This is a genomic window from Kribbella antiqua, from assembly GCF_004345665.1.
Taxonomy (GTDB): domain Bacteria; phylum Actinomycetota; class Actinomycetes; order Propionibacteriales; family Kribbellaceae; genus Kribbella; species Kribbella antiqua.
This window is the reverse complement of the sequence record NZ_SLWR01000015.1, coordinates 57,672-114,170: the sequence shown is the minus strand read 5'-3', so window position 1 is coordinate 114,170 and position 56,499 is coordinate 57,672. Positions and strand designations below refer to the sequence as shown.

Here is a 56,499-nt window from a genome sequence, read left to right as displayed (position 1 = left end):
TCCGGCTCGAATTCCTCGCTCCAGAAGGGGAATCGGGGCTCGAACTCCAGCACGGTGCGTTCGTCGGGGAACCACAGCGCTGCCGCCGCGCCCTCTTCCGCATCGACCGGGGGTGGAAGCGTCGACGGCGCCGGCAGGCCGGCCTCGGCGAGGATGAAGCGGAGGCGGGACTCGGCAATCGAGGCGGATCCCGTGCACCGGGAGATCACCTCGAAGGCGCGGTCGGAGCCGTGGTCCAGGCGCGCGGCTGCATGTTTCAACGTGCGCTTGCTGACGAGACCGGCGTGCAGCGCGGCCTCGGTCAGGACGACGGCGGGCGCGGCAGACGAGGTCGCGGCGACTTCGGCGACGGCTCTGGCGGGTGAAACCATCCGCAGCTTGTTCCAGAGTTGGACACCGGGGCCGACTGGATCACGGATGTGTCGGTGCACTCCGCCGATGCAGCCCGACCGGCCATCGGCTGCGGTGATATGCACCTGGGACAGGTCGATACCCCAGAGCGGCAAGGCGTGCAGTGCCGCGGCGGACTGATGGCTCGCGACCACAGCAGGGTCCAAGAGAAGTACGCGGTACAGCTTCCGCAGGTGCAGCACGTGGTCGGTGACGAGGGTGAGGGCTCGGTGGGCGGCATAGGTGTTGCGCCGGATCCGGCGCCAGCCGCCGGAATCCAGCAGGGTGTCGATGTCCGGGTCGGGGTAGCCACAGGCGCGCGCGTCGGCACGGGTGAAGACCCCGCCGCGGATGGTGGCCATCACGGCGAGTTGAGGGTTCATGCCCTAGAAAGTGCCGTGATCAGACCCTCGATCCGACGGCGACTTTCAGAACTGTGGACAACAAACGGGCATGAAAAAAAGCCCGTCATCTCATATGACGAGCTCCGCGCGGGTTGGTACCCAGGGTTGCCAGAGGAGCGGCATGCCGGCCTCGGCGGGGGTGCGGTTGCCTTTCCGCTCGTTGCAGGAGGCATGGGCGGCCACGGCGTTCAGCCACTCGGTGCGGCCGCCCCTGGATCTGGGTTGGACATGGTCCATGGTGTCGGCGTTGTCCAAACCGCAGTACGCACACCGGAACCTGTCCCTGCGGAGCACACCGTGCTTGCTGTACTTCATCCGGCCGGCCGCGTAGCGCCAGTGGGTCACGACGTACCGGACCAGGCGCAGCACGCGTGGAACCGGAAAAGGGCCGATGGTCCGCTCACCGTGCGCCTCTTCCACCACTGCGACCTCGCGGACCAGCATCCGGATGGCGTGCTGGATCGACACGGTGTGCAGCGGCTCGTATGACGCGTTCAGGACTATGACGCTCATCCGGTGCCTCCTTCCGGCCGTAGCTGGGAACCACGGCGGCTATCACGCAGGGTCTCAAGCATCCGTGGCCGATGGGTGAACGGTCAACGGATTTCGCCAGACGGTCACGTGCCGGTACGGCTGCGTGATCGGCGAAGATGTGCTTATGGAATTGAACAATCTGCTCTCTGGTCCACCCGAGACACTACTCCCCGTAGACCCGGCCGCGGCGGAACTCGCCGCCGGGGCCGCTGCGGTGGACGTTGCGGCCAAGTTCCCGACGTCGTCGCTGGCCTGGGCCGAGCTGGCCGAGGCGGCGCTGGCGGACGGCCGGACGATCGAGGCGTACGCGTTCGCCCGGACCGGCTACCACCGCGGCCTGGACCTGCTGCGCCGCAACGGCTGGAAGGGCCACGGCCCGGTGCCGTGGGAGCACGAGCCGAACCGCGGCTTCCTGCGCTGCCTGGCCGCGTTGGGCAAGGCCGCCGCGGCGATCGACGAGAAGGACGAGGCCGAACGCTGCGCCACCTTCCTGCGCGACTCGTCCCCAACGGCGGCCGACGCCCTGAGCTGAACGAAGTTGTGGGATCGGTCACCCGGCGGCATGATCCGCCGGGTGACCAGCCCATACGCGCAAGACGGTTTCAGAGTCGGCTTCGACTGGGGACCGGTCGGCGCCGAAGTCGTCGCCGGCAACATCGTGGCTGTAGTGGACGTGCTGTCGTTCACGACTGCCGTGACGGTCGCCGCCGATCTGGGCATCGAGGTCTACCCGTACCGCTGGCGTGACGAGACCGCCGTTGCCTATGCCAAGCAGTACGACGCACACCTCGCAGTCGGCAGATCCGAGGCGGGCCCCGGCGAGGTGAGCCTGTCGCCGGTCACGATCCGTCAAGCCGAGGGCATCCAGCGGTTGGTACTGCCGTCGCCCAACGGCTCGACCATCTGCCAGCAGCTCAGCGACAGCGGGGCCACAGTGCTGGCGGTGTCGCTGCGTAACAGGCTCGCCGCCGCGGAGTGGGTGAACGCGCATCTCAGCGCACACCCAAACCTCAACGTGGTGGCGATCGCGGCGGGGGAGCGCTGGAAGGACGGTTCGCTCCGCCCAGCCGTCGAGGACCTCTGGGGTGCTGGTGGCTTCCTGGCTGCCCTCGACGTAGACGGCTTCTCCCCAGAGGCCAAAGCAGCGGCGGCGGCGTACAAGGACGCGGACCTCCCAACGCACCTCTACGACTGCGCCGGCGGTCGCGAACTCACGCAGTACGGCTTCCCGGAGGATGTGGCGATCGCGGCCGAGCTGGACAGCAGCCAGTCCGTGCCGGTGTTGCGAGACGGTAGGATGACCGCGTCAACCTGAACGACGAGGTTCTGCCCGTTGACAGAGCCGGCAGGCGGCGAGCGTCCCCGCTTCCTGCCCAACATGGACGGTTGTAGGCGGACTCGGACAGACCGGCGAAGCTGGACGCCCACGGTCAGTCCCCGCCCCATCGGGCAGCGGAAGGTATCACCGTGCCGGCACTCACCGGACGGATCAGCACGCCCACCAGCAACTACGCAGCGGCTCTGCGTACTCCCGGAGCGTGGAAGTTCTACCTGGCGGCCGCACCGGCTCGCATAGGCATTGCCATGACCAGTCTGGGCGTTGTCTGGCTGGTCCACGGATCGACTGGCTCGTACGCCGCAGCAGGCAGCGTCACCGGCGGATTCGCAGTAGCAGAGGCGTTGGCGGGCCCGCAGGTCGCCCGACTAATCGACCGCTACGGCCAGACCCGCATGCTGCCCATCACGCTGCTCGTGCATGCGGCGGCAGTAGCGCTGCTGATCGGCTTGACGGTCACCCATGCACCACTCTGTTCGCTCATGACGGCGGGAGTCCTCGCAGGCGGGTCTCTCCCGCAGGTAGGGGCACAGGTTGCGGCCCGCTGGTCTCACGCACTCAGAGGTACGTCGCTGCTGACCTCCGCCTTCGCCTTGGAGTCCCTGAGCGTCGGCATCGCCTTCATGGTCGGCCCGGCTCTCATCGGCATCGTCAGCTCCACAACGAACCCAGTGACTGGTTCAGTGCTGGCCACGAGCTTGCTGCTGGCCGGTGGCTTCTCAGTCGCCGCTCAACGCCGTACGGCGCCACCTCCAGCCGCACCACACACGAGGATGAGCTCGAAACGCCTTCTGTACAAGGGGTTTCTCGCACTGGCTGCCACGAACATCGGTATCGGCATCTTCTTCGGCAGCATGCAGGTCTCGGTGACCGCCTACGCGGTTGGCCGTGGCACCCCTGAGCTGGCCGGACCGCTCTACGGCATCAGCAGTCTGGTCGGTCTGGTCGCCGGATTCGTCTACGGCGCAAGGCGCTGGCGCACAGCCGCGCGTACACAGTTCGTGCTGGCGCTCACCGGGCTCACGCTGAGCACTGTCCCGCTGCTGGCAGTCGAAACCCCTTTGGCTGTTGGGATTGCGTTAGCTCTCCCCGGCCTGGTCATCGCTCCGATCCAGACGCTCTCCGCAGTACTGGCCGAGTCGGAGGTGGAGTCCGCCGTACTCACGCAGGCCTTCACCTGGCTGAACTCGGGTAGCGCAGCGGGCATCGCTCTGGGGGCAGCGTTCGCAGGACGCGTGGTCGACGCCCACAACGCGCACTACGGCTTCGCCCTCGCTCTGCTGGCAACACTGGGAGCCACCGCGATGGCCGTGGTCGTCAGGCTGTCCGGTTCTGGCCAGCGCGACTGATCGCGAGGTCTATCCGGCACGGTGCGTGATCTGGATACTCAGTGCTCACCCGTTTGGAGAACGCTTTCCCAAGCCCAGGAGTTCCCCATGAGTGCACCAAGACGGCTGATCGCCGTACTAGCGTCGCTGGCCATAGCCGCCCAGCTGCCAACCCCGGCGCACGCTGCCGAGACAGTCCGGAGAGACGGCGCGCGCCTCTCCGGACGTTACTCCGGTGTCCACCGCTTCGACTTCGGTACGCCGGACAGCCCGGTGGCCGACGGCTACTCCGGCGTCGGAGCACTGCAGTACGACGCCACCCGCGGCTACGGCTTCACCGATCCGAGCAAGGTCACGACGACCGACCGCGGTGGAAGCGACCCGATCAGGCAGGACTTCGTCACCGTCGGCGCCACGTCGTTCCTGGTGGACCTGCCGAACGGCGACTACACCGTCTCTCTCACCGCCGGTGACGCCGCCGAGGCCAGCGAGATCGCCATCACTGCGGAGAAGATGGCGAAGGTCCAGCTGACCGCCAAGCCGGCCGGTGAGTACCTCAGCATGACGTTCCCCATCTCCTTGGTCGACGGCCAGCTGAACCTGGACTTCAGCGGTACGGCGGCCAAGCTCAACTCCCTCGTCATCAACCGGCTTCCGGCCCGGACCGCAGGTGCGAAGCCGACCGTCTTCATCGCCGGTGACTCGACCGTGCAGACGTACGACCCCGGCTTCGCGCCGCAAGCCGGCTGGGGGCAGATGATCAACCGCTTCTTCAGCAGTGACGTGCTGTTCGTCAACAAGGCGATCGGCGGCCGCAGCTCGAAGAACTTCATCAGCCAGGGGCGCCTGGACGAGATCCTCGGCGCGATCCGGCCGAACGACTACCTGTTCGTCCAGTTCGGCCACAACGACGCGACCCAGGGTGTCGACGACCGGTACGCCTCGCCCGCGGACTACAAGGAGTACCTGCGGACCTACGTCCACGGAGCCAGGCAGCGTGGCGCAGTCCCGGTGCTGGTGACGCCGGTGTCCCGCCGCAGCTTCGACCCGGTGACGCTGAAGTTCAACGTTAGCTTCCCCGAGTACGTCGACAAGATGAAGGAGCTGGCGACAGAGGAGAGCGTCGCCCTGGTCGACCTGTCCGCGTCCAGCCGCGCGTACCTGGACCAGATCGGTCCGGAGGCGGCCAAGGCGGTCTTCCTGCACGTCGATCCGGGCATCTACCCGGGCCGCCCGAGCGGGACCGTCGACGACACCCACTTCCAGGAGTACGGCGCCATCCAGATGGCCAGGCTGGTCGCGACGGACGTAGCTGAGCTGGACGTCCCGATAGCCGACAAAGTCGAGGCGGAGCCGCCTGCCACTGTGCCGGCCGCACCGACCGGACTGATCGCGACGAGCATCTCCAACGCCGGTGCGACGCTGAAGTGGACGCCTGCCGACGGCGCTGACATCTACCGCATCTACCGCGACTCCACCTTGGTCGGTACGACGACAGCGGCCAGCTCGGTCGTACAAGGCCTGGCTGAGGGGCAGGCGTACAGCTACCACGTCACAGCCGTCAACGGCCGCGGCGAGTCGCTGCCTCCACGGCGATCACCTTCACCACCAAGCGCGCCAAGTACAAGTTCGACTTCGGCCCAGCGGGTTCACCGGTCGCAGCCGGCTACACCGAGGTCAGCCGGACCATGACCTACACACCGGAGCGCGGCTTCGGCTTCACTCAGCCGCCTGACGCACTGGGTGACCGGGATCGCGGCAGTACGGCGGGAGTCCCCAACGACCTGCAACGCGACTTCGTGCTGTCCGGCAGCCCGTTCGAGTTCAAGCTCGACGTACCGAACGGGACCTACATGGTCAAGACCTACAGCGGCGACTGGATCGGCACGACCCGGACCGACTTCACCATCGAAGGACGTGCTTCGGGCAACGGCAACGCGGGCCGGGCCAGCGTCACCGAGCGGTTGCACGGGCCGGTCTCCGTCGGCGACAGCCAGCTGAACGTCGTGATCGGCGGTGCGGGCTCACGGCTCAACGGCATCGAGGTCACGCCGTTGCTGGTGGCACCGACCGGACTCAAGGTCGAGTCCCTGAACGCCAACCAGCACACCGCAACAATCGCCTGGACGGCAGCCGACGACGCAGCCGGATACAGGGTGTACCGCCAAGGCCCTGAGAACGCCAAGCCGGTCAAGATCGCCGACACGACAACACCCGGCTTCACAGACAACACAGTCGTGGCGGGTCTGACCTACGACTACGAAGTCACCGCTCTCGACAACACCGGCCTGGAATCGGTGCCCTCAGCAACAGTAAGGGCAGCGGTCGTTGATGCGAGCGTTCCGGTGCCGGCCGCGCCGAGGCTCCTGCAGCTGCAGGACATCGACAAGAACCAGCTGACCTTCCATTGGCAGCAGGCGCCGACCGCATCGGCCTATCTTGTCGCCCGTTCGGAGGCAGCAGACGGTGTCTACCGCACCGTCGGGTTGACCGCTGACAAGACGTTCACCGACAAGACTGTCCTGACGACGATCAAGTACTACTACCAGGTGAGAGCGGTCAATGCGGGCGGTGTCTCGACGCCGTCCACCACACTGACCACCCCGGCGGTGACCGTGCTCAAGCGCCAGGCCGAGCGTCTCGAGCGGGCGCCTTCGGCGGTGCCTACAGCGGACGGCAAGGTGCTGGTCGGCTGGCGGCTGCTGGGAACGGACCGGCAGTCGCTCGGGTTCAACGTCTACCGCGACGGCGTCCGGATCAACGCCAAACCGATCAAGACCAGCACGAACTTCCTCGACGCGGGCGGCAAGTCCACCTCGCGCTACGTCATAAAGATGATCGACGACGAGCGCGAGTACCCAGTGACCAAGGAGTTCGGCACCTGGTCGAAGAGCTACTTCGCGGTGCCGCTGGACAAGCCGGCCGATGACTACACCAAGGACGGCCAGCCCTACAGCTACAGCGCAGGCGACGCCAGTGTGGGCGACGTCGACGGTGACGGCAGCTACGAGATCATCCAGCTCTGGGCGCCGTCCAACGCCAAGGACAACTCACAGGCCGGCTACACCGGCATCGTGTACGTCGACGCCTACAAGCTGGACGGCACGCGGCTCTGGCGCATCAGCCTGGGCCCGAACATCCGCGCCGGCGCTCACTACACGCAGGTCCAGGTGTACGACCTCGACGGCGACGGCCGGGCTGAGGTCACCATGAAGACAGCCGATGGTACGACGGACGCCGCGGGCACCGTGATTGGCGACCCGAACGCCGACTACCGCAACAGCTCTGGCTACGTACTCACCGGACCGGAGTACCTCACGGTGTTCGAAGGGCTGACCGGCAAGGCGCTGGACACCGTGGACTACACCCCAGCGCGGGGTGACGTCGGCGCGTGGGGTGACACCTACGGCAACCGTGTCGACCGGTTCCTGGCTGGTGTGGCCTACCTGGACGGCGAGCACCCGAGTGTCGTGTTCACCCGTGGCTACTACACGCGCGCAGTGCTGGCGGCGTACGACCTGGTCGGCGGGAAGCTGCGGCAGCGGTGGGTGTTCGACTCCAGCAACGAGGGCAGCGAAGGCGGCTACGGGATGGGTAACCACAACCTGTCCGTCGCCGATGTCGATGCCGACGGCAAGGACGAGATCATCTTCGGTTCGATGGCGGTCGACGACGACGGTTCGTTGCTCTACAGCACCGGTCTGGGGCACGGCGACGCGTTGCACGTGTCCGACCTGATCCCGGCCCGACCAGGGCTCGAGGTCTTCGCGGCGCACGAGGACATGGGCCGCAGTGGCAACCGCGGCGCGACGATGCGGGACGCGCGTACGGGCGAAATCCTGTGGGACATCCCGGCCGACCGCGACACCGGCCGGGCCGCGGCGGGTGACATCGATCCGCGGTACCCAGGTGCGGAAGGCTGGGCCGTCGGTGGTGACGCGGCCTGGAACTCGCGGGTCGGGCAGCTGAAGTCGTCGACCGGTGAGTTGCTCTCGACAACCATCCCCGCGGCAAACTTCCTGGCCTGGTGGGACGGTGACCCGCTGCGCGAGATCGTCGACCACGACTGGAACGCCGCGACCTCGACCGGTACGCCGACGATCGCAAAGTGGAACTGGGAAACGCAGACCGTCGGCGTGCTGCTCAGCGATCCGGAAGCACGGTCGAACAACCACACCAAAGGCACGCCGGCGATCCAGGCCGACCTGTTCGGCGACTGGCGTGAGGAGATCGCCTGGCGCAGCGCGGACAGTTCGGAGCTACGCATCTACAGCACGCCGTACGAGACCGACCGGCGGATCCACACGCTCATGCACGATCCCGTCTACCGCCTAGGCGTCGCCTGGCAGAACACCGCCTACAACCAACCACCCCACACCAGCTTCTTCATCGGCCAAGGCATGACCCAACCAAAGCGGCCGAATATCCGCTACGCCGGCTGACACCGAGCAGGCACCTCCCGCGGGACGCCCCGGGAGGTGCGTCGGCGGTACCCGATCCGACGTTCGTCGCGGCGCAGTGGTGTGGTTGTGGTGGCAGGAGTGAGTTCACCGGTAGGGTGGAGTCGGCCGAGCGGAGGGGGCAGCGAATGACCGACATCTTCACTACGCCGCTCCTCACAGCGCGAGAAGCGGCGCGCTATCTCAAGATGCCCGAGTCCATCTTGGACAGTTGGCTCGCAGACGCGTCTCAGATGCCTCTGGTCCACGCAGTCGTCCCCGAACGGCGCGGCTGGCCGCGAGTCCCGTTCGTCGGAATCATCGAGGCTTATGTACTTCGGACACTGCGTGAGCTCGGTTTCTCCATGTCCGACATCCGTCGTGCGGCAGACCTGGCGAGATCCGAGTTCAACGACCAGTATGCGTTGGCCAGCGAACGCATCGCGACGGACGGCATCGGATTGTTCGTCAGAGTGGCGGACGAGTCGCTGGTTCATGGGCGAGATCGTCAGATCGCCTTCCCTGAGGTCATTTCGGAGTATCTGACTTACATCAGTTGGGACGCTTCCGGTCATCCAGCGCGACTGAGGCTTCCGCAGTTCCCGTCCGAAGCCGAGGTTGTCATCGATCCGAGGTTCGGCTGGGGGGCTCCAGTTCTTGCCAAGAGCAAGGTTCCTGTCGAGGCGATGGTCTCCCTGTGGAGGACGGGCGAGCCCATCAGTGCTGTCGCCGAGGAGTACGAACTCCCCGCGGATGTTGTAGAGAATGTCCTCCGCCAAGCCGCCTGAGTTCTTCTTCGATCGCAGCCTCGGCAAAGCAACAGCTACGCATTGGACAGCGGACATCTCTTCTGCCTTGCCTCCGGCAACCTGGGGCTGGCTGAGATGGCCCAGCGTTTTGTCGACGCCGAGCAAGCCATCTTGAGAGCGAGTAGCCGAGCCTCTGTCGGCTTCTGGCATGTGCACGACCGAGGTCGGATCACCAAGATGTGGCCTTGACGTGCGCGGTCATGCCGCCGTGCGAGGCTCAGCGGTAGGTGATTTGGCGTTCGGCGGCGGCTCGGGCGGCGTATTCGGCTGGGGTGAGGCCGATCTGCTGCTTGAACTCTTTGGAGAAGTGAGCCTGGTCGAAGTAGCCGAGCGACGCAGACAGCTCTGCGAGCTCGGCTACTTCGCCTTGGGCCAGGAGTTCGGCGCCGTCGTGCAGGCGGTAGCGGCGCAGGACCCACTTCGGGCCGACGCCGACGTACCGGCGGAAGAGCCGTTGCAGGGTGCGGATCGGTATGCCGAAGCGCTCGGTGATCTGGTCCACTCGCGCCACCGAGCGGTCCTCCGCCATCGCCGCGACGATTTCACGGACCAGTTCGTACGACGGATCCGGCGGTACCAGGTGATCGCGCAGGAACGCCTCGAACACCGCACGACGCCGTACGTCGGAATCCTCGGCGAACATCAGGTCCGCCAGCCGGTCGCCATCCGGGAACACCGCGGTCAGCGGCAGCACCTGATCGCGGAACGACGCGACATCGAGCCCGGTCACCGCGCCGAAGCCACCGGCCCAGAACTTGACCCCGAACACTCGCCCCCTGCCGGTTAGCTCACGTGAGAACTTGCGCGTGCTGACCCCGTTCACGAACGCGCCGCCTGGCTGCTCGAAGGTGACGTTCACTGAAGGGAACGGCAGCACCTCGGCCGTGTACGGCTCGTCCAGCTCCCACTCGACGATCCAGTACCACTCCACGAACCGGCCGACCTCCGGCCCGGCCGCGAGCCGGCTCAGAGTGCGATGCCGGGCCTGCTCCCGCGGATGCAGGATGCCCTTCTCGCTGTCGGACGGAGGCGTGGTCACTGTGGATGTCGCTTTCTTACAAGACCGGAACCGCGTTCCGCGGGTTGACTAAGAGTCATGACGACGAACACGGACAGAGACATGGTAGTTCGGCCCATCCCCGACGGTTATCACTCGCTGACCCCGTACCTCGCCGTACCGGACGGCCCGAAGGCGATCGAGTTCTACCAGTCGGTGTTCGGGGCCGAGGTGATCAGCCGGCAGGACCTGCCGGATGGGCGGGTCGGTCAGGCGGAGCTGAAGTTCGGGAACTCGATGCTGCAGTTGAGCGACCAGATGCCGCAGATCGGGCTGCGGGCGCCCAACGGCGAGTGGGTGCACTCCTCGCTGGTGCACTACGTGCCGGATGTGGACGCGACCTTCGCGAAGGCGGTCGAGGCGGGCGCGACGCCGGTGGAGGAAGTTCAGACGTTCATGACCGGCGACCGGTACGGCACGGTGATCGACCCGTTCGGGCACCGCTGGGCGATCCTGACGAAGGTCGAGGACGTGTCCCGCGAGGAGGCGGATCGCCGGGTGAAGGAGTGGCTCGCCTCGAGCCCGGAAGGCCTGCAATAGAAGGCTTCCTCGCGCTCTGGTCTTGTCCAGAACATAAGGAAGCGGCCCGCCGGAACCGTCCCCTGCGGCAGTTTCGGCGGGCCGCTGACTAAGAGTGTGCACGCGATCACGGAAAATGGCAACCCGTCGAGTAAGGAAACATAGACTTCAAGTGATCGTTTCAGTCCTGTGGACGGAGACCGGCCGGTCGGACCCGGTTCCGGTAGGCTTTGGTCGCAAGAGCCTGGATGCGCCGCCGGATGAACGTCCGGTGAACGTCTCCGGGCTTCACCGTTTCCAGCGCCGGGCTGCCGCGGACTCGTGAGGCGCTCAGCCGGCGCGTGAAGAGGAGGGCTGAGATGCCCGCAATCGTGCTCGTCGGCGCCCAGTGGGGCGATGAGGGCAAAGGCAAGGCGACCGATCTGCTCGGCAACACGGGTGAGGTCATCGACTACGTGGTCAAGTTCAACGGCGGCAACAACGCCGGCCACACGGTCGTGATCGGCAGCGAGAAGTACGCGCTGCACCTGCTCCCGAGCGGGATCCTCACCCCGGGTGTGACCCCGGTGATCGGCAACGGGGTCGTGGTCGACCTCAGCGTGCTGTTCGAGGAGCTCGACGCACTGCAGGCCCGTGGCGTCGACACGTCCCGGCTGGTGGTCAGTGCGAGCGCTCACCTGATCCCGCCGTACAACCGGACGCTGGACAAGGTGACCGAGCGGTTCCTGGGCAGCCGGAAGATCGGGACCACCGGCCGCGGGATCGGGCCGACGTACGCCGACAAGATGAACCGCGTCGGCATCCGGGTCCAGGACCTGTACGACGAGAAGATCCTCGAGCAGAAGGTGGCCGGCGCGCTGGAGCTGAAGAACCAGCTGCTGGTGAAGGTCTACAACCGCCGCGCGGTGGAGATCTCCGAGGTCCTGGACGAACTGCTCGGGTACGCCGAACGCCTCAAGCCGATGGTGGCCGACACCAGCCTGCTGCTGAACAAGGCGCTGGACGAAGGCAAGACCGTGCTGATGGAGGCCGGGCAGGCGACCCTGCTGGACGTCGACCACGGCACCTACCCGTTCGTCACGTCGTCCAACGCGATCTCCGCAGGGGCATGCACGGGTTCCGGTATCCCGCCGACCCGGATCGACCGCGTGATGGCGGTGGTCAAGGCCTACACGACCCGCGTCGGCGAAGGGCCGTTCCCGACCGAGCTGCTGGACGCCGACGGTGAGTGGCTGCGGCAGCAGGGCTTCGAGTTCGGTACGACGACCGGCCGGCCGCGGCGCTGTGGCTGGTACGACTCGGTCATCGCCCGGTACGCCGCCCGCGTCAACGGCGTCTCCGACTTCGTCCTGACCAAGCTGGACACGCTGACCGGCCGGGAGAAGATCCCGGTCTGCGTCGCGTACGACGTGAACGGCGAACGGCACGACGAGATGCCGATGACGCAGACCGACTTCCACCACGCGGTGCCGGTCTACGAGGAGTTCGACGGCTGGTCGGACGACATCACCGGCTGCCGGAGCTTCGAGGACCTGCCGAAGGAAGCGCAGACCTACGTCCGCGCGGTCGAATCGCTCAGCGGCGCCAGGATCTCCGCGATCGGCGTCGGCCCCGAGCGCTCGCAGATCGTCCAGCTGTAGTCGGACAAGGGCCGCTCCGAGAGGGCGGCCCTTGTCACCTGCCGATGAACGGCAGGTCGCGGATGAACGGGGCGTTGCGGAGGTCGTCGAAGGTTGGGCGAGTGTTGATCTGCGGCGCCTCGATCGGGGTCCGCGCCCAAGTGGCACCGGAGCCCTGGGTGGCGTTGTAGAACGCGACAGCGCCCAGGACCAGCAGTACGGCGGCGATCGTGCTGGAGAGCCAGCGTGGGCGGAAGGCGTTGCGGGCGGCGATGTGTGCGCCGCGGCGCAGCGAGCTGCCGCCGGGCCCCCACCAGGCGGTGAAGAGAGCTGTGAGAGCGGCGGAGCCGAAGCCGACGGCTGAGAGTGGTTGCCACTCGAGGCCGTTGGCGGTGGCGGCGGTAGCGGTGACGATGCCGCCGACGATTACGCCCATGAGTAGCGGCAGCAGCAGGCAGGGCAGGGTGACTAGCGACGCCGTCACGAGCTGCAGCGGTGTGGCGGCCGCGGCGACGACACCGTCCGAGCGGCCTGCCCGGCCACGCATCTGGCGGCGTCGCATGAGAGCAGTACTCGAGCGGTCGACCGTACGCGCGATGACGAACAGCACAATCGCCACGATGGTGCCCAGCCCCGGGTAGAGCGCTACCAGTCCAGTCAGCGCGGCCATGAGCCCGACCATCACACCGGTGCGCTTGCCGGTCGCCGGAGCCCGCTGCGGCTTCCCCTGATACGGGTTTATCTGGTACGGCTCGCCCTGCTCCGGGTAGTGCTGGGCCACCGGCTGCTGGTACGGCGCCGGAACTGGACTCTGGTACGGCTGAGGTGCATAGCCGTTGGGAGCGCCCTGGTACGGCAGCGGCATCGCAGCCGGCGCAGCCGCGGTCGGTGCGGGACTGTAGGTCGCCGGGTGGCTCACCGCCGGGTAGCCGCCAGCCACTGGCGCACCAGCCACGCCGACACCATCCAGCAACGCCCCACCGGCACCGCCAACCGCTCCCGCCCCGGCAACGCCCGGACCGGCGCCGACCGCTCCGGCCCCGGCAGCGCCCGCCGCTGCGGCGGCCTTCCGGGCGGCGGCTACCTCGCGCACCTTGTCTCGGAGCGGCGCGAACGCCGACAGCGGTGGAATGACCGGAGGTACCAGTTGTGCGACCTCAGCGGGCGAAGGCTCGCCCGAGCGCTGCTCCTCCGGCATGACCCGCGTCATCAGCGCCGTCTTTGGCTCGAGCTGAATAGTCACCGGCACCGTGGCCGACGCACGTGGTGGCAGTGCGTCCCGCCCCTCGGCGTACCGGTTGAGGCCGGTCATGATCTCGTCCTGCGTCGGCCGGTCGCGCTTGTCGGGGGAGAGTGCCGCGGCGAGCAGTGGCTTCAGCCGCGGGTCCAGCCCCTCCAGATCGGCCTGACCCCGGTGCACCCGGTGCAGCACGGCCTCAAAGGGCCCCTTGCCGAACGGGCGCCGTCCGGTCGCAGCGAACGCCACAGTCGCTGCCCAGCCCCACCAGTCAGCCGACTCCGACACCGTCTCGCCCTCGATGAGCTCGGGCGCCAGATAGCCCGGCGTTCCGACCACCAGGCCGGTCTGCGTCAGCCGGAGGTCGTCAGTGGCCTGAGCGATGCCGAAGTCGATCATCACGGGCTTGCCGTTGAACATCATCACGTTGCCCGGCTTGAGGTCGCGGTGGATCACTCCAGCCGCGTGAATCGCCTGCAGCGACTCCGCCAGGCACCCAGCGAGTGGCAACCACTTGCGCGGCGTCAGCGGTCCACGCTCGTCCACCTGCTCGTCCAGCGGGTGGCCAGGCACGAACCGCGTCACCAGGTACGGCCGGTCGCTCTCCAGGTCGTGGTCGAGGATGCCGGCCACGCCGGGGTGGTCCACCTTCTGCAGTGTGGCCACCTCGCGCTGCAGCCGGGCCCGCGCGATCGTGTCGTGCGCGACGTGCGCCCGCAGTACCTTGAGTGCGACCTCCTGGTGCGCCGGGCTTTCGGCCAGGTAGACGACACCCATGCCGCCCTGACCGAGCCGCCGGATCAACCGGTACGGCCCTATCCGCTCCTCCACCTCCTCAACCGGTGTGGAAGGCGGTCCCCCTGTCGCTGACATGCCATCTACGGTACGTCCCCACCAGCCCAACCCGGCCGGCTGGCGTGAGTCCGTGCGTACGCCGTGAGTCCGGTAAAAACCCGCTCTGGCTCGAATCTTGCGAACAGCGACCACCCGGCCACTCGTCGTACGCCCTCCGCGCCTGATTCAGCGGCGGCGGAGTAGGACGCCGCGGCTGCCGCGTTTGCGGAGCAGGGCACCGGAGAGCTCTTCCAGCCGAGGCGCGGCGAGCTCGATCTCTTCCTCGACAGACCACGCCGCCGGCCACACCTGCCGCGCGAGCTCCCCGGCCTCCAACGCGACGAACAGGTGGTCGGTGGGGAATCGATCGAGCAGGCTCAGGTCCTGGTCGTAGTACAGGACCTCGACCAGCAGGTACGCCGACCCCGTCAACCGCGCCGTGGTGGCGAGATCCTCGAAGCTGTGCGGATGAATTCGTACGTCGCCCTCGACGTTGGACCGCAGCCGTTCGAGCAGGAGCTCGTTCGGCTCGGTCGCGTCGACGGAGAATCCGTCGGCCAACAACCGCTGGGTCAGCGCACCCTCATGTGCTCCGACCTCGATCACGCGACCCGCGATCGGATCGAGATGACGCCGTACCCACGCGACCGTCGCATCCAGTCGCTCTCGCTCGTACGGCGATGTCGCGACCTCGTACGGCGATGCCGCGACGTCGACTGGATCCAGGACGACCCGCGGGCCGCCCGGCACAGGCAGAGTGTGCCGGACCGGGGCCTCGACGGCGGCCGTGAGGTCGATGGCCCAGCGACCGTGGGGGACCCGGGCGTCCGTCGGGTGGTGGGTCCAGACGGTGAACGGGATGGCGCCGGCCTCGCGGGCGATCGCGGCGGCCGCGGTTGCCGGTGAGAACGGTTTGTCGCTCTCACCGGAACTGGCCTGGAGTGCCGCGATCGCCGCGAGACGACCCTCGAGGGTGACGCCGGCTGGCAGCTTCAGATAGACGCCGCGCTCGGCGGCGAGCAGGTGGACCTCACGGCCATGGGCCGGGTCCAGCACGGACAGGAAATCGGTAACGGCATCTTCAGGGCGGACCACGGCAAGGACATCAATCATCCCGGTCCAGTTTACGTAACATCCTTGCCGAAAGTTGTCGGCCGCGTGTCGATCAGTTGACGAGTTCGGGGTAGACCGCGGTCAAGTCGGCCGCGACACCGGCTTTGGCCTGCCGGGCAGTGTCGTCGGCGAGGACCTCGTGAGCGCCGGACTCGATGCCGTCGAGGGCCTGCTTGGCGATGTCCTCGGGCTGGGCCTTCGGTGCGGTGACGGCGGTTGTCATGTCGGTGTCGACGTACCCCATGTGCAGGCCGGTCACGCCGATGCCGCGGTCGAGGAGTTCGAGCCGGATCGCGTTGGTCTGCAGCCAGAACGCCGCCTTGGTCGCGGCGTACGCGCCGCCGCGGGCGACCCAGGACAGCGCCGAGTGGGCGTTGAGGATGTGACCGCCGCCGTTGCGCTCGATGACCGGGACCAGCGCGCGGGTCAGGTTGAGCGGGCCGAAGAAGTTGGCCTCGAAGACAGCGCGCACCTCCTCGACCGGAGTGTCCAGATAGGTGTACGGCGACCCGACGCCGGCGTTGTTGATCAGGACCGTGACGTCAGGCACAGCCTTGACCAGTGCGTCGATCGAGGCCTGGTCGGTGATCTCGAGCGGCAGCGGTACGACGCGGGGATCGCTGCTCGGCTTGGGGTCGCGGGCGGTGGCGTAGACCTTGGCGACGCCGCGGCCTAGCAGATCCTCGACGATCGCCTTGCCGATCCCGCGCTGCCCGCCGGTGACGAGGACGACGGCGCCTTCGAGTGTGGTCATCTGAACTCCTTGAACTGGAAACCGATCTGTTTCCACGAGCGTAAACCGATCTGTTTCCTAACGCAAATCCAGCCGGTACCCTCATTGCATGACCACCTCGGCGACCCCCCGCGAGCGGCTCCTGGACGCCGCGGGCGAACTCTTCTACCGCGACGGCGTCAACATCGGAGTGGACGCGCTCTGCAAAGCGGCCGGGGTCTCGAAGAAGTCGATGTACCAGCTCTTCCGTTCCAAGGACGAGCTGATCGCGGAGAGCCTGGCCAGCCGCGGCCCGTCGTACCAGGCACTGCTGCATCCCGGCCCGGAGGACGACCGCACGGCCCGGGACCGGATCCTGGCCGTGTTCGAGCGGCAGGACCAGATGGTTGCCGAGGGCAATTTCCTGGGCTGCCCCTACGTGAGTACGGCGATCGAGCTGAAGAACCCGGAGCACCCCGGCTCGGTGGTCGCCCGGCACTTCAAGCAGCAGCTGACCGACTTCTTCCACCGTGAGCTGCGCAAGGCGGGCGCGGAGGATCCGGCCACCCTCGCGATCCAGCTGACGATCATCTTCGACGGTGCCTCGGCGCGCGCCGTCGTCCGCGCGCAGAACCTCGGCGGCATCGGCGTCGTCACCGCGGCCGCGTTGCTCGACGCTGCCGGCGTACGTTCGGGGGAGCTGGTCGGGTAGCGATCGCGTGGGACAAAAGGGCCTTTTGTTCCACGGAGTTCCGGAACCGGCGGGCTCTTGACGCGCTCACACCGCGTGGCGAAAGTGGTGAAACTCGCACTGTCCTACCGCCCCGAAAGACAGGACATCCGCCATGCGAAAGAAGCCTCTGATCCTGGCTGCCTGCGTGCTGCTGGCAGCCGGTGCCCTCAGCAACCAAGCCGCCGCGACGTCGACAGCGCCAGCTGCTTTTGCACATCCCGGTGTCGGAGTGAGCCGAGCCCAGCTGGACTTCGTGCGGTCCAAGGTGCAAGCCGGCGCGGAGCCGTGGACGACCGCGTTCAACCAGGCGAAGAACAGTTCGTACGCATCACTCAGTCGTACGCCGAGCCCGCGCGCGATCGTGGAGTGCGGACCGTACTCGAATCCCAACTACGGTTGTACGAACGAGCGTGAGGACGCCATCGCGGCGTACACGGATGCGCTGCTCTGGTACCTCACCCGCGACGATCGCTATGCACAGAAGGCGATCCAGCTGATGGACGCGTGGTCCGCGACCATCCAGGACCACACCAACAGCAACGCACCGCTGCAGACCGCGTGGGCCGCGTCGTCCTGGCCGAAGGCGGCCGAGATCATCAAGCATGCCTACGGCAACTGGCCGAACGCCGGCCGCTTCGCCGCCATGCTCCGCAACGTCTACTTGCCCGAGATCATCAACGGCTCGAACTCCAACGGGAACTGGGAGTTGAGCATGACCGAGGCGATCCAGGGCATCGGGGTTTTCCTCGACGACGCGGCCGTGTACGACAAGGCGATCGCGCTGTACCGCGTTCGGGTGCCGGCGTTCGTCTACCTCGCTTCCGACGGCGCACTGCCGAAGACCAAGCCGAGCCAGAACCTCAACACCCGCGAGAAGATCGTCGCCTACTGGCAAGGGCAGGACACGTTCGTCACCGGTCTGACGCAGGAGACCTGCCGCGACTTCACCCACACCGGCTACGGGATCTCGTCGATCTCGCACGTGCTGGAGACGTCGCGAATCCAGGGGATCGACCTCTATCCGGAGTTCGGCGAGCGGCTGCGGCAGGCGCTCGGGTTCCAATCCCGCTGGGAGCGCAACCTCGAGCCGGTGCCGTCCTGGCTGTGCGGCGGCACGCTGCACCGTGGCCTGGGGCCGATCACCGAGGTCGGCTACAACGCCCTGCACACCCGCCTCGGCTACGCGATGAGCAACACCCAGGCGCTCACCGAATCCCGCCGCCCGGCCGGCTCCAACAACCTGTTCGTCGCCTGGGAAACCCTGACGCACGCAGAGAACCCGTCCTAGGACGAACTGCGGCCGGGGGGTGAGTCCCCAGCCGCAGCGGGTGCCGGGGATCGCCAAACTCCCCGCCCGGTTCAGACTGCCGGGATCAGTCGGGCTGCTGGGATCACCTGTCGGGCCAGGTTCGGCGATGACCACGAGAGTTGGGCGATGGCGTCGTACCCGTTCTCGTAGTACTCCAGCTTGATGGCGTGCTTGCCAGCGGTCAGAGCGATGCTGCCGGTGTCGTCGCGCTTGGAGTGGTCGGTCCACGCGTTGACGATCAGCTGTCCGTCCACCCACAGCCGCACGCCGTCGTCGGTCGTGGTGATGAAGCTGTACGTCGCAGCAGCCGGTACGTCGACCTGTCCGGTCCACCGCACGCTGAAGTTGTCCACCGGCACGGCGGATGACGGCGTACCGGGGCCCCAGTCGAAGTTCACGGTGGAGTCGAGCCGGGTGAGGGCTACCGGCCCGGTGAGGTCGCGTGAGGCGTAGTACTCGCCCTTGAGGCCCTGGTCGGCGAGGACCAGGGTCGTGACCGAGCGGGCCGGCAGTGTGGGATTGGCAGTGCCGTTGGAGATGGGCAGTGTGCCGGTCTGGTGTGGCGTCGACGCGTCAGCGGTGGTCTGCCAGATTTGAGCGCTGCCGCTGGTGTAGCCGGTCAGGTTGAGGCTGGTGGTGGTTGCTGTCGTGTCTGCGTTGACCAGGACGATGTTCTTGCCGCCGGTCGAGGCGAACGCGTGCAGGAGGTTGCTGCTCGACGTGGTCGGCACCACGGTCGCACCGAACCGGCGGAACAGTCCCTCACCGGTGAACATGCCCAGACCGTGGTAGATCGGCGTCGGTGCGCTGACTGGGATGCCGCCTTCGCCCTCAGTGCTGGTGATACCCAGTCCGGTGTTCTTGGTGGCGTTACCGTTCTTGTCGCCGTACAGGAGGGTCGACACACCGGACTCCAGCATCGTGCCGAGCGCTGCCGAGCCCCAGACGGTTGCGAGGTGCGACAGCATCAGAGTGCCGTCCGGGTCCTCGTAATCCATGTTCCACTCACCGATCTGGATCGGGATGTCCCGTCCGGTCAGCCGGGCGACGCGGGCCTTGAGGTCGGCGATGTCGGAGCTGTAGCCCTCGATGACTGTGGTGAGCAGCTGCTCGGGGGTGTAGCGCGTGTAGCCGGCGCCGTAGTCGTGGTAGTCGATGAAGTCGACCCGGCTCCCCGAAACCGTCAGGAAGGTGTCCATGTACGGCGTGCCGAGCTGCGGCTCGTAGGAAGACAGCGCCGGCCCACCTACCTGTACGGCGGGGTCCAGCGCGTGCAATGCGTCGTGAACCTGGTTGTAGCGGGCGCTGTACTCGTCAGCCGTCATCTTCTTCGGGTTGCCGCTGTTGTCGTGCTCATTGCCGTAGATGAACTTCCGGACCGGCGTACCGGCCGCCTTGAAGTGGTTGTAGATGTTCTTCGCATCGGCAAGGTCTTCAGCCGCCGTACGGCGTCCGTCGGCCGGCAGGATCAGCATCGGCTCGGCGCCGAGGTCGCGGATCGCGGTGACCCAGGCGTCACCGGTGATGGCGGTGTCACAGTACGAACCGCCGCAGACGAGCTGACCGCTCGCGTCGTATGTCAGCTCCATCCGGAGGATGCCGAAGCCTTGGCGGCGGACGTTCTCGCGGTGGGTGGTGTCGTTGGTGATGTAGTGCTGGTTGCCGTAGCCGGTGATGTCGAGGCCGTAGTCGCTGGCTGCGAGCTCAGTCACCGGAGTGGTGAAGTCGACCGTGACTGTGGCGGCCGCGGCGCCCTGGGCGGGGACGGTGGGCAGAGTCAGAGCGGCGGCTGCCAGGAGTGCGGCAGCCGCCGTGAGTTTCGTGCGCATGGCGCGGAGTGTGTCAGACCTCGGTTGCCGGTGAGGCCGCCGTCGTTGTCAGCTTCTGGTCAGTTTCCGGAACTGGTCAGATCTGGGCTTCGCCGCGTTTCCAGTAGCCCTGGAAGGAGATGGCCGACTTGGGCATGCCGACGGTGTTGACCAGGTGCCGGCGGACCGACTTGATCATCGAGGACTCACCCGCCACCCAGGCGTAGTCGGCGTCGTACGGGAGATCGGCCGCTTTGAGGGCCTCGAGCAACTGACCGGGGGCGACCCAGGTGATGTCCGCAGTACCCGGCGTCGGCAGGGGGCGGATGTCGGCGACGTCCGGCACCTCGACGAAGACAGTCGCGTGTACGGCGGCCGGCAGCTGCTCGAGGATCCCGGCCAACGCGGGCAGCGCGGTCTCGTCGGCGACGAGCACGCGGCGCACGCTGGTCGCCGGCGGGACGTAGTCGACACCGGAGTGCAGCAGGCCCTTGGTGCTGGTGGTGTCGACCGCGAACGGCAGGATCAGGCCAATCTGGTCGCCCGGCTTGGCCTCGCTCACCCAGGCGGAGGCCGGCCCGTTGATGCCGTGCAGGACGAACTCGACGTCGAGCTCGGAGATCTCGGGACGGAGCGCGCGGATGGTGTAGGTCCGCATGATGAAGCGCTCTTCGACCGGCTGCGCACACCACTCCGGGTACCACTCGGGGCCGGTCGGCAGCTTGATCTCACTGCCGTCGGGCGGCGAGAGCAGCACCTTGATCCGCTGGTCGGGGCCCGCGGTGACGGCGTCCGCGATCCGCGGTGCGACGAAGGTCACGCGGCGCAGGTGCGGGCTGAGGTCGTCGACCGCCGCCACGGTGGCGAGCACCGAGTCGAACGTGATCGGCCGCTCGAGCACAGTCGTCATGGTTTCTCCATGTCTTTGCTATCCCGCCCCACCGCCCCGGTCAGGAAACAGAGCAGGGGAGGCTCAGGTTTCGGACCCGTGGACGGCCGGGTTATTCTGAGGCGTCTAGAGGTTAGCCTTACCTAAGAGGATCCCAAAGTCCAATGCCCCCGCCCAGCGCTCTCGCCGACACGTCCGAGACCGCCGTCGCTCCCGCGCGGCCGCGGCGCACTCGGCGGGCCACGCTCCTCTTCGGGCTGATCGGGTGTTTCGCGTTGCTGGTGCTGGTGACGCTGCTCAGCATCGCGGTGGGTTCGAAGCAGATCCCGCTGTCGACGGTGCTCGATGCCTTGCGCCACTACAACGCCGCGGACACCGACCATGTGATCATTCGCTCGCTGCGTGTACCGCGGACCGTGATCGGGTTGCTGGTCGGCGCGGCGCTGGGTCTGTCCGGAGCGCTGATGCAGGGCGTGACCAGGAATCCGCTCGCCGACCCAGGCATCCTCGGTGTCAACGGGGGTGCTGCGCTGTTTGTCGTCGCGGGCATCTATTGGTTCGGGCTGTCGAGCCTGACGTCGTACGTCTGGCTCGCGTTCGCCGGTGCGGCGGCCGCGTCGGTTGCGGTGTATCTGCTCGGCTCGTTGGGCCGGGAAGGCGCGACGCCGGTGAAGCTGGCGCTGGCGGGTGCGGCGATGACGGCGATGCTCGGCTCGCTGACGACGGCACTGTTGATCGGTGACGTCGACACCTTCGACCAGTTCCGGTTCTGGGCGGTCGGATCGCTGGCCGGCCGTGGCTCCGACATCGCCGGGCAGGTCGCGCCGTTCATCCTGATCGGGATCGTGCTGGCGCTGGTTTCGGGGCGTGTGCTCAACGCCCTATCGCTGGGCGACGAGGTGGCGAAGTCGCTCGGCCAACGGGTCGGCCTGGCCCGGCTGTTCGTCGCCCTGGTCGTCGTACTGCTGTGTGGTGCTGCCACCGCGGCCGCGGGACCGATCGGTTTCATCGGGCTGACGATTCCGCACGTGGCCCGGCTGGTGACCGGCCCGGACTACCGCTGGATCCTGCCGTATTCGATGCTGCTGTCACCCATCCTGCTGCTCGGCTCCGACGTACTCGGCCGGGTCGTCGCGCAGCCCGGTGAGCTGCAGGTCGGCATCGTCACCGCCGTCATCGGTGCGCCGTTCTTCATCGCGCTCGTACGCCGCCGGAAGCTGGCGAACCTCTGATGACGACGACTGCCGACGCGGTTCAGATCGTCGCCCGGGCCCGCGCGGCCCGGCAGACCCGGTACGTCGTTGTCGCGGCAACGCTGGCCCTCGTCGTCTTCGCGACCTTCTGCGTCTCGCTGTCGCTGGGCGACTTCAAGATCCCCGTGATCGACGTGGTTAAGACGCTGTTCGGTGGCGGCGACAAGGCGACCGAGTTCATCGTCAACCGGCTTCGGTTGCCCAGGGCACTGACCGGCCTGATGGTCGGCGCCGCGCTCGGGATGTCCGGCGCGATCTTCCAGAGCATCGCCCGCAACCCGCTGGCCAGCCCCGACATCATCGGAGTCACGTACGGCGCCAGCGCGTTCGCCGTCTTCGCGATCGTCACGCTGGGGCTGACCGGGGTGGCGGTGTCGCTCCTCGCTATTGCTGGTGCGGTGCTGACCGCGTTCGTCATGTACGTGCTGGCCTGGCGACACGGTGTGTCGAGCTATCGGCTGATCCTGATCGGTATCGGCATCGGTGCGATCGCCACCAGCGTCACGTCGTACTTGTTGACCAAGGCAAGGGTCGAGATTGCCCAGCAGGCGTTGATCTGGCTGACCGGCAGCCTGAACGGCCGGGACTGGTCGAATGTCCGGTCGATGGGTCTCACTTTGGCCGTGCTGACGCCGTTGACCGTGTACTTGGTTCATCGGTTGCGGATTCTGCAGCTTGGCGACGAGACGGCGTACGGGCTGGGGTTGCGGGTGGAGAGCTCGCGGCTCGGGCTGATCGTGATCGCCGTACTGCTCGCGGCGGTGGCGACCGCGGCGGCCGGGCCGATCGGGTTCGTGGCGTTCGTCGCGCCGCCGATCGCGCGGCGGCTGACTCGCTCGCCTGGGCCGGCGATGATCGCGTCGGCGTTGCTCGGTGCGCTGGTGGTGGCCGTGTCCGATCTGATCGCGCAGCATGCGTTCGGCGAGACCCAGCTGCCGGTCGGTGTGGTGACCGGCGTGGTCGGAGCGCCGTACCTGATGTTCCTGCTTGCCCGGGCCAACCGGGTGGGGAGTGGTGGCTGAGAGATGGAGAACTCCGTGGACCACAGTTTGGCCGCCGACGGCCTGGCCGTCGGTTATGACCAGCGGGAGATCATCCACGACCTGTCGGTGCGGATTCCGACCGGAAAGATCACCGTCATCGTCGGCGCCAACGCGTGCGGAAAGTCGACGCTGCTGAAGACGCTGGCACGGCTGCTGAAGCCGACGCGTGGGACGGTGCTGCTGGACGGCAAGAGCATCCAGTCGATCCCGACCCGCGAGGTCGCGACCAAGCTGGGATTGTTGCCTCAGTCACCGACCGCGCCGGAGGGGATCACCGTCGCCGACCTGGTCGGACGCGGGCGGTATCCGCGGACCCGGTGGATCCGGCAGTGGACCAAGACCGACGATCTCGCGGTTGCGGACGCGATGACGTCGACCGATGTGCTCTCGATCGCGGACCGGCCGATCGACGAACTGTCGGGCGGACAGCGGCAGCGGGTGTGGATCGCGATGGCGCTGGCGCAGGAGACCGACATACTGCTGCTGGACGAGCCGACGACGTTCCTCGATCTGACGCATCAGTTCGAAGTGCTGGACCTGCTGGTCGATCTGAACAAGCAAGAGGAGCGCACCATCGTGCTGGTGCTGCACGACCTGAACCAGGCCTGCCGCTTCGGCGACCACCTGATCGCGATGAAGGACGGCGCAATCGTTGCCGAGGGCAACCCGCGCGAGGTGATCACCGAGACCGTCGTCCAGGACGTCTTCGGTCTCGCCGTCAAGGTCATCCCCGACCCGGTCGCCGGCACCCCCATGGTCGTCCCCATCGGCCGCCACACCACCCGCACAGACACCTTCGCCAGCGGTGGGCCGGACACCCCCGCCGTCGGCGCGGGCTCCGACAACCCAGCCGCCCAGGCCCTAGCCGCCACCGCCGCCGCCAACGGCGTCCGCCGCCCACCCACCCGCTGAGGTTCCCGAGGGGACAGGAAGCGGCACAGGGCCGGCAGTTCCTCGCCTCCGGAATCCCGGCGGTTTCTCGCGCCCGGCACCCGCCGGCGGTTCGTCGCGCCCGCCCGGCGGTTTCTCGCGCCCGGCACTCGCCCGGCACCCCCCGCAGTTCCTCGCGCCCGGCACCCCGGCGGTTTCTCGCTCGCGGCACCTCCGATCGTTTCTCGCTCGCGGCACCTCCGGCGGTTCCTCGCGCGCGGCACCTCCGGCGGTTTCTCACCTCCGGCACCTCCGGCGGTTCCTCGCGGCCGGCACCCGCTCGGCTGGTGGTTCATCCGCTTGGCTCCGGGGAACTCCCTCCGATCTTCGGAACATAGTCTGCGCTCAGCGACCAGAAGTTTCCGGAAAGCGACGCGGCGGGTGCAGGCGTGCGGCTGCCGGGTCGGCCGGGATCCGCGCACGCGTGGTGTTCGTCGTACGCCGGCTCCCCTGTTGCCGGCGTACGCCTGGAACAGCTGGCGTGCGCGTGCGGTCAGGTGCGGACGCGGCTGCGGGCTCGGTGGATGATGAGGCCGGCCAGGAGGGCGCCCAGGGTGCCGAGGGCTAGGTCGCCGAGGGTGTCGGTGTACGCCGTTTGGAGTTCGGAGGAGTTGCGGATGAAGGCGTAGTACTCGCCGACCTCCCAGACGACGGCTGCGGTTGCGCCGAAGCCTAGGGCGACGAAGGCGGTCAGTGCGCGCGTGAGGTCTCTCGGTCCGAAGGCGAGCAGTACCCCCGCGGTGAGGAAGCCCCACAGGATGAAGTGCATGGCGTCGTCCCACCAGCTGACGGTGTCGAACAGGTTCAGCCGGTTGCCGATCAAATCCAGCACCCACGGCAGCGTCATCAGCAGATCGGCGTGCCACGGGAAGCTGGTGTGCAGCTTGCTCTTCGCCCGTCCGTACGCCCACCACCACAGCGGAAGCACCATCACGCCGAGCGGGTAGATGACGAGCCGGGCGGTCGATGCCTTGCCCTTGATCCCACTCAGGTCCGGCCAGATGAGTGCCGACAGCAACAAAGCGAACAGGATCAGCTTCGCGGCCAGAGCGCCGTACCGCAGCCAGCTCACCCGCGTGGTGGGAACCGTGGTCGCAACCATCGTCGTCATGCCTCCCAGTCAAACCAACCGCTGGGCGAAGCGGATGAGTACAACTACGGAACCTCCGCGCCATTCTGACCCACACCACGGCGCCCTGTCGCGATTTCGCAGGAGGGTTCGCGCTCGAGGTGGTTCGGCGGCGGGGTCAGCGGCTGGGGAAGCCGGGGTGGTTGGGTGACCGGTCGGCTGGGTGGGGATGGTGCGGCTCCTCCCGGGGTGGGCCGGGAGGAGCTCAGGGAGCCGCTCCGTCGGGGTGTGCTCGACGGGGGGCCGGGTGGCGGTCAGCTGACGCTGAGGAGGTCTACTACGAAGATGAGGGTTTCGCCGGGCTTGATCGCCCCGCCGGCGCCGCGGTCGCCGTAGCCGAGGTGCGGCGGGATGACGAGCTTGCGCCGGCCGCCGACCTTCATGCCCTGTACGCCGGTGTCCCAGCCCTGGATGACCTGGCCGACGCCGAGCTGGAAGGCCAGCGGCGCGCCCCGGTTGTACGACGCGTCGAACTCCTCGCCGGTGGAGTGGGCAACACCCACGTAGTGAACATTCACTCGCGAACCGGCCTTGGCCTCGTCGCCGTCGCCCACGGTGATGTCGGTGATCTCGAGATCCGCCGGCGGCGGACCGTCCGGAAAGTCGATCTCTGGCTTCTCAGTCATAACCCCAGCTAATCAGATCCTGTCTCCCGCCCCCTCCAGACCCCGGATCCAAGGGCGTGGGTCGCGTGGCGCCGTACCGGTGGAGTGGGTACGGCGCCACGCGATGACCGGCGCCGGGATCGTCAGCACTGGGCTCGGTGCCTTGGGGTTGGTCAGTCGGTGAGGACCTCGCGGAGTTTGGTGGCGAATTCTTCTGGTTTGCCTGGCATGCCGTACTCGTCGCCGAGGAAGCCGCCGTGGTTGGAGGGGAAGGTGACCGGGGCGAGACCCAAACGCGTGGCGACTGCTGCGCTGCCGCGGCCGGCTAGTTGCTGGGAGGACTCCTCGCCGACGGCCATGATGATGCGGTCTTTGGCCTTGTCGAGGGCGTCGAAGTCGGGTTGGTACGACGTGACCGGGCGAACGGTCTGGGCGAGCAGAGGATCGTTGCGGGAACCGTCGTCTTCGGTCGGCAGGCCGAACATCGCCGGGTCCGGGGCCGGCTGCTTGCTGTAGTCGGCTGGGATCTCGCCCTCGAACCCCACCAACGCGATGAATTTGGCCATCCCCGCGCCCAGACCGTCGCGCTGGTAGGTCTCGCAGATGTCCGCGCACGCCGCCAGCGCAGCCTCGCTGTCAGGCAGGATCGAGGCCAGTGGTGGTTCGTGGGCGACCAGGGTGTGGATCAGGTCTGGTCGTTTGGCGGTCAGCGCCAGTGCGTTGACCGCGCCTCCGCTCGTCGCGAAGAGGTCGACCGGTCCCACGTCGAGTGTCTCGATCAGACTGGCCAGGTCTGCCGCGTGCAGGTCCGGCGACACGTCGCCGGCGCCGTCGGTGCGGACGCTCCGATCGACGCCTCGTGGGTCGTACGTGACGACCGTGCGATCGGTGAAGTACGACGCCAGGGTTGGGAATCCGCTCGCGCCCATCGGTGAACCGAACAGCATCAGCACAGGTTGGTCGAGCTCGGCGAGCTCACCGCGTACGTCGTACGTCAGTGTCGCTCCGGGGACATCGATGGTGTGGGTGACGGCATCCGGCATGACTGACCTCCTGCGTTGGGCCCGATTCCGGGCTCGTGTTTGTGAGCCTAGACCGGTCCGGCGTACCGGAACAGGAACTCAACCTGCACCCGGTCGGCATTAATCTCGCCCTTCATGCGGAAGAAGAAGCTGGCACTGCTGCTCGCCGCCCTTGTCGCCGTACCGACCCTGGCTTCGACGAGCGCGTCGGCCGCGACCGAGAACTACGGCCAGTATTCCCTCATGTTCGAGAAGTCGGCCGGGCAGTACTGGGCGGGGCAGTCCGCCGCCGGCCAGTGGGCGTGGACACCGCTGAGCGCCACGGAGTCGGACATCTCCTGGGGCGACCCGGCCGCGTGGCCGCCAAAATCCGCCGAGCACTTCATCCACGACGGTGACTGGATCCTGCTCGATGGGTACAACGACGGCGCCGGTCGCCCGCTCACGCAGGTCCAGCGGGTCACGTCGGAGAAGATCGGCGACGCCTCCTGCGCCAACATGACCGACCTACCCTCAGCCGGCGGCCGTCAGCACTACGTGAAGTGGAACATCCCCACCACCGGCTACTGCCTCGACGCCACCGGCACTATCAAGCCCCCGAACGGCTCGACCACGGTCAAGTTCCGCCACCTGCAGAAGTGGCTCCCGCCGCACCCCTGCTCCAACCCGTACTACACCGGCCAAACCTGCATCACCCAGTTCGAGCAGTGGTGGGACGACAACCAGCACCCCTACTCCCTCCAGCTCTCCCGCACCCTCGAGATCGCCCGCGGCCTGGGCATGGCCTTCACCAACCGCACCACTGTCCCCCTCACCTGGAACGCAGACGGCCGCTACTACTGGCACTACTAGGGCCGGCCGGCCTTCGGAGCCGGCGCAGGAGCAGTGAGGATGCGGCCGGTCGCACTCGACAGAAGGCGGTCGAGGTTGGCGTCGAAGGGCTCCTCCATGTGCCAGTCGGCGGTGAGCATGTAGAGGGTGCCGTCGCCAACGGTGCACGCGAAGCCTGCATGCTCAAGCGGGATGGTGTCGAGGATCTCGCCGCCCTCGGCCATGCGGAGGCAGGCGGACCGGCCATCTGGAGTCCACCCTGGCGTCCAGATCGCCCCGTCGGCGTCCATACACATGCCGTCGCCGGTGTGTGGTGCCCAGACCCGTCGGTTGGCCAGGGTGCCGTCATCGGCGATGTCGTACGCCGTTAGCTGGAAGGCGAAAGACTCGGCGACGATCAGGGTCCTGTTGTCCGGCGTGATCACCATGCCGTTCGGGAAGGCCAGTTCGTCGGCCACCCGCCGTACTGAACCATCGGGCGTCACCAGCAGCACAAACCCCGGCCGCTCGCCCTCAGCCGGCTGGAAGTCGCAGCCGCCGTTGACGTAGATGTTGCCGCGACCGTCGACCACGATCTCGTTCAGACCGCCGTACGACGACAGGTCGGCGTACTCGGCCAGCTCACCAGAACCCTCCTGGCGCAACAGCAGCCCCTCCGGCCCCGAAACCACCAGCAACTGTCCTGACGGCAGCCAGTCGATCGAGAACGGCAGAGTGGTCGACACGCGAGCCATCACCTCGCGCTTGCCGGATGCATCCACGGCCAGCACCTCCTGCGCCCCCCAGTTCGAGCACCACAGCCGCCCGTCATGCCAGCGCGCCGACTCCCCGATCACGAGTCCTTCGAGCAGAATCTCAGTCATCAGCAGACTCCTTTCCTCTCACCCCCTACACGAACAGCATCCGCCCGGATCGACAGCACGATTCGTGCACTAGGCTGATGGCCCGTGAAGGTTTTGGTGATCGGCTCTGGCGGCCGCGAGCACGCACTGGTCTGGGCGCTGGCTCAGGATCCTGAGGTCGAGGAGATCGTTGCGGCGCCGGGGAACCCCGGTATCGCCGTAATGCGGCCCGCGCATGATGGTCAAACGATCGTTTGCCGGTCGGTGGACATCGCCGACCACGACGCGGTCGTCGCGCTGGCCGTCGAGTTCGGGGCCGATCTGGTCGTCGTCGGGCCGGAGGCGCCGCTGGTGGCCGGGCTGGCCGATCCGCTGCGCGAGGCCGGGATCGCCGTCTTCGGCCCGTCCAAGGACGCGGCCCAGATCGAGGGCTCGAAGGCGTTCGCCAAGGACGTGATGGCGACCGCGAGCGTGCCGACCGGCCGGGCCTACGTGTGTACGACGCCCGAGCAGGCGGCAGAGGCTATCGACGCGTTCGGGCCGCCGTACGTGGTGAAGGACGACGCGCTCGCCGCGGGCAAGGGTGTCGTCGTCACCTCGGATCGGGACGAGGCGCTCGAGCACGCGGCCGGGTGTGAGCAGGTGCTGATCGAGGAGTACCTGGACGGCCCGGAGGTGTCGCTGTTCGCGATCACCGACGGTACGACGGTGCTGCCGATGCAGCCGGCGCAGGACTTCAAACGCCTTGCGGACAACGACGAAGGGCCGAACACCGGCGGCATGGGCGCGTACACACCGTTGCCTTGGGCACCGGAAAAACTGGTCGAGGAGATCACCGAGAAGGTGCTCCAGCCGACCATCGACGAGCTGCGCCACCGCGGTACGCCGTTCAGCGGGCTGCTGTACGCGGGTCTCGCGCTGACCTCGCGTGGCGTCCGCGTGATCGAGTTCAACTGCCGGTTCGGCGACCCGGAGACGCAGGCCCTGCTGCCGCTCCTGAAGACTCCGCTCGGTGGACTCCTGTACGCCGCCGCGACCGGCAAGCTGGCCGACCACGAGCCACTGAGCTGGAAGAGCGCCGCCTCGGTGGCAGTCGTCGTCGCGGCCAAGAAGTACCCGGCCAGCCCCCGCAAGGGTGACGTGATCGCCGGCATCGAGCAGGCCGAGGTGAACGACGTCCGCGTCTTCCACGCCGGTACGGCGCTCGACGGCGACGACCTGGTCACGGCAGGAGGCCGAGTGCTCGCGGTCAGCGCCACTGGCAAGGACCTCGACGAGGCACGGCAACGCGCGTACGCCGCCGTCGGCCAGATCCGGATCAAGGGCTCCCAGCACCGCACCGACATCGCGTTGAAGGCTGCCCGGGGCGAAATCACCCTCTGACCGGCGCTTCAGCGGAACCGGGCGACCGGTTCGGGGGTGTAGGCGGGTATGAGGACGGCGGAGGTCGAAGGGCTGCGGGAGTTCTACTCCGCGCAGCAGCCGCGGCTGGTCGGAGTGATCTCGTTGCTGACCGGCTCGCGCGCCGAGGCCGAGGACATCGTGCAGGAGGCGTTCGTCCGGCTGGTGCCGCGCTGGGCGAAGGTCTCGCGGTACGACGCGCCGGAGGCCTGAGTGCGACTGGTCGCCGTACGACTGGCTGCCAACCGGCACCGCAACACCAGCCGCTTGACCCGGTTGTTCCACCGGCTGCCGCGTGAGCACGTGCCAGACCCGGCAGATGCGTATGCGGGTGACCTGCAGCAGGCCCTGGCCGAGCTGCCGCTGCCGACGCGCCAGACCGTCGTCCTCCACTACGTCTGTGATCTGAGTGTCGCGGAGGTCGCAGACACCCTCGGGATCGCGAGAGCGAACCCGTCACTCAGCCGCCGGCCCCGGTCGAGATGGCTGTTGCGCCCGCTGCCGCCCGTCCCAACGAGCCGCTCACGGTGACCTTCTCCGGCGCGACACCTCGGGGCATCGCCTATCAGCTGGAAAAGGACCTGGGAAGGTCCTCAACTACCTGATCTCCAACCGCGGCGCCGGGCCGGGCGTACCGACGTGGTTCACGCCCGGCGACGAAGGCTTGGGCTGGGACGACCTCGGGATCGAAGACGCCGGGCCGGATCGCCTCGTGCTGCCGGAGACCGTGCAGGAAGGCGTGTACCGGCTCTGTACGGCGAACGCCGCCGTCCAGATCTGCGCACCGCTCACGATCACGCGGTGAGCCTCTGGGAGAATGGGGTACGTGCCCAGCTCGAACAAGCCCCGGATTCCCAACGTTCTCGCCTCCCGTTACGCCAGTCTGTCGATGGCGCAACTGTGGTCGCCGGAGCACAAGATCGTGCTCGAGCGGCGGCTCTGGCTGGCGGTTCTCACGGCTCAGAAGGAGCTCGGGGTCGACGTACCGGACGGGGTGATCGAGGACTACGAGCGGGTGATCGACCAGGTCGACCTGGAGTCGATCGCGGCCCGCGAGCGGGTCACCCGGCACGACGTGAAGGCGCGGATCGAGGAGTTCAGCGCCCTCGCCGGGCACGAGCACATCCACAAGGGCATGACCAGCCGGGACCTGACCGAGAACGTCGAGCAGCTGCAGATCCGGGCCGGCCTGGAGCTGGTGCGTGACCGGGCCGTGGCGACCGCCGTACAGCTTGGGCAGAAGGCGGCCGAGCACGCTGCGCTGGTGCTGACCGGCCGCTCGCACAACGTCGCCGCGCAGGCGACCACGCTGGGCAAGCGGTTCGCCTCGGCCGCGGACGAGCTGCTGGTCGCGATCGCCCGGATCGAAGAGCTGATCGAGCGGTATCCGCTGCGTGGCATCAAGGGCCCGGTCGGTACGTCGCAGGACATGCTGGACCTGTTCGGGGGAGACCCGGCGAAGTTGGAGAAGCTCGAGGACGACATCGCCAAGCACCTGGGCTTCGGCCACACGCTGACCAGCGTCGGCCAGGTGTACCCGCGCTCGCTCGACTACGACGTGGTGTCGGCGCTGGTCCAGCTGGCGGCGGCGCCGTCCAGTCTGGCGACCACGATCCGGCTGATGGCCGGGCACGAGCTCGTCACAGAGGGCTTCAAGGAGGGCCAGGTCGGGTCCTCGGCGATGCCGCACAAGATGAACACCCGGTCCTGCGAGCGGGTGAACGGCCTCGCCGTCATCCTGCGCGGCTACGCCTCGATGGCGGGTGAGCTGGCCGGCAATCAGTGGAACGAGGGTGACGTCTTCTGTTCCGTCGTACGGCGGGTCGCGCTGCCGGACGCGTTCTTCGCGCTGGACGGGTTGTTCGAGACGTTCCTCACCGTGCTGGACGAGTTCGGGGTCTACCCGGCGGTGGTCAGCCGGGAGCTCGAGCGGTACCTGCCGTTCCTGACCACGACCAAGGTGCTGATGGCCGCGGTGAAGAACGGCGTCGGCCGGGAGACCGCGCACGAGGTGATCAAGGAGCATGCGGTCGCGATGGCGCTCGACCTGCGCAAGGGATCGGCGGCGAACGACCTGTTCCGTCGCCTCGGCGAGGACGGCCGGCTGGGCCTCACTGAGGAGCAGATCGTCGGCATCGTCGGCGAGCCGCTGTCCTTCACCGGCGCGGCCGTCGCCCAGGTCGAAACCGTCGTCGCCAAGATCGACGACCTCGCCAAGCGCTACCCGGAGGCCGCCGCCTACACCCCAGGCGACATCCTCTGACCTCAGCGGCCCCGGGAGCTGGACCCAGTCGCAGGCGGGGCCGAGGTGGGGTGACATTCTCTAGGGCGTGTTCGAACCGCTCACCTGGACGCTGGTCGCGCTCTCGCTGATCGCGATGGTGTTCGCCATTGTGCTGGCCGTACGCGATCAGCGGATCAACTGGACCTTGCTTGGCATCCTCGCCATGGTCGAAGCCGGATTGCTGACGCAGGTGGTGATCGGCATCGCCCAGCTGGCCGAGACCAGCCGGGATGTCTCCGGCCCGTTCTTCGTCGGGTACTTGATCGGCTCGCTGCTGATCCTGCCGCTGGGTGTGCTGTGGGCACTCGCCGAAAAGAGCCGCTGGGGTGCCGGTGCGCTGGCGGTCGCCTGCCTGGTGATCCCGGTGCTCGAGCTGCGCATGTACGAAATCTGGACCGCCTGACATGACCGATCCCGAGGCGACCAGGCACGGGCCAGGCCGGATCCTCATCCTGGTGTACGGCGTTTTCGCACTGGCCGCGACATCACGCGCCGGCGTCCAGATCGCCACCAAGTTCGACGAAGCCCCGATCGCCTACGTGCTGTCGGCCGTTGCCGCGGTCATCTATTGTGCGGCGACCTTTGCCTTGGCCAAGGCAACGAAAATCTCCCGCCGGGTCGCGGCCGTCGCGATCGTGGTGGAGCTGATCGGTGTGGTCGGTATCGGTGCCTTCAGCTATGCCGCTCCGGACGACTTTCCGGACGCGACCGTGTGGTCACATTTCGGTCAGGGTTACGGCTTCGTTCCGCTGGTGTTGCCAGTGCTGGGTCTGGTCTGGTTGCGCCGTACCAGCTGACCGGTTTGCCAGGAAACTGCCAGGTGTGCGCAGGGGATGACTCAGGTTGACCCGACAGCATCGGTGGCATGCAGATTTCAGGTCACCCTCGGGTCGAGATCGTCGTACCCGTCAAGAACGAGGAAAACGACCTCGGACCGAACATTCGGCGGCTGCGTGAGTTCCTCGACACCGCCTTCCCGTTCCCGGCCGAGGTCTGCATCGCCGACAACGGAAGCACCGATGCCACCTATGAGATCGGCGCGCTGCTGTCGGCCGAGCTGCCCGGGGTCCGGATCGTCCGGCTCGAGCAGTCCGGCCGCGGCCGCGCACTGAAGAAGGTCTGGTCCGAGAGCACCGCCGACGTGCTCGCCTACATGGACGTCGACCTGTCCACCAACCTGAACGCGTTGCTGCCGCTGGTGGCGCCGCTGTTCGCCGGCCACAGTGACGTTGCCATCGGCACCCGGTTGTCCAACGGGTCGCGGGTGGTCCGGCGGCCGAAGCGGGAGTTCATCTCGCGCGGCTACAACCTGTTGCTGCGGGCAACCTTGAGCGCGCACTTCTCCGACGCCCAGTGCGGGTTCAAGGCGATCCGCGCCGACGTGGCCCGGCAGCTGCTGCCGCTGATCGAGGACAACAGCTGGTTCTTCGACACCGAGCTGCTGGTGCTGGCCGAGAAGGCCGGGCTGCGGGTGCACGAGGTGCCGGTCGACTGGGTCGACGACCTCGACTCGCGGGTCAAGATCGCCAAGACGATCGACGAGGACCTGCGCGGCATCGCCCGGCTGATGAAGAACCTCGGCCGCGGCGCCATCCCGCTCGAGCCGATCCGCCAGGCCTTCGGCCGGCCGCGAATCCTCGACCCCCGGACGGCGCTGGCCGCCCGGGTGCTGCGGTTCGGCGCGATCGGCGTACTGAGTACGACGGCGTACGCGCTGCTCTATCTGGTCCTGCGGCAGGGCATGCCGGCCCAGGTGGCGAACGTGCTCTCGCTACTGATCACCGCGGTCGGCAACACCGCCCTCAACCGGCGGATCACCTTCGGCGTCCAGGGCGTGGAGAACCGCTGGCGGCATCAGCTGCGCGGGCTGGTCACTTTCGGCATCGGCTGGAGCCTGACCGCGTCCTCGCTGTGGCTGTTGCACACGGCAACCTCGTCGCCGCATCAGGCGGTGGAGATCACCGTGCTGACCATCGCGAACCTGGCCGCGACCGTGGTCCGGTTCAGCTTCTTCCAGGCGTGGGTGTTCGACGACGACAAGCCCACCATTCCCACCCTCGAACCCCCAGCGGTTCTCGAGCACTCGAGGAGCAACTGATATGGCCACGCTGAGCAATCCGGTGGAGGCGGATCCCGTCGAGGCATCGTCCTCCCGCCGGGCCGGATCACGGGCACTCAGCACCTCGTTGACCATCGGACGGGACAAGGCCCTGTACGGCGGTCTGCTGGTGCTGACCGCGATCGCGTACCTGTGGGGCCTGTCCAAGAACGGCTATGCGAACGAGTACTACGCGGCCGCTGTCCAGGCGGGCTCGACCAGCTGGAAGGCCTGGTTCTTCGGGTCGTTCGACGCGTCGAGTTTCATCACCGTGGACAAGACGCCCGCCTCGTTGTGGGTGATGGGCCTGTCCGGCCGGCTCTTCGGGTTCAACACCTGGAGCATGCTGGTTCCCGAGGCGCTGATGGGCGTCGCGAGTGTTGGCTTCATCTACGTCTCGGTACGCCGGTGGTTCTCCGCGAATGCGGGCCTGCTCACGGGTGCTGTGCTGGCGCTGACGCCGGTCGCCGTACTGATGTTCCGGTTCAACAACCCGGACGCGCTGCTCATCCTGCTGCTCACGGCCGGGGCTTGGGCGGTGACCCGGGCGATCGACTCGTCGAAGCACGCGGCGCGGTGGATGATGTTGGCCGGGGCGTTGGTCGGGTTTGGATTCCTGACGAAGATGCTGCAGGCGTTCCTGATCCTGCCGGCCTTCGGGCTGGCGTACCTGATCGCCGGCAAGCCTGCGTTGGGGAAGCGTCTGCTGCACAGTGTGCTGGCGTTGGTTTCGCTGATCGTGAGCGCCGGATGGTGGGTCGCGATCGTGGAGCTGCTGCCGGCGTCAGCACGCCCGTACATTGGTGGTTCGCAGAACAACAGCATTCTCGAGCTGACGCTCGGCTACAACGGTCTTGGCCGGCTGAACGGCAACGAGACCGGGTCGGTCGGCGGCGGTGGTGGCGGTGGCAACAACCCCGGCTGGGGTGGGGCGACCGGTCTGCAGCGGCTGTTCAGCGGTGAGTTCGCTTCGCAGATCGCGTGGTTGTTGCCGGCCGCACTGATCGCGACGATCGTGCTGATTGTTGCTGCTGGCAAGGCTCCGCGGACCAACAAGACGCGGGCGTTCGCCGTACTGTGGGGTGGCTGGCTCGGCGTCACCGGGCTGACCTTCAGCTACATGCAGGGCATCATCCACAGCTACTACATGATCGCCCTGGCGCCCGCGATCGCGGCGCTGATCGGTGGCGCGATGTCGATCCTGTGGCGGCGCCGTTCGGAGTGGTTGCCGCGCGCAACGCTTGCCGGCGGTGTTCTGCTGACGGCGGGCTGGAGCTTCGCGCTGCTGAACGAGACGCCGTCCTGGCACCCGTGGCTGCGGTGGGTCGTGCTGCTGACCGGCGTACTTGGCTTCGGTGCGGTGATGATGCTGCCGGAACTGAAGCTGCACAAGACAGCGGCTCGGCGGGCCGAGGTGTTCGCCGGCGTGCTGCTCGCGGTGAGTGCGCTGACCGGACCGGCGGCGTACTCGGTGGCGACGATCAACTCCGCGCATGCTGGTGCGCTCCCGTCCGCTGGACCTTCGGGCGCCGGCGGGATGGGTGGCGGACCTGGCGGCGGCGGTATGGGCCGGATGGGCACGCCTCCTGGCGGTACGACGGGGATGCCTGGCGCGAACGGGACCGGAACTGGAACCGGCACTGGTCCTGGAACCGGCACTGGGACCGGAACTGGCACTGGAACCAATGGAACGACCGGCGATGGGACGACCGGGACCGGGCGGACGAACGGTCAGGGTGGCGGGATCGGCGGGTTCCTCGGTGGTGGCGGCATCAGCGGGGTTTCGAGTGAGCTGATCACGCTGCTGCAACAGGGCGCCAAGGGCTACACCTGGGCGGCCGCCGCGGTCACCGCGAACGGTGCCGCACCACTGCAGATCGCCTCCGGCGAACCGATCATGGCGATCGGCGGCTTCAACGGCACCGACCCGGCGCCGACCCTGGCCGAGTTCAAGGAACTGGTTGCCCAGGGCAAGATCCACTACTTCATCGGTAGCGGCGGCGGGTTCGGCGGCATGGGGCGCAGCGGCACCTCGAGCGAGATCGCCACCTGGGTCCAGGAGAACTTCAAGGCGACCACCGTCGGCAACACCACCGTCTACGACCTCACCACCAGCACGACCAGCTGACAAAGGAAAGTGGAGTACGCGATATGACACAAAACACCAACGCTCCGATCCCCGAAGGCCCCATCCACCGCACAACGAACCAACCCGGCCCCCACCTATCCGGCCCCGGCCTCCCCGGCACCCATGCGGCCCCGGGCTACTCCGGAGCAGGCGGCGGATCCGGTACGGCGGGACCATCCGGAGTCACCGAGGTAGCCGGAGCAGCCGGAGCAGCCGGAGGAGCCGGAGCAGCCGGAGCAGCCGGAGCTGGAGCAGTCGGAGCCGCTGGAGCCGCTGAGGTGGCGCCGAGTGCGCAGATGACTGAGGCCGAGGCCCGATGGCACGCCGCTCGTGCCGAGGCCGCCGGTGCCCCGGCCGCCTCGACGGACGCTCCCGCCGGCACGGCAGGCGGCGCGGCTCAGGCAGCCACGCAGGGCGGCTCCGCTGCGCCGGGAGTCGCTGTACCGGGCTCCGGCTCAGTCGGCTCCGCCGTACCGGGAGCCGCGCAGGGTGCCGGCGTGCCAGGAGCTGCGGCGGCTGGCGCCGTACCGGGGGCTGCTCCGGCAGCGGGTGCTCCGGGGGCGTATGGCGGTGCTTACGGTGAGCCGGCGGGTGCTGGGCAGGGCGCTGCTGGGGGGAAGGGGCGGCCGAGCAACCTGATGTTGGCTGGTGCTGGGTCGGCGCTGGCGGTGCTGGCGTTCCTCGGCGGTGCGGCGGTTGGACACGCATGGGACGGCACCGGGACTCAGCAGAACCAGTTCGGTGGGCCCGGCGGCGGTGGCGGCCGCCAGTTCCCCGGCCAGGGCTTCGGTCAGGGCCAAGGCACCACCGGCCAGGGCCAAGGCACGACCGGCCAGAACCAAGGCACCACCGGCCAGAACCAAAGCACCTTCCCCGGTCAACTGCAGGGCCAGGGCACCACCGGGCAGGGCCAGGGCATGACGGGCCAGGGGCCGGGCACCCAGCCAGGCACCGGCACCCAGAGCTCCAACGGCCAAACCCAAACCAGCTGACCACCCCCAGCAGCCCGGCGGGCCGAGAGCGGACACTCCTGACCCGCCGGCACCCACGTTCGGCCGGGCGCAACCCCCGGCCGCACCGGACCACTCACGTTCGGCGGGGCGCAACCCCCGGCCGCACCGGACCACCCACGTTCGCGGGGCGCAACCCCCGGCCCCGCCGGACCAACCCACAGCCGCCGCATTAAGCGGAGGGGTTGCCCATTGAGCTGGTGGGTTGCCCCCTCGGATTCTCAGTGGGCAACCCTCCAGGTGAGGGGATGCCCACTGAGCTGACAGCCATCTGGCCGGCCTCGCAGGTGTCGGGTAGACCACATTTGCCGGTGGTTACAGACGGTGGCGGCCCCGCTTCACGGTGCTGCGAGGTGCCGTGGGGCCGGGCTTTCGGCGTATGGACGACACGCGGGGAACGGTTCGGGGGGAGGGTGGGTGGGGTAAGGATCGGTCCGTGGAATGGTCGAACGTCACCTGGTTCCTGACCGCCCTCGGCGCGGTCGTCGTACTGCTGACGCGCGTCCGGCTCGGAGGTACCGTTGTCGACGGCACCGTCCGGTCCAGCGGTGTGTTCGGCTACTCCGCCAGCCTGCTACGGATCCACACCACTGTCGGCGTACTGACGTTGGTGTCCTGGATCGTTGCCCTCGTCACCGGTCGTCGCGAGATCGCGTTCCTGGTCCTGGCCGGATGGTGGCTGTTGGCAATCGTCGGATTGTTGCTGCTGGCCCGTTGGCTGCCGAGCGGCGGCAAACATTCGGAGGACGCGAAGGGTGACGCCTGGGGCTCCGGCGCCGGCCTGTCCGTCCTCGGCCACGTCGGTATGGTGCTCGGTGTCTGCTACTTCACCTTCATCACCGTCACCGACCGGCTTTGAGCCCCTCGAGCAGTGCTTTGATCGACCGTCGTACGGCGGCGTCGAACGCTTCTGGTGAGAGCGTTGCCCCGGCCCCCGCGACCCGGTCGTAGAGCAGCCCGTCCATCATCGCGGCCGCCGGCCACGCGGCCTCCTCGGCATTCGGTACGCCGAGCCCGTCGAGCAGCTGCGCCAGCATCGCCCGCAACTGCCGTCCACCCTCGTTGATCGCGGTCCGCAACTCCGGCTGACGGCTGGCTTCCAGCGACAGCTCGTAGCGCGCGATCAGATCGTCCGGCCGATCCCGCGCCAGCCCGATCACCAGCTGATTCAGCAACTCGACCGGCGACCCGGTCGGCCCAGGCCCGGGCTGCGCAGTCGCGCTTACGTCGCGCGCCAGCATCCGGTTCACGCACGCGGTGAGCAGTGCGCTTCGGGTCCGCAGGTAGTACGACGTCGAGCCCGGCGGCAGCCCGGCCTCCGCGTCGACCGCGCGATGGGTCAGCCCACGCAACCCGCGCGTCGCGACGAGATGGATCGCGGCATCGGCAATGGCGTCCCGGCGATCCGCACCCAGCGGAACCTGCTTCGTCACGCCGGTCAGTCTCGCACTGTTCAATCGCCCTCTACAGATGTAGAGTCAGATTCATGAGAACGGCGATCGTGGTGGGTGCGGGTATCGGAGGGGTCACGGCGGCCGTCGCGCTGCAACGGTGCGGATGGCAGGTCACGGTGCTGGAACGGGCGCCTGAGCTGGGGGAGGTGGGTGCCGGGATCTCCGTCTGGCCGTCGGCGGTCGCCGTACTGGAGGAGCTTGGGGTGAAGGGCGTCGAGAAGGCGGCCGCGCTGTCCAAGCCGGCCGGGATGCGGAAGCCCAACGGTCGCTGGGTGGTCAAGGCGGCCGACCTCGGCGTCGAGATCCCGGTGATGATCCACCGGGCTCAGTTGCACGACCTCATCACGGACCAGTTCGGCCCGGCCATCACGGTCCGGACCGGTTACACCGTCACCGAGATCACTCAGGACGACACCGGGGTCACGATCAACGACGAGCTGCGGGCTGACCTGGTGGTCGCGGCGGACGGCATCCGCAGTGTCATCCGTCAAGCGATCTACCCGGATTACCAGGGCCCGCAGTACTCCGGCTATACGGCGTACCGGGGGATCGCCGACGTGGAGATCGACGACGGCGGTGGCGAAACTTGGGGCCGTGGGCAACGATTCGGATTCGCGCGGCTGATCGACGGGCGGATCTACTGGTATGCCACAGCGAACCAGCCGGCCGGCCAAAGAAGCCACGCCGAGGCCTTCGGCGGTTGGCATGAGCCGATCCCGGCCATCCTCGCCGGTACGGCGGACGTGCTGCAGAACGACATCTACGACCTCGCGCTCCCGCTGAGGCCTTTCCACAACGGCCGTGTGGTCCTCCTCGGCGACGCCGCCCACGCGATGACGCCGAACCTCGGCCGCGGCGCCTGCTCCGCCATCGAGGACGCGGGCGCGCTGGCCAGACACCTGGCCGACGATGCTTCGCTGGGTACGGCGTTGGCGGCGTACGACACCGAGCGGCGGCCCGCGACCACCAAGCTGATCAAGCGATCCCGCAGCGTCGGCCAGCTCGGTCAGGTGGCGAACCCGGTGGTGTGTGCGGTCCGGGACGGGCTGTTGGCCTTCGCCGGGAAGTTGGTGTCGCTGCGGCGGCACTAGCTTGCGGATCTGCGGCACTCACCAACCAGGTGCGGCACTCGCAGCCCACGCTTGAGCGGCGGGCCGAGATTGCCCCGCCTGGGGGTTTGGTGAGTGCTGGAAGTCCGCATGGTCCTTGGCCGGGTTCGGCGCGGCGGGGCGGGGTGGAAGAATCGCGGCGTGACCACTCCTGCTGAGATTCCTGGTGCGAAGCACATCCACTCCGGCAAGGTCCGGGACCTGTACGAGCTGGGGTCCGGCGAACTGCTGATGGTCGCCAGCGACCGGCAGAGTGCGTTCGACTGGGTTCTGGAGACGCCGATCCCGGACAAGGGCAAGGTGCTCACCGCGATGAGCCTGTGGTGGTTCGAGGTGCTGGACGTGCCGAACCACATCCTGTCCACCGACGTACCGGCCGAGGTCGCCGGGCGCGCGGTGATCTGCGAGAAGCTCGCGATGTTGCCGGTCGAGTGCGTTGCCCGCGGGTACCTGAGCGGCTCCGGCCTGCTCGACTACAACGCGACCGGCAGTGTGTGCGGGATCCCGCTGAAGCCCGGGCTGGTCGAGGGCTCCCGGCTGGACGAGCCGATCTTCACGCCCGCGACCAAGGCCGAGCTCGGCGAGCACGACGAGAACGTCTCGTACGACGCTGTGGTCGCAACAGTCGGCGCGGAGACAGCGGCCGCGCTGAGGGACACCACGCTGGACATCTACACGCGGGCGCACGCGATGGCGGCGGAGCGCGGGATCATCGTGGCGGACACGAAGTTCGAGTTCGGGACGCGCGCGGACGGGACGATCGTGCTGGCCGACGAGGTACTGACGCCGGACTCGAGCCGCTTCTGGCCGGCCGGCCAGTGGGAGCCGGGGAAGCAACAGCCGTCGCTGGACAAGCAGATCATCCGCGACTGGCTCCAGTTCGAGTCCGGCTGGGACCGCAACTCCGGCGAGGCCCCACCCCCACTCTCCGACGAGGTAGTCGAGCGGACCAGGTCGGCGTACATCAACGCCTACGAACAACTGACCGGCAGGAAGTTCACCGCCTGAAAAGAAAGGCCGCCGCCTCCGGCGGCGGGTGGTTGGGGGAGGGCCGCACCTTCACCAGCTGACCACGCCCATTTCAGGGGTCGACCCCTTCGGTGGTGGGTTGCGGACCCAGAATTTGGGTCCGCAACCCACAAGCTTGAGGGTTGGCCTCTGAAATGGCGCGGGGCGGGCGGCGGTTAGAAGAGGCTGACGCCTGCGGCTAGGAGGACGAAGCGGGCGGTTCGGCCGGTGAGGACTGAGAGGGTGAAGGTCAAGACCCCCATGCGGGAGGCGCCACCGATGAGGGCTACGCCGTAGAGTGGTGGGATGCCGGTGAAGGCGCTCAGGAGGGTGACCGGGATGCTCCAGCGGCGGTCGCTCATCGCGTCGAGGAGGCGTTTGCTGACGTCGCGGTTCCACTGCACGAACCGGCCCCGGCGGGTGCCGAGATCGACCGGCTTGGGCTCCTTCGACTTCCGGGTGGCATAGCCCGGGCGGTACCGGACGGCGAGGAACATCGCGACCTTGCCGATCGTCTGCCCGACCGAGACGCCGACCGCGGCGACCACCGGGTCGAGTGCACCGGAGCCGCCGCCAACGAGGACGTACGCCTCCGCGTTCATCACCGGTATGACAGCGGACCCGATCCCGAAGCCCACCGCCAGCACCAACTGCCACACCCACATAGCCCCGAGGTTATGCGCCGCCACCAGCGTTGCCACGCAACCCAGCCCCACTCCCGGGAGGAACCAGGGTCCCACCGGCCCTCGCCCTCCCACCCTTGACAGCCACGCCGGTACGACGCCCTGCCCGGCAGCCGCGGCACGACTACGCACAGTGGCGGGTAGTCCAGAATGGCGGCCGATGCGGGGCTTCTGCCCGCTGGTCGGTAGGATTCAGGGCGTCACCCCGGAACGAGACCTGGAGTAGTCAGTGGCTCGCGTTGTCGTCGACGTCATGCTCAAGCCCGAGATCCTCGACCCGCAGGGCAAGGCGGTGCACGGCGCGTTCGGCCGGCTCGGCTTCGACGGCGTGGCCGACGTGCGGCAGGGCAAGCGGTTCGAGATCACCCTGGACGGCGAGGCGACCGAGGAGCGGGTCGCCGAGATCCGCAAGGCCGCCGACACGCTGCTGGCCAACCCGGTGATCGAGGACTACACCCTGCACGTAGAGGACGCCCAGTGAAGATCGGGGTCGTCACCTTCCCGGGCTCACTGGACGACGCCGACGCCCGCCGCGCGGCCGCCGTCGCCGGTGCCGAGCCGGTCGCCCTCTGGCACGCCGACGCCGACCTGCACGGTGTGGACGCGGTCGTCCTGCCGGGCGGCTTCTCGTACGGCGACTACCTCCGGGCCGGTGCCATCTCCCGGTTCGCTCCGGTGATGGAGACGATCATCAAGAAGGCCGGCGAGGGCCTGCCAGTGCTCGGTATCTGCAACGGCTTCCAGGTGCTGTGTGAGTCGCATCTGCTCCCCGGCGCGCTGATCAAGAACCATCACCGCAAGTTCCTCTGCAAGGACCAGCCGCTGCGGATCGAGAACAACCGCACCGCCTGGACCAGCGACTACGACGCCAATCACGAGATCACCATCGTGCTGAAGAACCAGGACGGTTCGTACGTCGCCGACGAGGCGACGCTGGACCGGTTGGAGGGCGAGGGCCGGGTCGTCGCCCGCTACCTGGGCGAGAACCCGAACGGCTCGTACCGCGACATCGCCGGGATCAGCAACGAGCGCGGCAACGTGGTCGGCCTGATGCCGCACCCGGAGCACTGCGTCGAGACACTCACCGGCCCGACCACGGACGGCCTGGGCTTCTTCACCTCGGTGCTGAAGGCCGTCGTCGCCTCCTGATGAAGCTGTCCAGGGTGCGGCGTCTCCTCGCCCGCACCCTCATTCTGACCGCAGCCGTCCTGCTCGCAGGATCCGCAAGTACGGCGAACGCGCAGCCGAACAGCCTGTTCGCCAAGGTCGTGGTGATCGGTGTGCCCGGCCTGACCTGGAACGACGTGAAGGCCTCGCCGGAGCTGACAGCGTTGGTCAATCAGTCGCACATCGGCTCGATCACCGTGAAGACGGCTGGCCCGCACACGTGCCCGGTCGACGGCTGGCTCACTATCAGCGCCGGCACTCGGGCCTGGGGCAGCGTCCCCGACGAGCCCTGTGGCGACCTGCCCGCCGTGACGAATGGCCAGGTCCAGGACTGGCAGACGTACGTCGACCGCCAGGCGGACCACCACACCGGCGCCCCCATCGGCCGCCTCGGTCAGACCAACCCGGCCTACCGGATCTGCGGCTTCGGCCCAGGCGCCGCGATCGCGCTGGCCCGCACCGACGGCTCAGTGACCAACTGGCAACCCGAGCTAGACCAGGCCAGGCTCGCGAGCAACGACTGCGGCGACGCGATCATCGACGCCGGTGCGCTGCCGCCACGCGAAGGCCGAGCCGAGGCACGCAAGAAGGTTGCCGACCTGGTCGCCCAGGCCAGGGCAGCGGACGGCTGGGTGCTGCTCGTCGGTATCAGCCAGACGATGGCCAACGAGCATCAGGAGCCGTTGGTCGCGATGCAGCTCCCCCCGGACAACGGTCCGCGCTGGCTGACCAGCGACAGCACCCGTCGACCGGGCCTGATTCAGCTGACCGACGTCACCGCGACGATCCTCAAGGAGCGAACCCCGGCAGAGGTTGATCCGGCCGGCGACGAGAAGAAGGCCGGTCCGCTGGACGGCAACGAGATCCACTTCACCGGCGACCGGCACACCGATGCGGCCGCGGTGATCCAGGACCGGCTCGACACCAACCAGCGCTTCGAGCAACCGCGCCCCATGCTCATCGCGGTCTCGATGACCATCCTGGCCGCCGAGCTGCTCGCCCTGGCGTGGTTCGTGATCACCCGCAGCCCGCGATCCCGTCGTACGTTCGTCTTCACGTTGCTGATGCAGGGCGGGTTCTTCATCGCGGTCTTCCTGTCCACGGCGACCGTGTGGTGGCGGTGGCCGGCGCCGGGATTCTCCTTGTACTGCGTGGTTCTCGGCATCAGCGCATTGCTCGCGGGCGTGGCTCAGGTCGTCTTGAAACATTATGCCTACCTCGGGATCGCCGCCGCGGCGTACGGCATCCTGCTGGTGGACGGCGTACTCGGGACACCGCTGCAGTTCGGCAGCATGTTCACCGACGGTCCTGTGATCGGCGGACGGTTCTACGGCTTCGGCAACTCCACCTTCGCCACTCTGGCCGTCGCTGCACTCGTCACAGCCGGGTGGGCCGCGCAGAGGCTGATCGACAAGAGCCGCAAGCAGGCTGCACTCGCCGTACTCGCGGTTGGCGGCGCAGCCATCATTGTCGACGGCAAGCCGGGGTGGGGGACGGACTTCGGCGGCATCATCGCGCTGACCCCGGCTGTGCTGCTCATGGCCTGGCTGACCTGGCGGGGCAGCATCTCCTGGCGTGCACTGCTCGGCGTGGGCGCGGCAGGGGTGCTGGCGGTCTCGAGCGTCGCCTTCCTTGACTACCTGCGGCCGGAGGACGAGCGAAGTCACTTCGGCACGTTCGTGGCCAGGCTGCTGGATGGCGACGTGAGCGACGTACTGATCCGCAAGCTGCAGATGGCAGTCCAGTTCTTCACTGGCCCCGCTGGCTGGGCGATGCTCGTCGCTGTGGTGGTGACGATGCTTGCCACTGTGCTGCCCGAGCGGGTGCCATTCCAGGAGTACAGGACCTTCTACACGAGCCGGCCGATGGTCCGGCCGACTCTGCTCGCTCTGTCGACCTGTGGCCTGGTCGGCATGTTGCTGAACGACGCCGGGGTCGCACTGCCCGCGATCATGGCCGGTTTCGCCGTACCACTGCTGGTGGCCCACCTGGTGGCTTCCAAGCAGCCCGCTACCGTTTCACCTGAGTCCCACCTAGTGCAGGAGTCCTGAAGTGTCGACCGACACCGTTAGCAACGCGACCAGTACGCCGGACGTCGAGCAGCCGTGGGCCGAGCTCGGCCTGAAGCCGGACGAGTACCAGCGGATCCGGGACATCCTGGACCGCCGGCCGACCAGCTGCGAGCTGGCGATGTACTCGGTGATGTGGAGCGAGCACTGCTCGTACAAGTCGTCCAAGGTGCACCTGCGTAAGTTCGGCGAGATCCCGCAGGAGACGCCGGCCGGGAAGATGCTGGCCGGTATCGGTGAGAACGCCGGCGTAATCGACATCGGCGAGGGCTACGCGGTCACGTTCAAGGTCGAGTCGCACAACCACCCGTCGTACGTCGAGCCCTACCAGGGTGCGGCGACCGGGGTCGGCGGCATCGTCCGCGACATCCTCGCGATGGGCGCCCGGCCGGTCGCGGTGATGGACCCGCTGCGGTTCGGCCCGCTGGATGCGCCGGACACCAAGCGCGTGCTGCCCGGCATCGTCTCCGGCGTCGGCGGCTACGGCAACAGCCTCGGCCTGCCCAACATCGGCGGCGAGGTCGTCTTCGACCCGACGTACGCCGGCAACCCCCTGGTCAACGCGCTCTGCGTCGGCGTGATGCGGCACGAGGACCTGCACCTCGCGAACGCTACCGGCGTCGGCAACCAGATCATCCTGTACGGCGCGAAGACCGGTGGCGACGGCATCGGCGGCGTATCGGTCCTGGCCAGCGAGACCTTCGCCGAAGGCGGCCCGACCAAGCGGCCGGCGGTCCAGGTCGGCGACCCGTTCATGGAGAAGCTGCTGATCGAGTGCACGCTCGAGCTGTTCCAGGCGCACGTGGTCGAGGGCATCCAGGACCTCGGCGGCGCCGGGCTCTCCTGCGCGACCTCCGAGCTGGCCAGTGCTGGCGAGGGCGGGATGTACGTATCGCTCGACAAGGTGCCGCTGCGGGACGCCTCACTCGCTCCGGAAGAGATCCTGATGAGCGAGTCGCAGGAGCGGATGATGGCGGTCGTCACTCCGGAGAACGTCGAGGCCTTCCTGAAGATCTGCGCGAAGTGGGACGTGCAGGCGGACGTGATCGGCGAGGTCACCGACACCGGCCGGCTGCAGATCGACTGGCACGGCGAGCGCGTGGTCGACGTACCGCCGCGGACCGTCGCCCACGAGGGACCTGTGTACGAGCGCCCGTACGAGCGCCCGGCCTGGCAGGACGAGCTTCAGGCGGACGGAGCCGAGAAGTTGCCGCGAGCAACCAGTTCGTCGGAGCTGCGGGATACCCTCCTGAAGCTGGTCGCCTCGCCGAACCTCTGCGACAAGTCCTGGGTGACGGATCAGTACGACCGCTACGTGCTGGGCAATTCGGTACTCGCGCAGCCCGAGGACAGCGGCATGATCCGCGTCGACGAGACCAGTGGCCTCGGTGTCGCGGTGTCGACCGACTGCAACGGGCGCTTCGCCAAGCTGGACCCGTACACCGGCGCCAAGCTCGCGCTGGCCGAGTCGTACCGGAACGTGGCGACCACCGGCGCCCGGCCGGCCGCGGTGACCGACTGCCTGAACTTCGGCTCGCCCGAGGACCCGGCGGTGATGTGGCAGTTCGCGGAGGCGATCCGCGGCCTGGTCGACGGGTGCATCGAGCTGGGCATCCCGGTCACCGGCGGCAACGTGTCGTTCTACAACCAGACCGGTGAGACGCCGATCCTGCCGACTCCGGTGGTCGGCGTACTTGGTGTCATCGACGACGTGACTCGTCGTACGCCGATCGGGTTCACGACCGAGATGGAGGGGCACCAGCTCTACTTGCTCGGTGAGACCGAGGAGGAGCTGTCCGGGTCGGAGTGGGCCCACGTGGTCCACGGTCACCTCGGCGGACGCCCGCCGGCGGTCGACCTGGCCGCCGAGCAGCAGCTGGCGGACATCCTGATCAACGCGTCCCGGGACGGGCTGATCGACGCCGCTCACGACGTCAGCGACGGCGGTGTCGCGCAGACGCTGGTCGAGTCCGCGCTGCGCGGTGGTGTCGGCGCCCGGGTCTGGGCTCCGGACGGGCTTGACGCGTTCCTGTTCCTGTTCGCGGAGTCGGCCGGCCGCGTGGTTGTCGCCGTACCGCGGACTGAAGAGGTCCGGTTCACCGACATGTGCACCGCGCGCCGCTTCCCGCACGCGAAGATCGGCGTCATCGCGGGCGACACGCTCGACGTCCAGGACCAGTTCGAGATCCCGCTGAGCGAGCTGCGCGAGGCCTGGACTCAGACTCTCCCGGCCGCGCTCGGCTGAGCTCCTGGAGGACCCGGGCAGTCGCACTGCCCGGGTCAGCCGCGGCCCTGGTGATTGTCCGTCCGTCTGGCACACTCGAAAGGGACGAGTGGGGTGAGTGGATGGCGGAGCGGCGGCCGGTCAAAGCGAGTGAGCTGATGGGGCTTGCGGCTGCGGCTGGGCAGGAGGCTCGGGTTGCGGCGGCGCGGCGTCGGCTGGCTGGGATTCGGCTGACCGATGAAGAGCGCCGGATCTGCACCGACGAGCTTGCCGAGCAGTTCGCGGTCGGGCGGCTCGATGAGGACGAGTTGCACCGCCGGGTGGATCTGCTGAACGACGCTGTCACGCATGCACATCTACAGCCTGTCTTCGCCGGCTTGCCGGCGCCCTCGCTCTACCAGCCCGCGCCGCGGAAGCCTGGTCGCTGGCGGTGGGCCGCCTTCGCTGGTGCGGTGTGGCTGGCCTTGCCGTTTTTCCTTACCGGGTTGGTTTTTCTGGTGTTCGGCAGGGAGATCGCGGCCGCGATCTTCGGGGTGCCGGCGGTGGTGTGGACCTTCGTCGCCTACCGCTGGGCGTCGGGCAAGAGCAAGCGCTCCCGCCGGGAGTGAGCCGACGGGAGCGCTGCGTGGTCGTTACTTCGCGGCGACGTTGAGGATGACTTCCCCAGGGGCGTACGGCGTCGCGTCCTGGACGATCCAGTTGCCCGGAGGCGTCCCCTCAGGCCGATAGGACTGGACCTTGACCCCGCGGGCCTCGATCAGCGGCAGTACTTGCGCGACCGTCTTGTTCTTGATCGCCAGGCCGGCCAGTGCCTCGCCCTTGTCGGTGGCCGAGGACGACGAGTGCAGGTACATCTCGCCCGGCTTCGCCGCCCGGCCGAAGTCGATCACCGTCGTACCGTCGTAGTTCCTCGGCAGCTCGAGACCGCCCTGGCAGCCGGGATCCGAGGCGTTCAGCGTCCCCGGGCACTTCTCACCCGGCTCCAGCCGGTGCAGCTGGTCCATGTCGTGCTGGTTCCGGCCGGTGAAGCTGACGATGTCGCCGACCGACGGCGGGCTGACCGGGATCGCCTGGACAGTGATGTCCAAGCCCATCTTCTTAAACTCGGCGTTGTACTGCTTCGGGTCGAGGTTCGGGTCGACCACGCGGACGACCAGCTTGTCGCCCTGCTCAGTGAAGGACAGCGCCTGCGGCTGGTCCTGACCCTGCTGGTTCACCAGAGCGGCGCCGACCACGCCGGCGACGAGCAGGCTGCACGCGGCGGCCAGTAGCAGCCGTGGCCGGGCCGGTCGCTTCTGGAGGCTGACAACCGGCGCGTGATCAAAGGTCACGTTCTCCATCACCTGGGACCAGGCTGCGTCGGTGATGTGGTCGTCGGCGGGCTTGAGGCCGCGGACGGCGGCGTCGATGTCATGCGTCTTCATGGGATGCGTCTTCCTTCCAGGAGACCAACGACCGGTTGGCCAAGGGGGCGGTGATCAACTTGGCGAACCGCTTCCGGGCGCGGTGCAACCTGATCCGTACGGCGTTCTGCGAGATGCCCAGCGTGATCGCGATCTGGGCGATGTCGAGCTCTTCCCATGCCACCAGGGACAGCAGCTCACGTTCCTGCTCAGGCAGGGCCCGGAACGCTCTGGCAGCCGGGGTGTCGTCAGGCAACGACCTGTCCATGGAGTCCAGATCGGTGAGTTCCTGGCGCAGTTTGGTCGCCAGTGCGTGCCGGCGTCCTTCGCCTCTGCGGTGATTGGCCAGCGTTCGGCGCGCTACGCCGTACAGCCACGGTCTGGTCTGGTTGCCGGGTGGTATGTCGTCCAGCCGTCGCCACGCCACCAGGAAGGTGTCCGCGAGCAGGTCGGCTGCGTCGTGGCCGCTGTCGGTCCGGCGCCTGAGGTAGCCGAGCACAGCCTCCCGGTGGGCGCCGAACAGTTCCTCGAACCGCTCGCGGCGCCCGCCCCGTGGTGGGTCGTGCACGACTCCCTCACTCACCGGCCCCGGCGGGGCCTTGATCGGTGTCAGCGTCATACCCAGTAGATGTCCGGCACCTCTGCCGTCATTTCACCCCGCCGATGTTGCTGTGGTGCTGAGGCTGTGTCTCAGCTGGCACGGAAGGCGGTTGCGAGTAGCTGCTCGACGTAGGGCTCGGGGTCGCTCTCGCCCCAAGGGCTCAGCGACACAGTCAGCTGCCGCTGGCCGTCCGCAGTGGTCCACGAGGCGGCCTGGTACCCGAAGATGTCGCCGTCATGGCCCCACAGCCGGATGCCGTTGACAACCCTGGTCTCCAAGCCCAGACCGTAGTCATAGTCGCGGCCGGTGGTCCGGATCGTCAGCAGCTGGGTCTGCTGCTCTGGGCGGAGGAGGCGGCCAGTGAGCAGAGCGCCGTAGAAGCGGTTGAGGTCCGCCGCGGTAGACACGAGCTCACCCGATGCGCCGCTGACCGACGGGTTGAACCTGGTGATGTCTACCGGCTCCTGCCCTCGCGGCAGGTAGCCGTGTGCATGAGGTCCGGAGATGACCGAGCGGCGGCCTGGGATTTCGGTCCCGTGCGGCCCTAGCCTGCGGAGGATCCGGCGGTCGACCTCCTTGGCGTAGTGGTTGCCGGTCACCTTCTGGATCACCAAGGCGAGCAGGACGTAGTTGGTGTTCGAGTACATCCAGGAGGTGCCGGGCTCGAACAGCAGCGGCTGTCCGGTGGTGAAGTCCAGCAACTCCTGCGGGGTCCACGTCCTGTCGCGAAGGGCGATCACACTGTCGACCGAGCCGTAGAGGGTGCGGAACGCACGGGTGTTCGTGTAGTTGACGATGCCGCTGGTGTGCTGCAGCAGCTGGTGCAACGTGATCCGGTCATCCATGGCGCCGGGCAGCCAGTGCGTCACCGGATCGTCAAGCCCGAGCCGCCGCTCCCCGGCCAATTGCAGTACGACGGTCGCCACGAACGACTTGGTGATGCTGCCGGCCCGGAACCGCCCGTTGACGGCGACGGGCTTCGTCGTACCGAGTTCAGCGACGCCGCTGCTGCCCCGCCAGACCCGGCCGGAGTCGTGTACTTCGGCGAGCACGGCCGACGCCGCCGAAGCGGCCAGATCGTCCAGGACTTTCTGCAGCGCCGCGGCGTCAGGTGCCTCGGTGGACGCCGGCAGCTCGGCTCCCGCGGATGGGAGCAGGCTCGCGCCTCCGGCGGTCAGCGCGAGCAGACCGGCGATGCCGGTCTTGAGGGTGGTTCGACGGTCGATCATCTGCCCTCTCCAAGGTCTATTCATCTATGATCCTAGTACTATAGGTAAATGAAGGGTCGTCTGGAGGTGGATTAGCCTGGGCGCATGGAGCCTGTATTGCGGCTGGCGGTGAGGGCGGACGGGCCGGTGATCGCTGAGCTGGCCCGGGGGTCGGTGCGGGAGTTGTTCCCCGCGTACCACGACGCCGCGGAGACCGCGAGCGCGATGGAGTACATCACCACGCTGGACCTGACGCTCGTTGACGACGGCACCTATTACGTCCACGAGGTCGACGGCGAGATCGTCGCGTGCGGCGGCTGGAGCCGGCGGAACAAGCTGTTCAACGCCAGTACGGCGGGCGCCGACGAACGACTGCTGGATCCGGCGACCGAGCCGGCCCGGATCCGGGCGATGTTCGTCCGCAAGGACTGGACCAGGCGTGGGCTCGGCCGGGCGATCCTCACGGCATGTGTCGACGCCGCGCGGGCGGAGGGCTTCACCAGGCTCGCGTTGATGGCGACGCTGCCCGGAGTCCCGCTGTACAAGGCGTTCGGGTTCACCGAGGTCGAGCCCGCAAAGCTGCCGATGCCGGACGGCGTCGTACTCGATGCGGTCGCAATGGAACGCCCGATCGACCTGCCCGAAAAGGAGAAGTCCGCATGAGCTCAGGGACAACAGTCGTCGCGCCCGACGGGACCGAGGTCGTCCTCGGCGAGATCGGCACCCGCGTGCTGCTGAAGAACTCCCGGGTCCGCGTCTGGGAGGTCGCGCTCGCGCCCGGCGAGGCGCAGGGCTGGCACCTGCATCACAACCCGTACGTCGTGCTGTGCCTCTCGACCTCGCCCTGTCACATGGACTGGCTCGACGGCAGCCCGGCCCGGCAGCTCAACGAGACGGTCGGCGGGTCGGTCTACCGTCCGGTGTCGCCGGTTCACATGCTCACGAACGACGGTGAGACGCCGTACCTCAACCGGCTGATCGAGCTGCTCGATCTGGGTGAGGAAGCGTCCGGCGACCCGTACTTCGGGGTTGCCGGCGTGCCTGCTGACGCGGGGTTCGAGCAGGTCGGTGAGGTGCCGGCGAAGGTGGTCGTCGACGAGGCCGACGTACGCGTTCAGCACGTCACGCCGGACGCGGGGGAGTCGTACACGTGGCGCACCGGGGCCTACCCGGCGCTCGTCGTGGACCTCGACCTCGAGCACCCGGACGTCACGTATCTCGAGCCGGGCGAGTCGTACACACTGCCGGCGAAGGCCGCGCGTACGTCGGGCTTCAACCTGGTGGAACTGCGCTACTACAGCAAGCCGCGCACCTGAGCAGCGTCCCGTGCCGCCAGCACTTCGGCAGTGTCGACCTCGGATAGATCTGCCTGCCGCAGCCGAGCCTTGACCAGCGGGACCTGCGGACCGACCGCACTGAGTTCGTGCACACCCAGAGCAGCCAGCAGTACGGCGCTCTGCGGGTCGCTGGCCAGATCGCCACAGACTGCGACCCGGACGCCGGCGTTCCGGACGACGTGGTCGATCAGCCGGAGTACGGCGGGATCGAGGCCGTCGGCGAGCGCGGCGACCGAGGTGTTGGTGCGGTCTGCGGCGGTCGTGTACTGGGTTAGGTCGTTCGTGCCGATGCTGACGAAGTCCAGTCCCTCGGTGATGGTGTCGATCCGAAGAGCAGCCGCCGGGACCTCGACCATGATGCCGACCTGCAAACCTTCCGGCCGCGGGCCGAGTTCCTGCAGCGCCCAGGCGACTTCGTCCGCTGTGGTCACCATCGGGAACATCACGTGGACGGGCGTCTCGGTCGCCACGTGGCGGATCGCCTGGAGTTGGTCGCGGAGGAGTTCGGGCCGGCGGCGGAAGACCCGGATGCCCCGCTCGCCGAGGAACGGATTCGCCTCGTGATCCTGAGGAAGGAACGGGAGCGGCTTGTCGCCGCCGATGTCCCAGGTCCGGATCGTGATCGGCTTGCCCTGCAGGGCTGCCGCGATGGCCCGGAACCGTTCGACCTGTTCGTCGACGGTCGGAGCGTGGTCCTGAAACAGCACTTCGGTGCGGACGAGGCCGGATCCGTCCGCGCCGCGAGCGTCGATCGCGTCCTGAACAGAGCCGACGTTGACGAGCACCTCGATCAACTGCCCGTCTCTGGTGATCGCGGGCTGAGCTGCTTGGTTCAGCGCCTCTTCGCGCTCGGCTTGGCGCTGCGTGATCGTCGTACGGACGCTGTCCTCGTCCGGCTCGACCTCGAACGAGCCGGTACGCGCGTCGAAGGCAACGGTCGCGCCGTTCGGTACGTCGACATCGCCGATGCCGGTGATCAGCGGAATTCCCCGGGACCGCGCCACGATCACTCCGTGCCCGGTCGTTCCCGCCGCCCGGACCGCGATGCCGGCGGTCTTGCTGGCGTCGATGGTGGCCGCGGTCGCTGCGTCCAATTCCGCTACCACGAGGATCCCGCCGGCCGGTGGGGTGTCGTTGCTCAGGGCACCTGTCAGTGCGCGCAGGACTCGGTCCCGAACACTCCGTACGTCCTGTGCGCGCTCACGCTGGTAGGCGTCGTCCAGCCCTTCGAACGTCGCGGCCAACTGGTCGTAGGTCTGCTTCCACGCATCGATCGCGGGCGAACCACCTTGGATCGCGCTGGAGACGGCCTCGAGTGGCGTGCGGTCCTTCACAAGTGCGAGGTGTGCGTCAAAGATGCCGCTGTGGTCAGGGCTGGTGCCACGCAGGTGGATGAGCTCGGCAGATGCCTTTCCGAGCGCGTTCTCGAGACGTCGGTGTTCAGCTGCGGCGTCACCGGGCGTGTAGCCGGTCAGGTCCACCTCGGCGTCGACAACAACTGCCGGCCCGATCGCCACATCAAGCCCTGAACCGCTGGCAGCAACCACAGGCTCGGATACAGGCGCGTCACCGAAGTTCTCGGCTGCGAGTTGGTTGATTGCGGCAAGCGCCTCGGCGGCTTGCGGGCCGCCGGCACCTACCTCCAACCGGTGACCCCGCTGAGCGTTGAGGGTGGCAACCATGCTGAGGCTGCCGGCATCGACTGGTCCGCGACCGGTGTCGAGATCCGTCAAGGTGACAACGGCATCGAAGGAGTTGACCAGGGCAACAACGCGCGCGGCCGGTCGCGCGTGCAGACCATGTTCGTTGCCTACGACAACCTCAATCACCTGATCAGTCGGCCCGGCTTCTGCCGCTGTTTCGACTGAATCTCCGAGATGGTCCTGTTTGGCGACCAACCCACGGTTGGCCTCGGCAACCACCGCGTCCAGTGAAGCGCCCGTCGACGCCGTCACGACCGCCGCCACCAGCCCTTCGACCAGTGGCGCGCTGGACAGCTTCACGCGGCCCGCGACCTCGGGATCGACGAACTCCAGTGCCAGCTCCGCACTCAGCACCGCGCTGCCCAAGTCGAGCAGCACGAGTACGCCGTCCGGGCTGTCGGCCGCCGCGATCGCTTCGGACACGGCCATCGCGTCGGTGCCGAAGGTCTTCTCGTCCAGCCCGGCCGCGACCGCGATCACCGGGCGGTTGTCCTCGGCAACCATCTCGGCGGCGAGCCCGACCGCGGCCGTCGCCAGCGCGTGGCTGTGCGACACCACCACGATCCCGATCATGCGAGTGTGCGCGCGGCCGACTCCAGCAGCAGTGTGGTGCTCGTGGCTCCAGGATCCTGGTGCCCGGCGCTGCGTTCGCCGAGGTAGCTTGCGCGACCCTTGCGAGCGACCAGCGGTACGGTCGCGTCCCGGCCCTTCGCCGCCGCCTCGGCCGCCGCCTCCAACGCTTCCTTGAGACCTGATCCACCTGAGACGGCTGCGTCGTACGCCTCAAGCGCCGGCGCCCATGCGTCGTACATGGTCTTGTCGCCGAGTTCGGGCTTGCCGCGGGCGAGGATCCCGCCGACGCCGGCCTTGAACGCCTCGCCGATCGTCGCCGGGGTGAGCTCGGCGCCGGCCAGCGCGGTCCCGAAGCGGAGGAAGAACGTGCCGTACAGCGGCCCGCTCGCCCCACCGACCTTGCTGACCAGCGTCATCCCGGCTTTCTTCATCAGCTCGTCGACCGAATCGAACGTACTCTCGTCAAGCAGTGCCACGATCGCCGCGAACCCACGGTCCATGTTGGCCCCGTGGTCCGCGTCCCCGATCGCCGAGTCCAACTCGGTCAAGTACGCCGCGTTGTCGTGCAACGTACGAGCGGCATCACGCAGCCAGTCGACGAAGTTCTCGACTCCCATGCTCACGCGCCCCAGCGTAGGCCGGGGGTGTTGACCGGGGCGTCCCAGAGGCGTACCAGTTCGTCGTCCACCTTGAGCAGGGTGACCGAGCAGCCCGCCATTTCCAGCGAGGTGATGTAGTTGCCGACCAGTGAGCGGGCGACGGTGATGCCGGCCCGGTCGAGGAGTTGGGCGACCTCGTTGAACATCAGGTACAGCTCGATCAGCGGCGTACCGCCCATGCCGTTGACGAACGCGATCACCGAGTCGCCCTGCTGGTACGGGAGATCGCCCAGCACCGGGTCGACCAGCATCGCGGCGATGTCCTTGGCCGGTGCCAGCGGCAACCGTTGCCGGCCGGGCTCGCCGTGGATGCCGATGCCGACCTCCATCTCGTTCTCGGCCAGGTCGAACGTGGGCTTGCCCGCCGCGGGTACGGTGCACGAGGTCAGCGCCATGCCCATGCTGCGGCCGTTGTCGTTGACCTTGGTCGCAAGCTCCGCGACCTCCTGCAGCGAGCGGCCTTCCTCGGCTGCCGCGCCGACGATCTTCTCCAGCAGCACGGTCACGCCGACGCCCCGGCGCCCGGCCGTGTAGAGGCTGTCCTGGACGGCGACGTCGTCGTTCGTCACCACCGACAGCACCTCGGTGTCCTCCGCCAGCTCGGCGGCCATCTCGAAGTTCATCACGTCGCCGGTGTAGTTCTTCACGATGTGCAGTACGCCGGCACCCGCGTCGACCTCCTTGGTCGCCGCCATCATCTGATCCGGCACCGGGGAGGTGAACACCTCACCCGCGCACGCCGCGTCGAGCATCCCGAACCCGACGAACCCGCCGTGCATCGGCTCGTGCCCCGACCCGCCACCGGAGATCAGCCCGACCTTCCCCGGTCTCGGCGCGTCCTTGCGATAGACGATCCGGTTCTCGAGATCCACCCGCAACCGGTCCGGATGCGCCGCCGCCATCCCCCGCAGCGCCTCACTCACAACATCACCAGGTTCGTTGATGAGCTTCTTCATGCCCCCCATCTGAGCACATCCAACCCGCCAGCGGCAGCCCGCAAATCGCGCCCCTCTCGCCTCACGTTTGATGGGTTACCCCACCAGTCTGTGGGTTCCCCGCTCGTATTCAGGCGGGGAACCCACCATTTGACTGGTTGACCCACCAAACGGCTGGGCAGAGGGGCAGGCGAGGGGAGGAGGTCAGTCCTTCGGGCGGAGGAGGGGGCGGACTACTTCGCGGGCGTCGTGGATGCGGGATTTGACCGTGCCGAGGGGAGCGCCGACCTCGAGCGCGATCTCCTCGTAGGAGAGGCCGTAGACGTCGCGGAGGACCAAGGGAGTGACCATCTGGGGGCGGTCGCGTTCCAGGGTTTCCAGGGCCTCGAGGAGGTCCAGGCGGGTGCCGGCGATGACGCTGGTGGTGCGGGGGTCTGGCTTCTCCATGGTTTCCGGGTTGTGGGCGGCCTGCGCGGTGCGCTTGAGCTTGCGGTACGTCGAACGCGCGGAGTTGGCCGCGACGGAGTGCACCCAGGTGGAGAAGCTGCTCCGGCCGGAGTAGGTGTTGATCTTGGTCGCGATGTTGAGCAGTGCCTCCTGGGCGGCGTCCTCGGCATCCGCGGAGTACGGCAGGACGCTGCGGCAGATCCGCAGTACGCGCGGATACACCTGCCGCAGCAGGTCGTCCATCGCGTTCTTGTCCCCGCCGGCGGCCAGCTC

The 56,499-nt window shown here is 67.9% G+C and carries 55 protein-coding genes and 1 pseudogene (2 of these 56 running past the window's edge); 34 read left to right on the top strand and 22 right to left on the bottom strand.

Annotated features, from left to right (window positions below):
• Positions 1 to 773, bottom strand: partial view of a type IV toxin-antitoxin system AbiEi family antitoxin domain-containing protein gene (locus EV646_RS34215; RefSeq protein WP_241996507.1) — the 5' portion only. Its footprint begins 181 nt before the window's first position; only the first 773 of its 954 coding nucleotides appear in the window; it begins with the start codon at positions 771 to 773; the stop codon falls past the left edge of the window.
• Between the two features lie 90 nt (positions 774 to 863).
• Positions 864 to 1,307, bottom strand: coding sequence for an HNH endonuclease (locus tag EV646_RS34210; protein WP_132156113.1), 444 nt, complete (start codon positions 1,305 to 1,307; stop codon positions 864 to 866).
• A 145-nt stretch (positions 1,308 to 1,452) separates the two neighbouring features.
• On the opposite strand from EV646_RS34210, the gene EV646_RS34205 reads away from it, so the two are divergent.
• The 6 genes from EV646_RS34205 to EV646_RS34185 all read left to right on the top strand — a co-directional run bounded on the left by EV646_RS34205 (position 1,453) and on the right by EV646_RS34185 (position 9,219).
• Entirely contained in the window at positions 1,453 to 1,860 is a 408-nt protein-coding gene (locus EV646_RS34205) for a DUF3151 domain-containing protein (RefSeq protein WP_132156111.1), read from the top strand.
• A gap of 42 nt (positions 1,861 to 1,902) precedes the next feature.
• Positions 1,903 to 2,643: a 2-phosphosulfolactate phosphatase gene (locus EV646_RS34200; protein ID WP_132156109.1), complete on the top strand. Its 741-nt coding sequence runs from the start codon at positions 1,903 to 1,905 to the stop codon at positions 2,641 to 2,643.
• A gap of 152 nt (positions 2,644 to 2,795) precedes the next feature.
• On the top strand, positions 2,796 to 4,013 hold the full coding sequence (locus EV646_RS34195; protein WP_132156107.1) for an MFS transporter: 1,218 nt from the start codon (positions 2,796 to 2,798) through the stop codon (positions 4,011 to 4,013).
• 87 nt (positions 4,014 to 4,100) lie between these two features.
• On the top strand, positions 4,101 to 5,684 hold the full coding sequence (locus tag EV646_RS39630; RefSeq protein ID WP_199237361.1) for a rhamnogalacturonan acetylesterase: 1,584 nt from the start codon (positions 4,101 to 4,103) through the stop codon (positions 5,682 to 5,684).
• Positions 5,588 to 8,434, top strand: a complete 2,847-nt coding sequence (locus EV646_RS39625) for a rhamnogalacturonan lyase family protein (RefSeq protein WP_338419307.1) — start codon at positions 5,588 to 5,590, stop codon at positions 8,432 to 8,434. Before EV646_RS39630 ends, EV646_RS39625 begins: the two co-directional genes overlap by 97 nt.
• A 146-nt stretch (positions 8,435 to 8,580) precedes the next feature.
• A complete protein-coding gene (locus tag EV646_RS34185) occupies positions 8,581 to 9,219 on the top strand; it encodes a DUF433 domain-containing protein (RefSeq protein ID WP_199237359.1) in 639 nt (212 codons plus the stop codon).
• Between the two features lie 238 nt (positions 9,220 to 9,457).
• Here the strand turns inward: EV646_RS34185 and EV646_RS34180 are convergent, their stop codons facing one another.
• Positions 9,458 to 10,279 (bottom strand): helix-turn-helix transcriptional regulator, encoded by an 822-nt coding sequence (locus EV646_RS34180; protein WP_132156105.1) that lies wholly within the window; start codon positions 10,277 to 10,279, stop codon positions 9,458 to 9,460.
• A 57-nt stretch (positions 10,280 to 10,336) separates the two neighbouring features.
• Between EV646_RS34180 and EV646_RS34175 the strand changes: the two genes are divergently transcribed.
• Complete coding sequence (locus EV646_RS34175) at positions 10,337 to 10,837, top strand: VOC family protein (protein WP_132156104.1); 501 nt, start codon at positions 10,337 to 10,339, stop codon at positions 10,835 to 10,837.
• Between the two features lie 338 nt (positions 10,838 to 11,175).
• Positions 11,176 to 12,456 (top strand): adenylosuccinate synthase, encoded by a 1,281-nt coding sequence (locus EV646_RS34170; RefSeq protein ID WP_132156102.1) that lies wholly within the window; start codon positions 11,176 to 11,178, stop codon positions 12,454 to 12,456.
• Positions 12,457 to 12,490: 34 nt separating this feature from the next.
• On the opposite strand, the gene EV646_RS34165 is transcribed toward EV646_RS34170, so the two are convergent.
• From EV646_RS34165 to EV646_RS34155, 3 genes are all read right to left on the bottom strand, one after another.
• Positions 12,491 to 14,545, bottom strand: a complete 2,055-nt coding sequence (locus EV646_RS34165; protein ID WP_241996506.1) for a serine/threonine-protein kinase — start codon at positions 14,543 to 14,545, stop codon at positions 12,491 to 12,493.
• A 147-nt stretch (positions 14,546 to 14,692) separates the two neighbouring features.
• Positions 14,693 to 15,619 (bottom strand): SAM-dependent methyltransferase, encoded by a 927-nt coding sequence (locus EV646_RS34160; RefSeq protein ID WP_132156100.1) that lies wholly within the window; start codon positions 15,617 to 15,619, stop codon positions 14,693 to 14,695.
• A 52-nt stretch (positions 15,620 to 15,671) separates the two neighbouring features.
• On the bottom strand, positions 15,672 to 16,373 hold the full coding sequence (locus tag EV646_RS34155; protein WP_132156098.1) for an SDR family oxidoreductase: 702 nt from the start codon (positions 16,371 to 16,373) through the stop codon (positions 15,672 to 15,674).
• An 88-nt stretch (positions 16,374 to 16,461) separates the two neighbouring features.
• Here EV646_RS34155 and EV646_RS34150 point away from each other — a divergent pair, with 88 nt between their 5' ends.
• The gene (locus tag EV646_RS34150; protein WP_132156096.1) at positions 16,462 to 17,043 is read left to right on the top strand and encodes a TetR/AcrR family transcriptional regulator; all 582 of its coding nucleotides are present in this window, start codon (positions 16,462 to 16,464) and stop codon (positions 17,041 to 17,043) included.
• 133 nt (positions 17,044 to 17,176) lie between these two features.
• On the top strand, positions 17,177 to 18,352 hold the full coding sequence (locus EV646_RS34145; protein WP_132156094.1) for an alginate lyase family protein: 1,176 nt from the start codon (positions 17,177 to 17,179) through the stop codon (positions 18,350 to 18,352).
• A 71-nt stretch (positions 18,353 to 18,423) separates the two neighbouring features.
• Here the strand turns inward: EV646_RS34145 and EV646_RS34140 are convergent, their stop codons facing one another.
• Both EV646_RS34140 and EV646_RS34135 read right to left on the bottom strand, forming a co-directional pair.
• Complete coding sequence (locus EV646_RS34140; RefSeq protein ID WP_132156092.1) at positions 18,424 to 20,202, bottom strand: PA14 domain-containing protein; 1,779 nt, start codon at positions 20,200 to 20,202, stop codon at positions 18,424 to 18,426.
• 76 nt (positions 20,203 to 20,278) lie between these two features.
• Positions 20,279 to 21,091 carry a siderophore-interacting protein gene (locus tag EV646_RS34135; protein ID WP_132156090.1) on the bottom strand — a complete coding sequence of 271 codons (813 nt, stop codon included), beginning with the start codon at positions 21,089 to 21,091 and terminating at the stop codon, positions 20,279 to 20,281.
• Positions 21,092 to 21,234: 143 nt separating this feature from the next.
• On the opposite strand from EV646_RS34135, the gene EV646_RS34130 reads away from it, so the two are divergent.
• The 3 genes from EV646_RS34130 to EV646_RS34120 are packed head-to-tail and all read left to right on the top strand — an operon-like array spanning position 21,235 to position 24,278.
• On the top strand, positions 21,235 to 22,302 hold the full coding sequence (locus EV646_RS34130) for a FecCD family ABC transporter permease (protein ID WP_132156088.1): 1,068 nt from the start codon (positions 21,235 to 21,237) through the stop codon (positions 22,300 to 22,302).
• Positions 22,302 to 23,345: a FecCD family ABC transporter permease gene (locus EV646_RS34125; protein ID WP_132156086.1), complete on the top strand. Its 1,044-nt coding sequence runs from the start codon at positions 22,302 to 22,304 to the stop codon at positions 23,343 to 23,345. The genes EV646_RS34130 and EV646_RS34125 overlap by 1 nt, the downstream gene beginning before the upstream one ends.
• Positions 23,346 to 23,348: 3 nt before the next feature.
• Positions 23,349 to 24,278, top strand: a complete 930-nt coding sequence (locus tag EV646_RS34120; protein ID WP_132156084.1) for an ABC transporter ATP-binding protein — start codon at positions 23,349 to 23,351, stop codon at positions 24,276 to 24,278.
• 511 nt (positions 24,279 to 24,789) lie between these two features.
• On the opposite strand, the gene EV646_RS34115 is transcribed toward EV646_RS34120, so the two are convergent.
• The 3 genes from EV646_RS34115 to EV646_RS34105 form a co-directional block, all read right to left on the bottom strand.
• A complete protein-coding gene (locus tag EV646_RS34115; RefSeq protein WP_132156082.1) occupies positions 24,790 to 25,407 on the bottom strand; it encodes a DUF2238 domain-containing protein in 618 nt (205 codons plus the stop codon).
• 272 nt (positions 25,408 to 25,679) lie between these two features.
• The gene (locus tag EV646_RS34110) at positions 25,680 to 26,051 is read right to left on the bottom strand and encodes an FKBP-type peptidyl-prolyl cis-trans isomerase (protein ID WP_132156080.1); all 372 of its coding nucleotides are present in this window, start codon (positions 26,049 to 26,051) and stop codon (positions 25,680 to 25,682) included.
• A 152-nt stretch (positions 26,052 to 26,203) separates the two neighbouring features.
• Positions 26,204 to 27,073 (bottom strand): alpha/beta fold hydrolase, encoded by an 870-nt coding sequence (locus EV646_RS34105; RefSeq protein ID WP_132156078.1) that lies wholly within the window; start codon positions 27,071 to 27,073, stop codon positions 26,204 to 26,206.
• Between the two features lie 114 nt (positions 27,074 to 27,187).
• Here EV646_RS34105 and EV646_RS34100 point away from each other — a divergent pair, with 114 nt between their 5' ends.
• The gene (locus EV646_RS34100) at positions 27,188 to 27,904 is read left to right on the top strand and encodes a hypothetical protein (protein WP_132156076.1); all 717 of its coding nucleotides are present in this window, start codon (positions 27,188 to 27,190) and stop codon (positions 27,902 to 27,904) included.
• On the opposite strand, the gene EV646_RS34095 is transcribed toward EV646_RS34100, so the two are convergent.
• Positions 27,901 to 28,746, bottom strand: a complete 846-nt coding sequence (locus EV646_RS34095; RefSeq protein WP_132156074.1) for an SMP-30/gluconolactonase/LRE family protein — start codon at positions 28,744 to 28,746, stop codon at positions 27,901 to 27,903. The genes EV646_RS34100 and EV646_RS34095 overlap by 4 nt on opposite strands.
• 84 nt (positions 28,747 to 28,830) lie before the next feature.
• On the opposite strand from EV646_RS34095, the gene purD reads away from it, so the two are divergent.
• The 11 genes from purD to EV646_RS34040 all read left to right on the top strand — a co-directional run bounded on the left by purD (position 28,831) and on the right by EV646_RS34040 (position 38,505).
• Positions 28,831 to 30,108: a phosphoribosylamine--glycine ligase gene (gene purD / locus EV646_RS34090; RefSeq protein WP_132156072.1), complete on the top strand. Its 1,278-nt coding sequence runs from the start codon at positions 28,831 to 28,833 to the stop codon at positions 30,106 to 30,108.
• A 48-nt stretch (positions 30,109 to 30,156) separates the two neighbouring features.
• Positions 30,157 to 30,339 (top strand): sigma factor, encoded by a 183-nt coding sequence (locus tag EV646_RS34085; RefSeq protein WP_132156070.1) that lies wholly within the window; start codon positions 30,157 to 30,159, stop codon positions 30,337 to 30,339.
• Entirely contained in the window at positions 30,340 to 30,657 is a 318-nt protein-coding gene (locus EV646_RS34080) for a sigma factor-like helix-turn-helix DNA-binding protein (protein WP_132156068.1), read from the top strand.
• A gap of 133 nt (positions 30,658 to 30,790) precedes the next feature.
• Entirely contained in the window at positions 30,791 to 30,931 is a 141-nt protein-coding gene (locus tag EV646_RS39120; RefSeq protein WP_158291101.1) for a hypothetical protein, read from the top strand.
• 12 nt (positions 30,932 to 30,943) lie between these two features.
• A complete protein-coding gene (gene purB, locus EV646_RS34075) occupies positions 30,944 to 32,389 on the top strand; it encodes an adenylosuccinate lyase (protein WP_132156066.1) in 1,446 nt (481 codons plus the stop codon).
• A gap of 67 nt (positions 32,390 to 32,456) precedes the next feature.
• The gene (locus EV646_RS34070; protein WP_132156064.1) at positions 32,457 to 32,813 is read left to right on the top strand and encodes a hypothetical protein; all 357 of its coding nucleotides are present in this window, start codon (positions 32,457 to 32,459) and stop codon (positions 32,811 to 32,813) included.
• A 1-nt stretch (position 32,814) separates the two neighbouring features.
• Complete coding sequence (locus EV646_RS34065) at positions 32,815 to 33,207, top strand: hypothetical protein (protein WP_132156062.1); 393 nt, start codon at positions 32,815 to 32,817, stop codon at positions 33,205 to 33,207.
• Positions 33,208 to 33,275: 68 nt separating this feature from the next.
• Positions 33,276 to 34,508, top strand: coding sequence for a bifunctional glycosyltransferase family 2/GtrA family protein (locus EV646_RS34060; RefSeq protein ID WP_132156060.1), 1,233 nt, complete (start codon positions 33,276 to 33,278; stop codon positions 34,506 to 34,508).
• 1 nt (position 34,509) lies between these two features.
• A complete protein-coding gene (locus EV646_RS34055; protein WP_132156058.1) occupies positions 34,510 to 36,636 on the top strand; it encodes an ArnT family glycosyltransferase in 2,127 nt (708 codons plus the stop codon).
• Positions 36,637 to 36,932: 296 nt separating this feature from the next.
• A complete protein-coding gene (locus EV646_RS39115) occupies positions 36,933 to 37,628 on the top strand; it encodes a hypothetical protein (RefSeq protein WP_158291100.1) in 696 nt (231 codons plus the stop codon).
• A 454-nt stretch (positions 37,629 to 38,082) separates the two neighbouring features.
• Complete coding sequence (locus tag EV646_RS34040) at positions 38,083 to 38,505, top strand: hypothetical protein (RefSeq protein WP_132156052.1); 423 nt, start codon at positions 38,083 to 38,085, stop codon at positions 38,503 to 38,505.
• Here the strand turns inward: EV646_RS34040 and EV646_RS34035 are convergent.
• Positions 38,489 to 39,079 carry a TetR/AcrR family transcriptional regulator gene (locus EV646_RS34035; protein ID WP_132156050.1) on the bottom strand — a complete coding sequence of 197 codons (591 nt, stop codon included), beginning with the start codon at positions 39,077 to 39,079 and terminating at the stop codon, positions 38,489 to 38,491. The two genes, EV646_RS34040 and EV646_RS34035, sit on opposite strands and share 17 nt — an antisense overlap.
• A 53-nt stretch (positions 39,080 to 39,132) precedes the next feature.
• Between EV646_RS34035 and EV646_RS34030 the strand changes: the two genes are divergently transcribed.
• Both EV646_RS34030 and EV646_RS34025 read left to right on the top strand, forming a co-directional pair.
• Positions 39,133 to 40,191 carry an FAD-dependent monooxygenase gene (locus EV646_RS34030; protein WP_132156048.1) on the top strand — a complete coding sequence of 353 codons (1,059 nt, stop codon included), beginning with the start codon at positions 39,133 to 39,135 and terminating at the stop codon, positions 40,189 to 40,191.
• A 159-nt stretch (positions 40,192 to 40,350) separates the two neighbouring features.
• A complete protein-coding gene (locus EV646_RS34025) occupies positions 40,351 to 41,217 on the top strand; it encodes a phosphoribosylaminoimidazolesuccinocarboxamide synthase (RefSeq protein ID WP_241996505.1) in 867 nt (288 codons plus the stop codon).
• Positions 41,218 to 41,393: 176 nt separating this feature from the next.
• On the opposite strand, the gene EV646_RS34020 is transcribed toward EV646_RS34025, so the two are convergent.
• Positions 41,394 to 41,882 carry a hypothetical protein gene (locus EV646_RS34020; RefSeq protein ID WP_132156046.1) on the bottom strand — a complete coding sequence of 163 codons (489 nt, stop codon included), beginning with the start codon at positions 41,880 to 41,882 and terminating at the stop codon, positions 41,394 to 41,396.
• A gap of 247 nt (positions 41,883 to 42,129) precedes the next feature.
• Here EV646_RS34020 and purS point away from each other — a divergent pair, with 247 nt between their 5' ends.
• The 5 genes from purS to EV646_RS33995 all read left to right on the top strand — a co-directional run bounded on the left by purS (position 42,130) and on the right by EV646_RS33995 (position 47,968).
• Positions 42,130 to 42,381, top strand: coding sequence for a phosphoribosylformylglycinamidine synthase subunit PurS (purS, locus tag EV646_RS34015; protein WP_132156044.1), 252 nt, complete (start codon positions 42,130 to 42,132; stop codon positions 42,379 to 42,381).
• Entirely contained in the window at positions 42,378 to 43,049 is a 672-nt protein-coding gene (gene purQ / locus EV646_RS34010; RefSeq protein ID WP_132156042.1) for a phosphoribosylformylglycinamidine synthase subunit PurQ, read from the top strand. The genes purS and purQ overlap by 4 nt, the downstream gene beginning before the upstream one ends.
• 14 nt (positions 43,050 to 43,063) lie before the next feature.
• Complete coding sequence (locus EV646_RS34005; protein ID WP_241996504.1) at positions 43,064 to 45,118, top strand: hypothetical protein; 2,055 nt, start codon at positions 43,064 to 43,066, stop codon at positions 45,116 to 45,118.
• Position 45,119: 1 nt separating this feature from the next.
• A complete protein-coding gene (gene purL, locus EV646_RS34000) occupies positions 45,120 to 47,381 on the top strand; it encodes a phosphoribosylformylglycinamidine synthase subunit PurL (protein ID WP_132156038.1) in 2,262 nt (753 codons plus the stop codon).
• A gap of 101 nt (positions 47,382 to 47,482) precedes the next feature.
• On the top strand, positions 47,483 to 47,968 hold the full coding sequence (locus EV646_RS33995) for a DUF1707 SHOCT-like domain-containing protein (RefSeq protein WP_132156027.1): 486 nt from the start codon (positions 47,483 to 47,485) through the stop codon (positions 47,966 to 47,968).
• A gap of 24 nt (positions 47,969 to 47,992) precedes the next feature.
• On the opposite strand, the gene EV646_RS33990 is transcribed toward EV646_RS33995, so the two are convergent.
• The 3 genes from EV646_RS33990 to EV646_RS33980 form a co-directional block, all read right to left on the bottom strand.
• Positions 47,993 to 48,784 (bottom strand): hypothetical protein, encoded by a 792-nt coding sequence (locus EV646_RS33990; RefSeq protein ID WP_132156025.1) that lies wholly within the window; start codon positions 48,782 to 48,784, stop codon positions 47,993 to 47,995.
• Positions 48,771 to 49,382 (bottom strand): RNA polymerase sigma factor, encoded by a 612-nt coding sequence (locus tag EV646_RS33985; RefSeq protein ID WP_241996503.1) that lies wholly within the window; start codon positions 49,380 to 49,382, stop codon positions 48,771 to 48,773. Before EV646_RS33985 ends, EV646_RS33990 begins: the two co-directional genes overlap by 14 nt.
• Before the next feature lie 71 nt (positions 49,383 to 49,453).
• Positions 49,454 to 50,593 (bottom strand): serine hydrolase domain-containing protein, encoded by a 1,140-nt coding sequence (locus tag EV646_RS33980; protein ID WP_158291099.1) that lies wholly within the window; start codon positions 50,591 to 50,593, stop codon positions 49,454 to 49,456.
• A gap of 84 nt (positions 50,594 to 50,677) precedes the next feature.
• Here EV646_RS33980 and EV646_RS33975 point away from each other — a divergent pair, with 84 nt between their 5' ends.
• A complete protein-coding gene (locus EV646_RS33975) occupies positions 50,678 to 51,235 on the top strand; it encodes a GNAT family N-acetyltransferase (RefSeq protein ID WP_132156022.1) in 558 nt (185 codons plus the stop codon).
• Positions 51,232 to 51,888 carry a cupin domain-containing protein gene (locus EV646_RS33970; RefSeq protein ID WP_132156020.1) on the top strand — a complete coding sequence of 219 codons (657 nt, stop codon included), beginning with the start codon at positions 51,232 to 51,234 and terminating at the stop codon, positions 51,886 to 51,888. The genes EV646_RS33975 and EV646_RS33970 overlap by 4 nt, the downstream gene beginning before the upstream one ends.
• Here the strand turns inward: EV646_RS33970 and ptsP are convergent.
• From ptsP to EV646_RS33950, 5 genes and pseudogenes are all read right to left on the bottom strand, one after another.
• Positions 51,867 to 53,738: a phosphoenolpyruvate--protein phosphotransferase gene (gene ptsP, locus EV646_RS33965; RefSeq protein WP_338419306.1), complete on the bottom strand. Its 1,872-nt coding sequence runs from the start codon at positions 53,736 to 53,738 to the stop codon at positions 51,867 to 51,869. The two genes, EV646_RS33970 and ptsP, sit on opposite strands and share 22 nt — an antisense overlap.
• Before the next feature lie 36 nt (positions 53,739 to 53,774).
• Positions 53,775 to 54,185: pseudogene (dhaM, locus tag EV646_RS40860) on the bottom strand (dihydroxyacetone kinase phosphoryl donor subunit DhaM); the annotation flags it as partial.
• Positions 54,182 to 54,802: a dihydroxyacetone kinase subunit DhaL gene (dhaL, locus tag EV646_RS33960; protein WP_132156256.1), complete on the bottom strand. Its 621-nt coding sequence runs from the start codon at positions 54,800 to 54,802 to the stop codon at positions 54,182 to 54,184. The pseudogene dhaM and the gene dhaL, both read right to left, overlap by 4 nt.
• Positions 54,803 to 54,804: 2 nt before the next feature.
• Positions 54,805 to 55,800 carry a dihydroxyacetone kinase subunit DhaK gene (gene dhaK / locus EV646_RS33955; protein WP_132156016.1) on the bottom strand — a complete coding sequence of 332 codons (996 nt, stop codon included), beginning with the start codon at positions 55,798 to 55,800 and terminating at the stop codon, positions 54,805 to 54,807.
• 183 nt (positions 55,801 to 55,983) lie between these two features.
• Positions 55,984 to 56,499, bottom strand: the 3' portion of a protein-coding gene (locus EV646_RS33950) for an RNA polymerase sigma factor (protein WP_132156014.1). 45 nt of this gene lie beyond the right edge of the window; the window shows 516 of its 561 coding nt (coding positions 46–561); the start codon falls outside the window, past its right edge; its stop codon occupies positions 55,984 to 55,986.

Coding starts and splice junctions, on each gene's coding strand:
- EV646_RS34210 (WP_132156113.1), bottom strand. CDS start 1,307: ATGAGCGTCATAGTCCTGAACGCGTCATACGAGCCGCTGCACACCGTG.
- EV646_RS34205 (WP_132156111.1), top strand. CDS start 1,453: ATGGAATTGAACAATCTGCTCTCTGGTCCACCCGAGACACTACTCCCC.
- EV646_RS39630 (WP_199237361.1), top strand. CDS start 4,101: ATGAGTGCACCAAGACGGCTGATCGCCGTACTAGCGTCGCTGGCCATA.
- EV646_RS34185 (WP_199237359.1), top strand. CDS start 8,581: ATGACCGACATCTTCACTACGCCGCTCCTCACAGCGCGAGAAGCGGCG.
- EV646_RS34175 (WP_132156104.1), top strand. CDS start 10,337: ATGACGACGAACACGGACAGAGACATGGTAGTTCGGCCCATCCCCGAC.
- EV646_RS34170 (WP_132156102.1), top strand. CDS start 11,176: ATGCCCGCAATCGTGCTCGTCGGCGCCCAGTGGGGCGATGAGGGCAAA.
- EV646_RS34165 (WP_241996506.1), bottom strand. CDS start 14,545: ATGTCAGCGACAGGGGGACCGCCTTCCACACCGGTTGAGGAGGTGGAG.
- EV646_RS34160 (WP_132156100.1), bottom strand. CDS start 15,619: ATGATTGATGTCCTTGCCGTGGTCCGCCCTGAAGATGCCGTTACCGAT.
- EV646_RS34155 (WP_132156098.1), bottom strand. CDS start 16,373: ATGACCACACTCGAAGGCGCCGTCGTCCTCGTCACCGGCGGGCAGCGC.
- EV646_RS34150 (WP_132156096.1), top strand. CDS start 16,462: ATGACCACCTCGGCGACCCCCCGCGAGCGGCTCCTGGACGCCGCGGGC.
- EV646_RS34145 (WP_132156094.1), top strand. CDS start 17,177: ATGCGAAAGAAGCCTCTGATCCTGGCTGCCTGCGTGCTGCTGGCAGCC.
- EV646_RS34140 (WP_132156092.1), bottom strand. CDS start 20,202: ATGCGCACGAAACTCACGGCGGCTGCCGCACTCCTGGCAGCCGCCGCT.
- EV646_RS34135 (WP_132156090.1), bottom strand. CDS start 21,091: ATGACGACTGTGCTCGAGCGGCCGATCACGTTCGACTCGGTGCTCGCC.
- EV646_RS34130 (WP_132156088.1), top strand. CDS start 21,235: ATGCCCCCGCCCAGCGCTCTCGCCGACACGTCCGAGACCGCCGTCGCT.
- EV646_RS34125 (WP_132156086.1), top strand. CDS start 22,302: ATGACGACGACTGCCGACGCGGTTCAGATCGTCGCCCGGGCCCGCGCG.
- EV646_RS34120 (WP_132156084.1), top strand. CDS start 23,349: ATGGAGAACTCCGTGGACCACAGTTTGGCCGCCGACGGCCTGGCCGTC.
- EV646_RS34115 (WP_132156082.1), bottom strand. CDS start 25,407: ATGACGACGATGGTTGCGACCACGGTTCCCACCACGCGGGTGAGCTGG.
- EV646_RS34110 (WP_132156080.1), bottom strand. CDS start 26,051: ATGACTGAGAAGCCAGAGATCGACTTTCCGGACGGTCCGCCGCCGGCG.
- EV646_RS34105 (WP_132156078.1), bottom strand. CDS start 27,073: ATGCCGGATGCCGTCACCCACACCATCGATGTCCCCGGAGCGACACTG.
- EV646_RS34100 (WP_132156076.1), top strand. CDS start 27,188: ATGCGGAAGAAGAAGCTGGCACTGCTGCTCGCCGCCCTTGTCGCCGTA.
- EV646_RS34095 (WP_132156074.1), bottom strand. CDS start 28,746: ATGACTGAGATTCTGCTCGAAGGACTCGTGATCGGGGAGTCGGCGCGC.
- EV646_RS34085 (WP_132156070.1), top strand. CDS start 30,157: ATGAGGACGGCGGAGGTCGAAGGGCTGCGGGAGTTCTACTCCGCGCAG.
- purB (WP_132156066.1), top strand. CDS start 30,944: ATGGGGTACGTGCCCAGCTCGAACAAGCCCCGGATTCCCAACGTTCTC.
- EV646_RS34065 (WP_132156062.1), top strand. CDS start 32,815: ATGACCGATCCCGAGGCGACCAGGCACGGGCCAGGCCGGATCCTCATC.
- EV646_RS34060 (WP_132156060.1), top strand. CDS start 33,276: ATGCAGATTTCAGGTCACCCTCGGGTCGAGATCGTCGTACCCGTCAAG.
- EV646_RS34055 (WP_132156058.1), top strand. CDS start 34,510: ATGGCCACGCTGAGCAATCCGGTGGAGGCGGATCCCGTCGAGGCATCG.
- EV646_RS39115 (WP_158291100.1), top strand. CDS start 36,933: ATGACTGAGGCCGAGGCCCGATGGCACGCCGCTCGTGCCGAGGCCGCC.
- EV646_RS34030 (WP_132156048.1), top strand. CDS start 39,133: ATGAGAACGGCGATCGTGGTGGGTGCGGGTATCGGAGGGGTCACGGCG.
- EV646_RS34020 (WP_132156046.1), bottom strand. CDS start 41,882: ATGTGGGTGTGGCAGTTGGTGCTGGCGGTGGGCTTCGGGATCGGGTCC.
- EV646_RS33995 (WP_132156027.1), top strand. CDS start 47,483: ATGGCGGAGCGGCGGCCGGTCAAAGCGAGTGAGCTGATGGGGCTTGCG.
- EV646_RS33990 (WP_132156025.1), bottom strand. CDS start 48,784: ATGAAGACGCATGACATCGACGCCGCCGTCCGCGGCCTCAAGCCCGCC.
- EV646_RS33985 (WP_241996503.1), bottom strand. CDS start 49,382: ATGACGCTGACACCGATCAAGGCCCCGCCGGGGCCGGTGAGTGAGGGA.
- EV646_RS33980 (WP_158291099.1), bottom strand. CDS start 50,593: ATGATCGACCGTCGAACCACCCTCAAGACCGGCATCGCCGGTCTGCTC.
- EV646_RS33975 (WP_132156022.1), top strand. CDS start 50,678: ATGGAGCCTGTATTGCGGCTGGCGGTGAGGGCGGACGGGCCGGTGATC.
- EV646_RS33970 (WP_132156020.1), top strand. CDS start 51,232: ATGAGCTCAGGGACAACAGTCGTCGCGCCCGACGGGACCGAGGTCGTC.
- dhaL (WP_132156256.1), bottom strand. CDS start 54,802: ATGGGAGTCGAGAACTTCGTCGACTGGCTGCGTGATGCCGCTCGTACG.
- dhaK (WP_132156016.1), bottom strand. CDS start 55,800: ATGAAGAAGCTCATCAACGAACCTGGTGATGTTGTGAGTGAGGCGCTG.